Origin of the sequence: Fictibacillus enclensis, assembly GCF_030123385.1 — a bacterium.
GTDB lineage: Bacteria > Bacillota > Bacilli > Bacillales > Fictibacillaceae > Fictibacillus_C > Fictibacillus_C enclensis.
In genome coordinates this window covers 2,872,538-2,928,335 of sequence record NZ_CP126109.1, presented here as the reverse complement: position 1 = coordinate 2,928,335, position 55,798 = coordinate 2,872,538, and the positions used below count along the sequence as shown (strand labels likewise).

Sequence of the window (55,798 nt, the reverse complement as noted above, 5' to 3'; positions counted from 1 at the left end):
ACAGGAATTGCTGAAAATGGCAGCCTATTCCCGGGAGGGCCTTAATCAGGCGTTGCTTTTCTTTCAAACACGAAAAAACCGGTATGCGGACACCGCCATGCAGTATGAAGAGGAAATTAACAGATTTGACCGCCAGCTTACAAAGTTTCTCGTGAAATTATCGATTCATTCTCTTTCCAAAAACGAATCTACTGAGCATACGATGCTGCTAAACCTCTGTAAGGATATCGAGCGGGTAGGGGACCATATGAAAAATATGATTGATCTGGTCTGTTTTATGGCTAGAAATAATATTAAGCTTTCAGAGGTCACTTCCAGGGATTTTGAGAATATGATGATTCTTACTCAATCCTGTCTGGAAAAGGCCATTATGGCGCTCGAGACCAATAACAAGTCCATGGCAGAAGAAGTACTGTCCATTGAGGATGGTATTGATGAGATGGAAAAAACATTAAGAAAGAAGCATATTCAGGATATCAACAATAATTTGAGCAGCGGTCAGGAAAGTGTTGTCTATGTCGACTTCATCAGTAATTTGGAACGGATCGGTGATCATTCCGTCAATATTGCTGAAGCTGTTCTTGAAAGATAAAAATGCAAGATAGTAGGAGGTAAAACGTTGGATTATCTATATTGGACGCTGATCATCTTGTCATTTCTGCTAGCCTTTGCCGGCTTAATCTTTCCGATTTTGCCAGGCGCGCTGTTTCTTATACTGGGATTTTTATTGTATGGCTTATTTTATTCCTTTCAGTCATTCACTATCTTCTTTATCGTCGTGCAGGCCATTCTGCTGGCTAGTTTGTTTGTGGTGGATTATATCAGCAATTTATATGGAGTCAAAAGGCGGGGAGGATCGAAGGCGGCCATATGGGGAAGTACCATCGGCCTGCTTGTCGGACCATTTGTAATTCCGGTGGCCGGTATTATTGCCGGTCCATTTATCGGGGCGTTTCTGGCTGAACTCGTTATTGGACGCAAATCTCCCATGGATGCCTTCCGAGTCGGTGTAGGCTCGGTCCTTGGCTTTTTGGGAGGGACGCTAGTCAAGATTGTCATTCAATTGATTATGATTGGATACTTTTTGTATGTGGTTTTATAAAAAAGTGCTTGCTAAGCGGATGGGAACATGCTATATTTATATCTGTCTTCTCGACAACGGCCAACCAAGGCTGTTGAAAAAAAGAGTTGACTTACATAACGGAAAAATGATATAGTAATTCTTGTCCCTTAGAGGACAACATAATTGTTCCACAGTAGCTCAGTGGTAGAGCTATCGGCTGTTAACCGATCGGTCGTAGGTTCGAGTCCTACCTGTGGAGCCAACTATGGCGGTGTAGCTCAGCTGGCTAGAGCGTACGGTTCATACCCGTGAGGTCGGGGGTTCGATCCCCTCCGCCGCTACCATATTTTTTAGGCGATGGCGATCGTGGCGAAGTGGTTAACGCACCGGATTGTGGTTCCGGCATTCGTGGGTTCGATTCCCATCGGTCGCCCCATTATACTTACATATATGATATACTTAATAAAACCACATGGACCCTTAGCTCAGTTGGTCAGAGCGGTCGGCTCATAACCGATTGGTCGTAGGTTCGAGTCCTACAGGGTCCACCACATACAATCATACGGAGGTATACCCAAGTCTGGCTGAAGGGATCGGTCTTGAAAACCGACAGGGGCTTAGCGGCTCGCGGGGGTTCGAATCCCTCTACCTCCTCCATTTACTTTGTAAAGAGTAATAACATCCGTAAGCATTCATATCATCGCGGGGTGGAGCAACGAGCGCTACAGCACGAGTAGGCTACGAGTAACCTCGACGGATACACTTCAAGAAATAGCTTGTAGAGGAAGAGGTCAAGCTACGGAGGAATAACATCATCCGTAAGCATTCATATCATCGCGGGGTGGAGCAGTCTGGTAGCTCGTTGGGCTCATAACCCAAAGGTCGCAGGTTCAAATCCTGTCCCCGCAACCAAAGTGGCTCGATAGCTCAGTCGGTAGAGCAGAGGACTGAAAATCCTCGTGTCGGCGGTTCGATTCCGTCTCGAGCCACCATTTCTATACATACGTAACCTTTGCCTTTTTGGCAAAGGTTTTTTGTTTACAACATTTCAAAATAAATGCGTCGAATATGCTCGATTAGTGTCGACATATACGGTTTGAGAGTAAAAGGGGCTTTTTTGAGAATAAATCGGTTCATTTTGAGAATAAACACAGGAGTTTTGAGAGTAATTAAATATCTTCCGCTAATGTGAGGACATTTAAGACAAAATTTCATTCCAAAAGGGAGAGGTCTGTTACTCTCCAGTCGAAGATTAACAAAAAAATTGCAAAACTGTGCATTTTGCAGGGAATTTACCGCTTTTTAATCCATTTCAATGAAAACAAGTCATAGCGCTCTATTCCGTCGTAAAAAATAAGCTTCTTCCAATAAGGGTTTATCGTTGAAAGATAAGGGTAAATCTGATAATGTATGTGTTGTGCTACTTATTAAACATTCTTGTTGACTAAGTTTTCAATTTGGGGTTTCCCAAAATGAAATAAAAAATGAACTACATATCAAGGAGGAGATGTATCATGGCAAAGTTTGAACTGCCTGCTTTACCTTACGCCGCAAACGCACTTGAACCACACATTGATGAGGATACGATGAATATCCACCATGACCGTCATCATAAGACATATGTTGACAACTTGAACGCAGCTCTTGAAGGCCAATCCGAGTTTGAAAGCAAAAACTTGGTTGACATTCTGACTAACCTTGATTCTCTGCCAGAAAACATTCGCACGGCTGTACGCAATAACGGCGGCGGGCATGCGAACCACAGTTTGTTCTGGGAAATCCTTAAACCAGGCGGATCCAATGAGCCAACTGGTGAAGTGGCTGATGCCATCAACAACAAATTTGGAAGCCTTGATGCTTTCAAAGAGCAGTTCGCGAACGCTGCAAAAGGCCGTTTCGGATCTGGCTGGGCATGGCTTGTTGTAAATAACGGTGAGTTGGAAGTAACAAGCACTCCCAACCAGGACAACCCTGTAATGGAAGGCAAAACACCAATTCTTGGACTTGATGTTTGGGAGCACGCTTATTACCTTAAGTATCAAAACAAGCGTCCTGACTATATCAACGCATTCTGGAATGTTGTAAACTGGGATGAAGTTGAAAAACGCTACAACGAAGCAAAATAAGCAAGTATTTCAGGTGAAAGCCGGTTTCCTCAGGGGAGCCGGCTTTTGTTTTTATTGGAATTACAATAAAAACCAATTTTCCGATTGGCGAATAGCCCCTTACAAGTGGTGAAAACTACATGTGAATTGCAAAGGGGCGAGATCATGAAATTTAAATTGTTCGGAGATACAGACAGAACGAAGGAATTGCTTTTATTGCTTGTGATTGGCGGACTGTTCGCGCTGAGCACCGCTTTGTCCAATACATTCGTTAACATTTATTTGTGGAAACAGTCGGGAGAATTGAGAGACATTGCTCTATATAATTTATCCATTGTGTGCATTCAGCCTGTTGCTTTTTTTATTGCGGGGAGATTAACCAAAAAAATTGACAGGGTTATTGTACTTCGAATTGGTGTTACCATCCTGTCGCTGTTTTATTTGTTTGTGCTTTTTCTGGGAGAACAGGCAAGCGAGCGTCTTCTCTTGCTGGGAGGTCTTCTTGGTGCGGGCTCAGGGTTCTACTGGCTGGCTTTTAACGTGTTGACGTTTGAAGTGACTGAGCCGGACACGCGTGATTCCTTTAACGGTTATCTTGGTGTATTCACTTCGTTATCAGGTATGGTTGGACCTATAACCTCGGGATTCTTAATTTCCCAGCTGGATAAGTTTACTGGCTATCGCATTATTTTTACCGTCTCGTTGTTTTTGTTTTTTACAGCTGTAGTCATCAGCTTTTTCTTGAAGCGGCAAAAAGCGGAAGGGAAGTTTCATATATGGCAAATCCTTAAATCCCGGACATACAATCGAAACTGGGCGCGAATCTTGTATGCCCATTTTTTTCAAGGGATTCGAGAAGGCACATTTATCTTTTTGATCGTCATCTGGGTTTATATTATTTCAGACAGTGAATTTGCGCTTGGCACGTTCGGTCTTGTTCAATCGGCAGTATCCTTTATCGGCTATTTTGTTGTATCCCGGTACATGAACAAGGAACGAAGGAAAAAATCCATCTTTGTTGGAGGGTTGATCCTGTTTCTTTCGCCGTTCTTGTTTTTAATGAATGTCACCTTTCCTCTTTTAATGCTTTATGGTGTTGTGATCTCGATCGCCTATCCTCTTCTTCTCGTGCCATATGTTTCTCTGACTTATGATGTGATCGGGAGATGTGATAATGCGGGGCCGATGAGAGTGGAGTATATTGTTGTGAGAGAACTTTTTTTAAATGCGGGACGAATCCTTTCGATTGTTATTCTGCTGATCACGATTCAGTTCTTTAATGGGGACTACAGCATTCCTCTATTGCTTCCAATCCTGGGAGCCGGGCATTTTGTCATTTACTTTTGTGTTCGGTCCATTCGATTTTCGACCCTTCAAAAATCAGACATTGTATCCAACTACTCACAGAACAATACAGATCGAGAAGACGGCAGCAGAGTGTGACATTTTTCTTTCCGAAACAGTGATTTACTGTTACTATTATTGTAGTAAATCAATTTGTGGAAAATGGAAATGAGCAGAAACTCTTTCCATATATAGGTAAGGGTGGAATGAATGACGAAAGAAAAGAAGAAAAAGAATCATGTCCCTATACGTCTGAACGCCTTGTTTCTTGCGGTGTTCTTTCTTTTCTCAATTTTAATTTTCCGTCTGGGGTATGTACAGATTGTCCAGGGGGAAGAGTATCAGCGCTCCGCGGATAAAAAGGAAAATGTAACCGCACGGCTTGATGCGCCGAGAGGGAAGATGATGGATACTGAAAACCGTGTAGCGGTGGATAATAAACCGGTATATTCCATTACGTATACACGTACACAGAAAACAAGTGCGGAAGACCGTGAAGCCATTGCTGAAAAGTTGGCTGGCTATATCAAAAAGGACACAAAAAATGTAACAGAGCGGGATAAAAAGGATTATTTTATCTTTCTGCATCAAAAGGAAGTAGAAAGCCGCATTTCGCCCGCTGAAAAGAAGCAATTGAATGATGATCAGTATTACAAGCTTATGCTTGACCGGATCACTAAAAAGGATCTTGATTCCTTTACTCCTCATCAAATTGAGGTACTGGCGATCAAGAGGGAAATGGACAGCGGATATGCCCTGACACCACAGCGTATTAAAATCGGTGCATCACAAAAGGAGATCGCCACAATCAGTGAGCATCTTTCCGATCTGCCCGGCATTGATATTAAGCCCGATGCCAAACGGGATTATCCATATGGCGATACGTTTAAAGCTTTATTTGGACAGGTCAAACAAATCCCTTCCAGTAAAATGGATTTTTATTTATCACGAGGAAATGAACGAAATGATTTAGTCGGAACCAGTTTTCTTGAAGAGCAATACGAATCGTTGCTCAGAGGAAAAAAATCAAGTGTTAGATATGTAACCGATAAAGCAGGGAACCCGGTTGGCGAACCGGTAGAAGTAGAAGGTTCAAGGGGCAAGGACCTTACGCTTACCGTTAATATGGAGCTTCAGCAAAAAGTGGAAGACGTGATTGAAAAGGCCATGAAAAAAGCAAAATCCGGCGGATCTGCCTATGCCAACCGGGATCTTACGGAAGCTTATGTCGTTATGATGAATCCCGAAAATGGAGAGATTCTTTCCATGGCGGGAAAAAAATACGATACAAAAACCGGCCAATATAAAAACGCGCCATTTGGTACGGTGTATAACTCGTTTGCCATGGGTTCTGCCGTAAAAGGTGCGACGGTGCTCACTGGATTGCAGCAGGGAGCGATTACACCAGCCACGCATTTCTACGATGCTCCGCTCGTATTCGGTGACGGAAGGAAAATGAAATCGGCTCACTCCGGTCTTGGCAGCATCGGACCTGTGGAAGCACTCGAGGCTTCTTCCAACGTTTATATGTGGCATGTGGCAATGAAGCTTGCCGGCTATGATTATGCGCATAAACGTTTTATAGACCATCACGTGGACCAGGCATTCAGAGTATTGCGTGACTCTTATAGCCAATTTGGACTCGGGGTACCAACAGGAATCGATTTGCCTTCTGAAGCGACAGGCTACAATACAGGCATGAGCAACCAACTGGCCCAAGCGATGTTCTTCGCCATCGGACAGTTTGATACGTACACACCGCTGCAAATGGCTCAGTATGTATCGACCATTGCCAACAATGGCTACCGAATGCAGCCGCATCTTTTAAAAGAAGTACGGGAACCTTCCACTCAGCCAGGAAAGCTTGGCAAATTGGATTACAAATTTGAACCCCATGTTATGAACAAAATTGAAATGAAACAGGAATACCTCGATGTGGTCCATCAGGGCTTCCGCCAGGTTATGGTGGGAAGCCATGGTACGGCGGCTGCGTTTTTTAAAAACAAGAGTTATCAGCCGGCAGGAAAGACAGGTACCGCTCAGGTTGATGTTAAGTCGGGATTAAACAATAAAACCCTTGTTGGTTATGCACCGTATGACAAACCGGAAGTTTCTTTTGCGGTTGTAGTTCCAAAAGTCCGTGAAGGTTCAATCAACCTTGAGATCGGTTCAGGGGCGCTTGATGCCTACTTTAAATTGAAAAAAGACGGAAATAAGACGAAATAACTAGCTGTTTGTAAAGAAAACGCGTCCTTTGGGCGCGTTTTTTTTTGTGCATAAATAGTTTTTGGACTGAAACACTAGTACAGATGTCGTGGTTTCTTTACAATCTCTTAACATTAGGTTCAAACAGCGTTAATAATGGTCGCTTATTGTAGTAGATGTAAAGTGATTAACCGATTGTTGGGGGTGGGCGATAGAGACAACGACAGTATAGAAATAGCAAGATCTCTATCAATAAAAAAATCTTTTAAAACATTCTGGAGGGACCTAAGACAATGAAGAAAATGAAATCCGTTTATCTTTTGGCAGTAATGGCTTTAATCCTGGTTGTTGCCACAGCTTGTGGAAACAATAGTAAAGACAGCAGTGCGAATGGCAACGAAGGGAAAAAAGCTTCCGGCTCGATCGTTGTTTCCGGTTCAAGTGCAATGCAGCCGCTTGTAGCAGCAGCCGCTGAACAGTTCAAAGAAGATAATCCAGATGCTGATATTCAAGTACAAGCCGGAGGAAGTGGGACAGGCTTAAGCCAAGTGTCAGAAGGCGCGGTTAAGATCGGAAACTCGGATGTTTTTGCTGAAGAAAAAGAAGGCATTCCAGCGGACAAGCTTAAAGATCACCAAATTGCGGTAGTCGGAATGTCTGCAGCTGTTAATCCTGAAGTGGGTATTAAAGATATTTCCAAGGAAGATCTTATCAAAGTCTTCACTGGTGAAATCAAAAACTGGAAAGAGCTTGGCGGAAAAGATCAAAAGATTGCATTGATTAACCGTCCGGATTCTTCTGGAACACGAGCTACTTTCGTTAAATATGCTCTTGATGGAAAAGAACCTGTTGAAGGTGCCGCAACAGAAGATTCTTCAAACACTGTACAAAAATTGATCAAAGAAACACCTGGAGCCATCGGGTACCTTGCATTCTCTTACTTCACAGACAACAGCGGTGTTACGCCACTTAGTATTGATGGTGTAAAACCTACAGACGAAAATGTTCAAAAAGGTAAATTCCCAATCTGGGCTTATGAGCATTCTTATACAAAAGGTGAGCCTAAAGGATTGGAAAAAGAGTTCCTTGATTATATGATGAGCGACGAAATCCAAAACAATCTTGTACCTGAGCAAGGATACATCCCTGCAAGCAAAATGGAAGTAAAACGTGATGCTGAAGGGAAAGTTACAAAAAAGTAACGGGATAGACCGTTAAGAAGCCTGGAATCAGGGTAAGTGTCCGAATGATAATGGATATTTACCCTGTTAGGGCGTTTTGGGGAGGTACGAAAATGGATAACAAGACAATGACCATGGCAGCCAGCCAAAGGCTGTTAAAGAAATCAAACAAATCCGCACTACAAAAAGAGAAGCGGGGAAAATACCTGGTGTTGGCCAGTGCTCTATTGATTATTTCGGCGACCATTGCGATTACCATTTTTCTTGGGTCCAAAGGGTTGCAGGCATTTATCAGCAACGGCGTAAGTATATATGAATTTTTAACCAGCACGAAGTGGAATCCTACAGCAGAGAATCCATTGTATGGTGCAGTTCCGTTCATACTGGGATCTTTTGCAGTGACTTTTCTTTCCGCTTTAATAGCGGCTCCGCTCGGTATTGGCGGTGCCATCTTCATGACCGAGATTGCTCCTTCATGGGGAAAAAAGATTCTTCAGCCGGTTATCGAGCTGCTTGTTGGTATTCCATCTGTTGTTTATGGATTCATCGGCCTTTCTGTTCTTGTTCCGTTCCTTCGGGATACTGTTGGCGGACAAGGATTCAGCTTGCTCGCTGGGATGATCGTTCTCTCCATTATGATCTTGCCTACTGTAACGAGTATTGCAACAGACGCAATGAGCTCCCTTCCGAAAGGATTACGAGAATCCTCATATGCGATTGGGGCAACCCGTTGGCAAACGATCTGGAGAGTACTTATTCCGGCAGCTATGCCTACGCTTTTAACAGCCATCGTACTTGGAATGGCCAGAGCTTTCGGTGAAGCTCTGGCGGTTCAGATGGTTATCGGTAACGTTCGTTCATTGCCTTCTGCCATCACTGATCCTTCGGCTACACTGACGACCATCATCACGTTGAATATGGGACATACGACCTTTGGAAGTGTTGAAAACAATGTTCTTTGGTCTCTCGCCCTTATTCTCTTGGTCATGTCCTTTATCTTTATACTGTTGATCCGTTATCTTTCTTCAAGGAGGCAGTTCTAATGAACAGTAAAGTTGCAGACCGTATCGCAACCACGATTTTTTACTTGATTGCAGCGACCATCGTAACCGTTCTGGTGGGACTGCTTGGCTATATCATTTTTCATGGGTTTTCCAAACTTAATTTGGACTTTCTAACGTCACCGTCCAGCTCGTTCAGAGCAGGAGGGGGCATTGGCAACCAATTATTTAACTCTTTCTATATCCTCTTTTTAACCATGGTATTCACTGTTCCACTAGGTCTTGGGGGCGGAATTTACATGGCCGAATACGCGCGTCCCGGGAGGCTGACAAATGCCATCAGAACGTGTATTGAAGTGCTGGCTTCACTTCCTTCCATTGTAATCGGCATGTTCGGTTTGCTGATGTTCGTTAATTTGACGGGTTGGGGCTATTCTATCCTTGGTGGGGCGCTTGCACTTACCGTGTTTAACCTTCCTGTTATGGTTCGTGTGTGCGAAGACGCATTGCGTACAGTGGCAAGGGATCAAAAAGAAGCGAGTCTTGCCCTGGGAATCACTCACTGGCACACGATTAAAACGGTTCTTTTACCGGCCGCATTTCCAAGCATCCTGACGGGAGCGATTCTTGCTTCCGGACGTGTATTCGGGGAAGCAGCTGCATTGCTGTTTACTGCAGGCTTAACAACACCAACACTGGATTTCTCCAACTGGAATCCGTTTGACGCGACATCGCCATTGAATATTTTCAGACCGGCTGAAACCCTTGCTGTCCATATTTGGGCTGTCAACACACAAGGGCTCATCCCGGATGTTCGAGAAGTGGCGGATGGTTCTTCTGCTGTGCTGATTATTTCTGTGTTGCTTTTCAACCTGCTTGCCCGTTGGATTGGCAGTATCGTACACAAAAAGATAACAGCTTCTAAATAAATTTTTAGAAATTAGGTGGGGTAACATGAAAACTGTGATGGAACCAAAACGAACGAATACAACGTTTGCCGAGAAGCCGCTGACAGAAAAAACAGAGAAAAAGCCGGTTGCTTTGGATGTTAAACATTTAAATATTTATTACGGTGAAAACCATGCGGTAAAAGACGTTAATTTTTCGATTGAACAAAATGCGGTTACAGCATTGATCGGACCTTCAGGGTGCGGAAAATCCACATTTCTGCGCTCAATCAATCGGATGAATGATCTTATTCCGGGTGCTCGGAGCACAGGAGAGATCCAGTATGATGATGTTAACCTGATTGGTGATGACATCAACGTTGTGGCATTGCGAAAAGAAATCGGGATGGTGTTCCAAAAGCCAAATCCGTTTCCCAAGTCCATTTATAACAATATCGTTCATGCGCTAAAGTTTAACGGAATCCGTTCCAAGAAAAAGCTGGATGGAATTGTTGAAGAAAGTTTACGCAAAGCTGCATTGTGGGATGAGGTAAAAGACAGGCTGCATGAATCAGCGCTTTCCTTGTCGGGAGGACAGCAGCAGCGTTTGTGCATAGCGAGGACACTGGCCATGAAACCGAATATTCTGTTGCTCGATGAGCCTGCTTCTGCACTCGATCCGATTTCCAATGCCAAAATTGAAGACTTGATCATGGAACTGAAAAAAGAGTATACGATTGTCATCGTGACGCATAACATGCACCAGGCTTCACGTATATCGGATAAGACTGCGTTTTTCTTAAATGGTGTACTAGTGGAATTTGACAAGACCGATAAAATTTTCACCAATCCATCTAAAAAAGATACGGAAGATTACATTACCGGACGGTTCGGATAAGGGGGATGAAAATGGGACAAGCAACAGCAACACCACCAGTAACAGAAAAAGCGGTTTTTGATATCAAAAATTTGAATTTATGGTATGGCAAGAACCTTGCACTAAAAGATATTGACTTTACGATTTACAATAACGAAATTACAGCCATCATCGGACCGTCGGGATGCGGGAAATCTACGTTTATTAAAACGTTGAATTTGATGATTGAAAATATCCCCGGTGTAAGAATGTCCGGTGAAATTAACTATGAACAAACGAATCTGCTGAATGACAGGGTGGATCTGGTGGATTTGCGGAAAAAGGTGGGGATGGTTTTTCAAAAAGCCAACCCGTTTCCGAAATCCATTTACGAAAATGTGGCATACGGGCCAAAAATCCATGGGATTAAGAAAAAAGGAAAATTGGACGAAATCGTAGAACGTTCATTAAGAGATGTATTCTTATGGGATGAAGTGAAGGATCGCCTGAATACATCTGCTTTGGGTCTGTCAGGGGGACAGCAGCAGCGTCTATGTATTGCGAGAGCCATCGCTACAAAGCCGGATGTCATTTTGATGGATGAGCCGACTTCGGCACTCGATCCCATTTCCACCATTAAAATAGAGGAACTGGCACTTGAACTGAAAAAAAATTATTCGATTGTCATGGTTACGCACAACATGCAGCAGGCAGCGCGTGTTTCCGACCGAACGGCCTTCTTCCTGATGGGTGAGCTGATCGAATATGATCAGACAGACAAGATCTTTTCGGCTCCTTCTGACAAGCGGACTGAAGATTATGTTACAGGGCGATTTGGATAAAAACTAGAGGAGTGACAAGCAGATGGTTGTACGGGAAAATTTTCAGCTTCAGTTGAACGAATTAAAGGCGATGCTTGTGGAAATCGGAGAACTCACTGAGCACGCATTAAAAGAATCAATTGAAGCTCTTAAAGAACAGGATGTAGACAAAGCACTTGAAGTGATTGAGAATGACCAGCGAATCAATCAGCTGGAGGATGAAATTAATGACGCAGCAATTCTGCTGATCGCCAAGCAGGCACCGGTAGCCTCCGATCTGCGGAGAATTATTGCCGCCATCAAAATTTCTTCCGATGTGGAAAGGATGGCTGACTTTGCTGTAAATATCGCTAAATCCACCATACGCATAGGGGAAAAGCCGCTGATAAAACCTTTGGTTGATCTGCCTCGAATGGCGGAGATTGCTATTGGCATGCTCTCCGATTCCATTAAAGCGTATGTGGACGAAGATGTGGTATTGGCGAAGAATCTTGCTGATACAGATGATTCCGTGGATGAGCTCTACGGAAAAATCATCAGGGAGCTTTTGGAATTGATGACCAAGCATCCGGATTCTCTTGCCCAGATTACGCAGCTGTCGTTTGTGTGCCGTTATATCGAACGTACAGCGGACCATGCCACCAATATTGCCGAAAGCATTATTTTCCTTGTGAAAGGCAAGCGCTACGGTTTAAACGAATAGATGCAAAGAAGGGAGCCTGCACGCTGCAGGCTCCCTTTTTAAATGTTTTATAAATGTTATGTGATGGCATCGGCCAGTTTTTTAAAGTCCATGCTGCTGTTGACTTTAAATGTACCAAACCGGACTTGGCCTTCAAGGTTGTTTTTGCGCAAGTATTTCAGGAAAGACTTGCTGTCTTTAATGATATTTTCTTTTTCGAGAAAATCACAAACCTCTCCAGTGCTCATACCTCTTGTAACATGAAGAGTCGCTTTAAAAACCTTTGGCTTCTCTTTCTCTTGTTTTGCTTCTTCAGAGTTGTCCTGCTCTTGCGGAGCGGGAGCCGCAGCCACCCTGTTTTCCTTCAGATGCTGCAGTTCTTCGGTCGTGATAGCTGTCATACTTTTTGAATGTAAATATGTATTGACCGTGCTGTCGTTTAACTCGGCTTTTACTTCCTTTTCGGGTGGCGTTTGTGAATAGTATACGCCTGCGATTAATCCGGAAGATACAATCATTCCGGCAGCGAAACCTCGTAGTGTTGTATTTGTCATTCTCAAATCCCCAGTATTTTAGTATTTAGATTTATCTTGCGTTGGCATTGCGTCTTCAATGACCTTTAGCTTCTTTTTTAGCTGGTACATTTCTTTTAAAATCTGTATTGAAAAGTTCTCCAGCTGGACCTCCAGATTGTTTCCTTTATCTTTGCGATAAGAGATGGCAAGAAGAATCAGTCCTAAAGCCAACAAGGAAAAAATAATGATATTCATATAAAACCTCCTCAAGTTTAACCTGCCCCCTATTTTTTATACCATAGTATTCCGCTGAAATGTAGATATTTCGCCAAATCGTTAAACTTTTTGCGGTATTTCGACGAGAATTTCGGCGGTATCTCCAGCATGCAGAGGAAAGTGGCACGTTTCTTGTAGAATTTTGTCAATATAACCCTTGATTTGGTCGAATAAGGTGATTTTAAGCGGTTACAAAAAATTTACAATATTGATTTTCACAGACAGGACAAGCAACCAACAAAATTCTACAAATTCTGTATATTGTGAAAGTAAATGCATAATGATACGATATTTTCAAATAAATCGGTAGGCTTTTAAAAGTATTTTAGTAGCAGTGGTAAGCCATTGGAGACAAAAAACCGGGGTGAAGAAAATGATTAATGAAATTGTCAAAATGAAGGAAAAAGGGCTGACCCTTCAGCAGATTGCCGACAGGATGAATCTCTCGATCGGCAAAGTCCAATATCGGTGGAACAAATACCGCCAGGAGGCCGGAAAAGCAATGGAGCCAAACAGTAAAAAGGGAAGCGCCGTTCAGGAAAAGCCAGATGAACCGCTGGAACATATTGTAGAACCGCCAAAGATTCATTGGATAATGCCGTATGAATTTGACGAAGATACTCTATTTGCAATGGTGCAGTCCCCCACGAGTATTTTTGTGTACTGGAGCATTTCAGCCATGAAGCGACAAATGGTAGAGCATCATTTCCGAACCAGCTGGAGCCGTCTTCCCAAAAAGATGAAAATCTACGATGTTACAGATATCATCTTCCAAGGACATAACTCTCATCGCAGCTTTGAAATTGACCTTCCGGAAATGACGAACAATTGGTTTTTGCAGCATTTGGAACCAGACCGTACGTATGTGGTTGATATTGGCACCCAAACATTCGATGGAAGCTTCTTTACCGTATTGAGATCAAATCCTGTTGAAACCCCGAGAGACGCTGCGAACGATCACCGTATGCAAAACGTGGTGAATTGGAAAAACGGCAATGCACATGAGCCGGAGTGGATGGAGAATTTCAGCAGCTATTCATACTATCAAAAAATCAGATAGGAGCTTTTAACCGATGAAAAGTGGATATTTCACATTTATACTGCATGCCCATCTTCCATACGTTAAGCATAAGGAAGCCAACCGCCTGGAAGAGCGATGGGTATTTGAAGCAATGACAGAAACCTACATCCCGTTGCTTTGGGCGCTGGACCGCCAGCCTGAAGGTTTTACGTGGAGTATTTCCTTTTCTCCCCCAGTAATGGAGATGCTGTCAGATCCTGTGCTTCAACGAAGATATCTGGAGTATTTGGACAGCACCGATCATTTAATCAAAAAAGAAAAGCTTCGATCCCTGGATCAAGAAGAAACTGAAGTGATTCGGTTTTACAGCGACCGCTATGAGAAAATCCGAGAGACGTTCTTCAAATGGAATCAGAATCTGCTCGATGGATTTAAGTATCATTACCAGCGTGGAGCGGTTGAATGCTTTACCACTGCAGCAACTCATGCCTTTTTGCCTTATATTCAGACGCATGAAGCACTGGAAGCACAGGTGGATATGGGAATTAAAACCTTTAAGAAATACTTCGGTGAATTGCCAAAAGGCTTTTGGCTGCCTGAATGTGCATATACTCCTGGCATTGATAAACTGCTCCATCAAAAAGGCATAAGATATACGTTTGTAGATGAACAAACTCTCCTGAACAGCAGTCCAAAAGCGACAAGAGGTATTGGTTCCCCCGTATTCTCACCGCACGGCATCGCGCTCTTTCCAAGAAACCGCGAAATATCAGGAAAAGTATGGAGTTCAGTTGACGGATACCCTGGAGACCCCGACTATCGGGAGTTTTACCGCGATATTGCTTATAACAGGGATCTTGATTACATCCTTCCTCACATTCACCCCGAGGGAATCAGGATTGACACTGGCTTGAAATATCACAGGATCACCGGGTCTGTTGAACAAAAGCAAATTTATGTTCGCGAATGGGCGGAAGGAAAAGTGCAGCAGCATGCGGAGCATTTTGTTCAAACACTGGAACATACGCTCAGCGAAAAAGAAGAAGAATGTTATCCTCCGCATCTCATTACTGCTCCTTTTGACGCAGAGTTATTCGGCCACTGGTGGTATGAGGGAACAGACTGGATATCCGCTGTCCAGGAAGCCTGCAAGGGTAGGGTGGAATGGATTACCCCGGCTTCGTTCATCAACCGTCATTATCAGGACTTGCAAACGGTGCATGCCTCGTTTTCGACATGGGGCAGGAATGAGTACGGAGAAGTCTGGCTGAACGAAAAAAATGCCTGGATGTACCGCCACTTGCATAAATGTGAAAGAGAAATCATTACAGCAGCTGCTAAACATTCGCCGCTGACACCGGTAACCAAACGCTTCCTCAAGCAGATGATCCGGGAATGGATGCTTGCTGCAAGTTCAGACTGGGCATTTATAGTCGACAATGAGACGGCAGCACAATATGCGAATGAGCGTTTCAACACTCATATTGAACGCTTCCATATCATTAGAGAAATGTTAAACCAATCACGTAAAGACACCGCATCAATAGAAGCTTATGAACAGGACTTTCCATTTTTAAACGATATTGATACCAGCTATTTTGAAACTCCTCATGACCAATATATCCAACAACATCACAGCACCGTTTCTGAAACAAACAAATTAAAAATCTTAATGCTTTCTTGGGAGTTCCCGCCAATGGTTGTCGGCGGACTGGCCCGGCACGTATTCGATCTCGCCAAAACGCTTGTAAAACAGGGTCAGGAGGTACACGTTGTCACCTGTCATGTGGATGGATACCCGTCCTACGAAGTGAATCAGGGAATTCATGTGTACCGTGTACAATCCAATCAGCCACAAACTGATCAATTTTTCCATTGGACAGGCAGTTTGAATCTTGCCATCGCGGATCAGGGAAGGGAATTGGCAAAGAAAATTAACTTTGACTGCATCCATGCGCACGACTGGCTCGTTTGTGTAGCGGCCAAGGGTCTGAAGCATGAACTGAACATTCCGTTGATTGCCACCATCCATGCCACGGAACATGGGCGCAACAACGGCATTCATAATTCGCTTCAGTACGAGATCAATCAGAAGGAATGGGAGCTCTGTTATGAAGCGAGCGAAGTCATTGTCTGCAGCCCATACATGAAAGATGAAGTGGCGACCGTCTTCAGCGTTCCGGAGGATAAGATAACGATTCTTCCAAACGGGGTCGATCCTGAATTAATACAAACGGAAGAAGTGACCGACGGCTACCGGTTTAAGGAACCGCATGAAGTGCTTGTCTTTTCCGTCGGCCGTGTCGTAAAAGAAAAAGGGTTTCAGACCATAATTGATGCGGCTCATCTGATCAGGCAGCAAAATCAAAATATCAAATTTATCATTGCCGGCAAAGGGCCGATGCTTGATGAATACCGCAGTCGGGTTCATCAGGAAGGACTGGAAGGCACTGTCACCTTCAGCGGTTTTGTGTCGGATGAAGACCGCAATCGGCTGCTGTCTGAATGTGATATCGCGTTGTTCCCAAGTTTGTATGAACCTTTTGGCATTGTGGCACTGGAGGGAATGGCTGCGGGAAAAGCAACCGTTGTTTCAGACACAGGCGGCTTGAAAGACATTGTCCGGCATGAAGAAACCGGATTGAAAATCTATCCGGGTAATGCAGAAAGCCTAGCATGGGCAGTCCTCTCGCTTGCTCGAAATGAACATCTGAGGCTCACTCTCGCCAGCAACGGCAAAAGAGAAGCGGAAACTGTTTTTAACTGGAATAAAATTGCTCAACAAACTAGCGCATTGTATCAACAATGTTTACAAAAAAATCCGGTATAAGGGGCTGTGTCTAAATGAAAGGTGTAATAATGGCTGGGGGAAAGGGAACCCGTCTTCGTCCGTTAACTTGTAACTTACCAAAACCGATGGTGCCGCTGCTTCATAAGCCTGTTATGGAGTACAGTATTGAACTGCTCAAAAAATACGGCATCACCGATATTGCTGTTACGCTTCACTATATGCCAGAAGCGATCAAAAATTATTTTGGTGACGGCAGTGATTTTGGAGTTAATCTTCATTATTTTGAGGAAACCACTCCTCTCGGAACAGCAGGAAGCATCAAAAATGCCGAGGAGTTTTTGGACGAGCGCTTTATTGTTATCAGCGGTGACGCATTAACTGACTTTGATCTGTCCAAAGGCATTAATTATCATGTTGAAAAGGATTCGCTTGTAACCATATTTATGAAACAAGTAGAATCTCCGTTGGAATACGGCGTTATTATGACCAATCAGGACGGAGAAATCATCCGTTTCCTTGAAAAACCAAGCTGGAGCGAAGTCTTCAGTGATACAGTCAACACCGGAATTTATGTTCTCGAACCGGAGATCTTCAACTATATGGAGAAGGATGTACAAACGGATTTCAGTAAGGACCTTTTCCCTCTTCTCATGAAAGAAGGGCGTCCTCTGTACGGTTTCCCTGCAGACGGATATTGGTCCGATATCGGAAGCTTGCAGCAATACCGCCAGTCTCACCGTGACATGCTCGACGGAGAGGTGAACCTGCCTTTCTCGGGCCAAGAAATCGATAAAGGGATCTGGGTTGGTAACAATGTGGTCATTGAGGACGGGGTGAAGCTGGAAAGCCCGGTTCATATCGCAGACGGAGCGGTTATCCGTTCTGGTGCAGATGTGAAAAGCTACTCCGTTATTGGCAGAAACAACGTGATATCCTCCCAGGCATCCTTGAAAAAGAGCATCCTCTGGCATGATGTGTATGTGGGTTCCGATTGTGAGCTCAGAGGTGCAACACTGGCCAATGGCATTATGGTTGAACAGGGAGCTACCATTTATGAACATGCAGTTGTGGGTAACCACTGCAAAATCGGAAAGCGCTCTACATTAAAACCTGAAGTGAAAATTTGGCCGGAAAAAGAAATTTATGATGAGGCACTCGTTCATACTTCATTGATCTGGGGACGCAAAGCCACCAAATCGCTGTTCGGAGGACGTGGAGTTTCCGGAATTGCCAACGTGGAAATTACACCGGATTATATTGCAAGACTTGCATCAGCTTATGGCGCAGTCCTTCCTCATGGATGTCATATCGCCATCGCAAGCGATTCCCATTCGTTTTCCGAACTGATCAAAGGGGCATTCATTCAGGGGCTTTTGTCTTCAGGAATTAACACATGCGACACCAGCCCGACCGTAGCTCCTGTTGTGCGATTTGCGATTGAAGAAGACAACCTTCAGGGCGGCGTATACATCCGGTTCTCTAACAGAGGCGGAGAGAAGCAAGTGTTCATTGAATTTTATGATCATAAAGGCCTTCCCATCCACCCTGATCTCGAGAGAAAGATTGAAAACGCTTATTGGCAGGAAGATTACCGCCGTGCAGCCTTTGATATGATCGGAAAGGGGACACACAACAATTTCAAAAATGAAGAATATATCGAAGCGCTCCTTCACACGGTGAACACGAAGCGCATCAAAAATTCCAAGTTTCGAATTGTCGTAAACTACAACCACCAGCCATATTTAAGTTTTATTCCGATTCTTTTCAACAAGCTGGACTGCGAATTTTTAACCGTACCATCCCAGACAGGAGCAGAGGAAATGGCATCATTCGTACGAGTGACCAATGCCAATCTCGGTATTCTGGTTGGTGAAGCCGGAGAAACACTCAGCTTGATCACGGAATCCGGAAAGCTGCTTGATGAAGAAACAATGCTGTCTCTGTATGTTCTGGTTACCTTCTATGAAGGAAAACAAAATGAAATGGCGATTCCCATTTATGGCTCATCTGACCTTGACAGTCTGGCCGGTCGTCTGAATGGAAGGCTCATCCGTACAAAAGCGAATCCACGGTCGATTATGGAAGTGGGCAGCGGAGTGATGAACTTCCAATACGATGCACAATATGCGCTTATTCACATTTTGGAGATGATGGCGACCCAGCAAATTTCGTTGTCCGAACTGGTCGATTTGCTGCCTAATGTGAATATGCTAAGAGAATACGTACCTTGTCCATGGGATAAAAAAGGAAAAGTCATGAGACGGTTAATGGAAGATATCCGGGATAACAATGTAGAACTGGTCGACGGGATTAAAGTCTTTCATCCTGAGGGCGGTTGGACGCTGATCCTTCCGGATGTAGAGCAGCCGATCTTTACCGTCTATTCCCAAGGATCAGATATGGATCAAGCGAAGGAAGCTGCAGCGGAATTTATTAATAAAATCCGGCAGTACCAGCAGGTCTGATCCCATATGCCAAGGGAGCTTGTGGCCGGAAACGGCAAGATTCTCGTTAACATCGATCGGCACCTTCAGATCAGAGATATCTATTACCCATATGTCGGACAACAAAATCACGTACAAGGACATGCCAACAGAGTGGGGATTTGGTCAGAAGGCCAATTCTCCTGGCTTTCCTCTGGATCATGGTCGATTCACAATGATTATCATAAAGATTCTCTTGTGACCTGCTGTACAGCAGAAAACAAGCAGATGGGCCTCCGTCTTGTTTTTGAGGACGGAGTTCATCAGCGTGAAAACATTTTTATTCGAAGAATTAAAGTGACGAATACCACACCTCACGAAAAAAAGATCAGGCTGTTTTTTCACCAGGATCTTAATATTTATGAAACAGAGGTCGGCGACACGGCCTATTTTGCCCCAGATTCAAAATCCATTGTTCATTATAAAAAGAACCGCTACTTTTTGTTTAACGCCCTTTTTGGCAACAACGGCATCTCGCAGTATACGACTGGGATTAAACGGTTTCAAAGTGCAGAAGGAACATGGAAGGATGCGGAGGACGGCTCTCTTCATATCAATCCTATTGCACAGGGGTCTGTCGACAGCACCTTTGCCGTGGAGCATACGGTAGGCGGCGAGCAGACGGTTGAAGCCTTTTATTGGATGACGATCGGCCGCAACCGCGAAGAAGTGGTTGCCCTGAATGACTATGTCCAGGAAATCGGTCCTTCTTTAACGATAGATAAAATTTTAATCTACTGGCGAAGGTGGGCAAACAAGTCTCACTTTCCTGAAACCGACCTGAGCGATGAGATTCTCTCCCTCTATAAACGAAGCCTTCTTGTGGTGCGGACACAAACCAATGAGAATGGCTATATCATGGCTGCAAATGATTCTGATATCCAGCAATATAACCGGGACCATTACAGCTATATGTGGCCGAGGGACGGGGCGCTTGTTGCGGCGGCGATCGCCAAGTCCGGTTACCAGGGAATGGTGAAAAACTTCTACCGAAGGTGTTCCGATGTCCTGACAAAGGAAGGCTATTTGCATCATAAATACAATCCGGACGGTTCCATTGGTTCCAGCTGGCATCCTACCATCGCAAAGAATGGCAAAGAGCAGCTGCCCATCCAGGAGGATGAAACAGCTCTCGTATTATGGGCGTTCTGGGAGCATTACAAAGAGACGGGGGACATCGAGTTTGCACAATCTCTTTACCGGTCGCTGGTCAGACCAGGAGCCCGCTTTTTGCTGGGATTCATGGATGCAGCGCTGGACTTGCCAAACCCTTCGTACGATCTTTGGGAAGAAAGACGAGGCATTTTTTCTTTTACATGTGCGGGTGTTTACGGCGGTTTGATGGCTGCCCATAATTTTGCTCTTTTATTTGGGGAGGATGACCGGGCAGCTCGTTATAAAACGGGTGCCGAGCGCGTGAAAAAAGGGATAGAGGCGCATCTGTATGATGAAGAGGCGGGCCGGTTCCTGCGCGGCATCTACCTTGATGAAGAAACGCGCGAAATCAAAAAAGATTATACGATTGAAAGCAGCATTTACGGCTTGTTTGCCTTTGGGGTGTTTTCTCCGGATGATCCGCGCATCCGTTCGACCATGGAAGCGATTGAGCGTGAGCTCTATATCAAAACGGATGTCGGCGGTGTTGCCCGTTATTTTAACGATTATTATTTCCAGCAAACCCATGAGGTGGATAAAGTTCCCGGTAATCCATGGATCATCTGCACTCTTTGGCTGGCAAAGTGGAAGATCTATACGGCACAGAGTTTATCGGAATTGCAGGAATGCCGGCACTATCTTGATTGGGTCGCTGACCATGCGTTTACGAGTGGAGTTCTTCCCGAACAACTGCATCCTTTTACCGGTGATCCGCTCTCAGTGGCACCGCTGACCTGGTCTCACGCCACGTTTGCTGATGTGGTCGTGGATTACATGAAAGCTTATGAACGTCTTCAATAAATACCACTTGCTGAAAATGAATGTGTCTGCTATTATATTAAAGTATGAATTAATTTGGAAACAAATCAATCAAAGCAGTACACCATTTTTGTAATGGTTAAGGTTTGGAGGGAAAATACATGCGTGTAAACATCACTCTTGCTTGCACTGAGACTGGTGATCGCAATTACATCACTAAGAAAAACAAGCGTAATAACCCAGAGCGTCTGGAGCTTAAAAAATACAGCCCACGACTAAAAAGATACACATTGCACCGTGAAACGAAGTAATGTACGAAAGGCCGCCACATTCCTTATGGAAGACTGGCGGCTTTTTTCATGGCGCGGACCCTGGTAAAATAAGAATATTAATCACACATAAGAGGAGCTGCAGCATGGAGACAAAAAAGGAATTGCGCAAAATGATGAAGGATCAACTCCTTTCATTCGATCCGGCCATACATAAAAGAAAAAGCGGAGACATCGCTCAGCATTTGTTCAGCCTGCCGGTATGGAAAAACGCAAAGCATATTGGAATTACGGTTTCCAGAGGGTTTGAAGTGGATACGAAACAGATCATACAAAAAGCATGGGATGATGAAAAAAAGGTGAGTGTGCCAAAGTGCAGTACGGTCGGTGAACGGCTGATGGATTTTCATCGGATTACATCGTTCCAGGAACTTGAAAATGTCTATATGGATCTTTACGAACCAATCATGGGCATGACTGAACTTACACCGCCGGAGGATATGGATCTTATGGTTGTTCCTGGATTGATTTTTAATCCCGAAGGCTACCGCATTGGATTTGGGGGCGGTTTTTATGACCGGTATCTCTCCGGTTACCATGGCACAACCGTTTCACTTGCCTTTGATATTCAGTATATGAACAGTATTCCGGTTGAACCGTTTGATATACCTGTGGAGTACATTATTACGGATAAAGGCGTCAAGAAGGACGGAAGGTGATGGCTTTTGCCCTTTTTATGGTGGTTCTCGCCTTGTTTGTCGCGATTGCTTATAAGATTCGGATGCTGACACTGGGTGGTGCATTTTCGAGCTGGGGGATTGGCGTAGTGGTTTGCGCGGCTTTTGGATATCGGGGCTTGGGTTTATTGCTGTTGTTCTTTATCAGCTCATCATTATTGAGCAAATGGGGAAAAGAGAAAAAGAAGAAGCTGCGCACTTTGTCGGTTGAATCAAAGGGAAGAAATGCAGGACAGGTCTTTGCCAACGGAGGGGCTGCGTTTCTGGCGGGTGCAGGTTTTCTGTTTTTTTCACATCCTTTCTGGCTTGCCCTGTTTATTGCCAGTCTGGCAGAAGCGGCTGCTGATACGTGGGCTTCAGAAGTTGGTGTTCTTTCAAAAGGTGAGCCGTATCATATCTTGCGCAGAACCCGAGTGGAACGGGGAATATCAGGAGCCGTTTCTCCACTCGGACTGACAGCGGCTGCGTTGGGCTCGCTCTTAATCAGTGTTACAGGTGCTTTGTTGTTTTTTGAAGGCAAATGGGCTTTTTATGTTTTCCTTATAACTTTTTTAGCAGGATTCCTCGGTAATATACTCGATACTATTATTGGAGGCACGGTGCAGCTTGGCTTTCGCTGTCCAGTATGCGGAGCGGAAGTTGAAGTGCACACCCATTGCGGGGTACCAACTGAACAAATCAAGGGCTGGTCTTCGGTCAACAATAACACGGTCAATTTTATTTCGAGCACGCTGGCAGGTGTCACGGCAGGGGTGATGATGTTTTGGGTTCTTTAAGGAAGATACACAGGACAGGCATTGTGCTGGCAGGGGGCGGATCGACGCGTTTTCCGTTTCATAAAGCGTTCGCAAAGTATAAAGATAGGTATTTTTATGAACTTGCGGTTGGTTGTTTGAAACAATTAACGGATGATGTTGTCCTCGTATCACGGAGTGACATATCGGACCGAATGAAGCATGCAGATGCAAAATTAATATTCGACTTTCCCCAGTATCAGGGTCAAGGGCCACTTGCTGGAATTCTTTCGGGGATGGAAAGCGGAGAGGAGTCGGATTGGTATGCGGTCGCGACCTGTGATATGCCGTTTGTTATGCCCCTCCTGTTTGAGAAGCTGTTCTCCATAGCAGATCAGAAACCGGGAACCCAGGCTGTTGTTCCTGTGGCCGCAGGCAGAAATCAACCGCTCGCCGCCATCTATCATAAAAGCTGCAAGGGTCACATTGTGCGGCTGCTTTTGGAGGAAAGGCGAAGCATGTACGGCTTGCTGCAGTCGGTGAATACCATTTTTGTTGAGGCAGAGGATTATGATCTTCCTCAGGAGATGTTTATCAACATCAACACGGCTGATGAGTACAAGCAATATATCGAAAACGGGCGATTCGAATAATTTCAGGTATCTATGCAAAAAGTAAGGACAAGGAGGAATGTTCTGTGACCAGATTTTTCATCAAGCTTGTCCTTTTTGTTGCTTTGGTTCTGATTGGTTATCAATATCGATACCGGCTGCTGAACGTCATACTTGGAGTGCCACTGATCCGGCGTGTGGCGGTTGGCAAAATGATGTCTTTTCCAGGTGTCCGTGATAAATTTATGAAGGAAATGTTTTGAGGCGCTTTTTTGCGCCTCTTCTTTTATCCTCATGAAAGTGGATGCTGTCTTTTTTGATTTGGATAATACGCTATATGATTATGAACGGGCATTCCGGCTAGCTGCTCTTCAAAGCTTTACAGAACTCTGGAAAGAAGGGAACATTACTGGAGGGGCAGCAAGCGCCGAACAATGGTTCCGGCGCTTTAAATCTTGCTGTGACCGGTTCTGGGGAGAGTATGAAAACGGTCAACTTTCACGGTCTGCTTATCAGAAAAAGAGATTTTTACACTCTTTAAAGGAGTGCGGGCTGTTATCAGTTTCCAGAGATGCCCTCTCGTTTGAACAACTTCTTCGCCATTATATTTCTTCCTATTGTGTGCTTTTCGCCGGTATGGATGGGCTGCTTCAAGCATTAAAGGACCACCAGATCCTTACAGGGATCATTACCAACGGGGAAGAGGTGCTACAGAAGAAAAAAATAAAGGCTTTATCACTTGATGACTGGATATCTTCCGAAACGGTTTTTATTTCGGATACGATGCCATTAAAAAAACCAGATCCCAAGATTTTCTCCCTTGTTCAAAAGCAATCCGGCTGCAAACATCCCTTGTACGTGGGCGACACGTGGGAGCTTGATATACTGCCCGCCCAAAAAGCGGGATGGGAGGCCATCTGGATGACAACCCAGAATGAAAAAACAGAGAATGCCCTACATGCAGCCTTCTCCATTTGTCAGCTGCACAAACTTCTTATCTCGTATATTGAATAAGCTGGATGAATTCCCCATCCTTCAGTTTAAACAACACCATCAGATGGGTTTTGTCTTTACTGAACATAATCATCGGCATACTGCTGCCGATCGGGCTGACCTTTTGGCCGTTGCTTTTCTTCACCCCGAGAAAATAATTTTTGTAGAGCCCTTCCCACAAGTTTCCGATAATCTTATTGGTTTGGTCCTGTGTAAAGCCGGGGAGAGGCTTCTTTTGGTATTGAGGCAGGTCTGCGAGAGCAACCGAGTAGTAATTTGCACCGGTTACATTGTAAAATTGTTTTGCGCCGGTCCATGTTTTTTGCAGATAAGAGTAGGTTTTAACATCCAGCTTAGTTTTCGCAGTCCGTTCTGCCTGTGTTTGTGGCTTTTGGAACGACGCGAAGGAAGCTCCCTTTTGATAGATGTACATACTTTGTCCGCTCATGTCCTGGGCACTTCGATACGTGTTTTCATTTTTGTGGATTTCGGCATAATGAAAGCTGACGCTCTGGGACAGCCGTTCATTTCGTCCGGACACCTTTTTGGATTCTTCGATGATTTTGGTATCCTGTTTCCATTTATTCATGGTGCTGGCCAGGACGCCGTTGCCATACAACAGGGAGATATCCTGGCGAAGATAGACCGGCTGATTGGTTTCGGAAGCCACGTTCCACTGAAGAGTATAGTTTTCAGGGGTGGAACCGCTCAAACGGACGCTTGTATTCGCTTTTGTAAAATAGACCTGATTATCAATCGGAAAGAAAATGATGCTTTCTTTTACAGGTTCTTTGCCAAAAAGATACATAAAAAAGAGGATTGCGAAAAATGCAGGAAGAACAATGCCGAGCCAATTTCTCATTTTCATCTTATAACCACCCCGTTGGACAGACTGTTGTTCCATGTGTATGCAGCAAACGTTAAAGAAAGAAGAAGGAAATGAGCGGAACGAAAAGAAATCGTTAAAAGAAGAATTAGATAGGAGAGAGGCATTTAATGATTAATGAACAAGAAATTGTACAGAACATTAAGGATCTGGTCAGCATTCCAAGCCCTTCAGGCTTTACAGGGGATGCCATTTCCTATGTCAGTGATTTTCTCAAGAAAGAAAATGTGCCGTTTTACCTGAACCATAAAGGGGGATTGATTGCCACCCTGAAAGGAAAAGACGACAGCAAGCATCGTCTGCTGACGGCTCATGTGGATACGCTTGGAGCGATGGTGAAGGAAATCAAAAGCAGCGGGCGACTGAAGCTCACGATGATCGGCGGTTACCGTTGGAATGCTGTGGAAGGTGAGTATTGCAAGATTCATACAGCAGACGGAAAAACGTATACAGGTACCATCCTCATGCATCAGACCTCGGTTCATGTGTATAAAGATGCCGGCGATGCGAAGCGCGATGAGCAAAATATCGAAGTGCGGATCGATGAAGTAGTAAAAACAAAAGAAGAAACAGAAAAGCTTGGCATATCTGTAGGAGATTTTGTTTCTTTCGAACCGCGTGTGGAAATCACGGAAAGCGGGTTTATTAAATCCAGGCATCTGGATGACAAAGCCAGTGTCGGCATCCTCATGCACCTCATCAAGCTGATCAAAGACAACAACATCGAACTTCCTTATACTGTTAATTTTCTGATCTCCAACAATGAAGAGATCGGTTATGGAGGCAATTCCAATATCACAGAAGAGACAGTAGAATACATCGCGGTTGACATGGGCGCCATTGGAGACGGACAATCCACCGACGAGTACAGTGTTTCCATTTGTGCGAAAGATTCAAGCGGCCCTTACCACTACGAACTGCGCAAACATTTGGTGAAGCTTGCTCAGGAACACAGTGTCGATTACCGCGTGGACATCTATCCTTATTATGGTTCCGATGCTTCGGCGGCAATCAAGGCAGGCTTTGATATCAAGCATGGACTTGTCGGGGCAGGAATTGCTGACTCCCATGCCTATGAGCGCACCCATGTGAGCTCGCTTCGCCATACGGCAAATTTGCTTCTTCATTACGTACAATCGGAACTTGCATAAAAAGCGAAAGAAACCGCTGTCTTTTCAGCGGTTTTTTTCGTCAGTCTCTGCTATAATAAGCAGGGTGATAAAATGAAAACGCTATATGACGTACAGCAGCTATTAAAAAGGTTTGGCATCTTCATTTATACAGGCCATCGCCTCGCAGACCTGGAACTGATGGAGGAAGAAGTGCGATCTCTGTATGAGTCAGGGATGATGGATCCGCAGGACTATAAGATGGCGCTTCTTGTGATCAAGTCAAACATGCAAAAATACAGCTAATTAAAATTCATATAAGGGGTGACAGCAATGGATGAGAAATGGTATGTAGGCGTAGATTTGGGCGGAACAACAATCAAGATGGCATTCATCAGCGATTATGGCGACCTGATTAAAAAATGGGAAATTCCTACGGATATTTCGGAAAAAGGAAAGAACATCACAAAGGACATCGCCAAGAGCATTGATTCTGTGCTGGACGAGCTTGGAGCCAGCAAGTCGAGACTCCATGGCATTGGAATGGGTGCCCCTGGATTTATTGACTTGTCGAGAGGATTCATTTACCACGCGGTCAATATCGGCTGGGTTAACTTTCCGTTAAAAGAACGCTTGGAAATGGAAACCGGTCTTCCGGTAGTCGTGGACAATGACGCTAACCTGGCTGCTGTAGGCGAGATGTGGAGAGGCGCCGGAGATGGTGCGAAAGATCTTCTCTGTGTCACGCTCGGAACGGGAGTCGGCGGCGGAATCGTTTCCAACGGAAAAATTGTTCACGGCAAAAACGGCATGGGCGGGGAAATCGGCCACATCACAGCGATTCCTGAAGGTGGTGCTCCATGCAATTGCGGAAAGACAGGATGTATCGAAACAGTTGCCTCGGCAACAGGCATCTGCCGTTTGGCCAGAGAAGGACTGCAGAATTATCCTGACTCGCTCTTGCACAAGGAAGAGGAAAAGGAAGGCGGTATCACGGCCAAAGATGTTTTTGATGCGGCTGACCAAAAAGATGAGCTGGCTCTTTATGTGCTTGAGCTTGTCGGTTATCACCTCGGCTTTATGCTTGCCAACCTGGGATGTACCATCAACCCTGGGAAAATTGTTCTTGGCGGCGGTGTGTCAAAAGCAGGGGATAAAATCCTTGACCCGGTTAAACGAAACTTTGAAAAGTTCGCCCTTCCCCTTGTGAAAGAAGGAGCAGAGTTTGCGATCGCTTCCTTAGGAAACGATGCCGGTGTCTACGGTGGAGCTTATATGGCCAAAACCCTTCATGAAGAAACGGTAATGTAATCAAATAACGTTAAGAAGAAACCATGCTTATGACTCAAGCATGGTTTTCTTTATTTTCATATCCTCTGTGTGAGACGAATAATATGAAAGGTAGAAGCGAAATACAGGAGGAGGAGCTTATGAAGATAACGGTAAGAAAAGGAGATACGTTCTCCTACTACAGCCAATTATTCGATCTCCCCTTGCAGCTGCTGCTTGATTCCAACCCTAACCTGAATCCGGACGCGTTGCAGCCGGGATCTTTCGTACGGCTGCCTGGATATTTTGCAGAGGGTATACCGATCAATCATGGAGATACGGTGCATTCCATCTCTCAAACCTGCCGTGTTCACCCAGATGCCATATGTTTGTTGAATCCGCTCGTTAATACCCAGTCGATTCAGATTGGTGAAAGGTTGTTCGTGCCAAAGCGTGCATCAGGAAGAGTGGTCTCCTCAGGCGTACCTTATGACTATCCTACGCTTCAAAAGGACCTTCGGAAGGTATGTGAACTGTATCCCTTTATACAGAGTGATATCATTGGGCACTCGGTTTTAAAAAAAGAACTAGTTCAGCTGAAATGGGGAAGAGGAACAAAAAAAGTGCATGTTAATGCTTCTTTTCATGCGAATGAATGGATTACTACGGGGATATTAATGACCTTTTTGAATGATTACCTGCTCGCCCTTACCAACAACATCCCGATCCGCGGAATGAATATGCTTACTCTCTATGAACAAACAACACTGTCTGCGGTACCAATGGTGGATCCGGACGGTGTGGATCTTGTGCTGCATGGACCGCCTGTGCAGGAGCCTTTTCATAGTCTTGTTAAGTCCCTAAATAAGGAGTCAATTGACTTTAAAGACTGGAAAGCCAATATCCGGGGAGTAGACCTGAATAATCAGCTTCCAGCCCGTTGGGAAAAAGAAAAAGTTCGGAAGCCACAGGAAGCGGCCCCAAGGGATTATCCCGGGGACTATCCGCTTTCCGAGCCGGAAGCCCGGGCAATGGCAGATCTCGCCTTCGAGGAGGATTTTGACCGGGTCATTGCTCTCCATACACAGGGGAAGGAGTTTTACTGGGGGTTTGAAAAGGAAGAACCGCCTGAAGCGGAAGACATTGCCCGGGAGTTTGAGAGAGTCAGCGGCTACAAAGCCGTACAGTATGTTGACAGTTATGCCGGCTATAAAGACTGGTTCATCCAGGAATTTCGCCGTCCGGGCTTTACAATTGAACTCGGCTACGGAGTCAATCCTCTGCCGCTCTCACAGTTTGATGAAATCTACGAAGATACACTCGGGATTTTTCTTGCGGGTCTTTATATGTAAAAATGAAGATTTTTCCGCAAGGCACCAGGAGCTTCCCGGGTGTCTTTTTTTCTGCTGATTTTCTTAACCTCTCACTTTACGTTCGTTTTTTCGAATTGTTAGGAAACATGATAAACTGATAAGGAATTCATATTTATGGAGGTAAGAAAAATGGCCATTATTGATATTACAGTGATTCCGATTGGGACAGAGACTCCCAGTGTCAGCAAGTATGTGGCCGGAATTCAGCGTGTACTGGAAAGCTATGGAGAGCAGATCAACTATGAACTGACACCCATGAATACGATTGTTGAAGGGGAGCTGGAGGTGCTGCTGCAAGTGATCAAAGATATGCATGAGGCTCCTTTTGCTCAGGGGATCCAGCGCGTGGCCACCAATATCCGCATTGATGACCGCAGAGACAAGCCATCCACGATGAAATCGAAGCTTGAGAGTGTCAGAGCCCAAATGAAATAAAAAAACAAAAACCCATCGGCACAGGAAGTGCGCGATGGGTTTTTGTTAGTTGGTTTAGTGACCTGAAGAGCCTCCGCCTGTGAACACATCAATAAAGGTCATAACAGTAAACCAGCCGAATACGGCCAATGTAAGGAATGCAAAACCGGAACCTAACATATTTTTAATTTTTAAAGAACGCAGTAAACCTAGAGCAGCTAAAATCGTTACAATAGCAAAAATGATGGCTAATCCCATATCCTATGCCCCCTTACTCTGTAGTAATCTAAGTTCTTCCTAAATTTCCTATGTATAGCAAATCAGACGGATACTACCTTGTACTATTTTACTTGTTTTGTAACCGTTTGTACAGTGTCCTTTTTTCACAAATCTACCGTAATGGAGACATTGTAAGCACTTGCATATTTTTCAATGAGTTCCCGCTCAGTCCGGTCGGCATAATAGATTTCCTTTTGTTTTTTTGTTTCGGTTCCAAGCAGATGCTCCTCCAATTGAAACAAAAACTGGTCCGTCTCTCCGGACTGCGGGTTTGTAAGGTGAAAACCGAACGTGAGATCCCCATATAGGTAATAGTGATGTGCAGCGGAAAGAAGCCCGTAATCGTGAAAGCGCTCGGTCGGCTGGAACGTTTCCATGCGGAGTAGTGGATGGATATCTTCAAACATGCCTTGTGATTCATAATACTCCTTTAACCGCAACGCTTCTTCCTTAGTTTCAACAATGGCAATCTCACCGTCCCTGTCTGAAACCGAAACGAGGCTTGCCGTCTTTCTGACCACCTGGGCAAGAGCACCCGGCTTTTTGGTGATGTCCGGTTTCATTTCAATCCCATAGCAAAGCGTCACATGTCTTTCCTCCACATCGTTTTTGTTTTTAGTGTAAAATAGGGAGAAACAGATTGCAATGGAGGGATAGCTATGAGTTGGGAACGATTGACGGTCGGCCCTGTTCAGGAAAATACATATGTATTGTGGAATAAAAAAAAGGAAGGAATCATTTTTGATCCGGGAAGTGAAGGCAAGAAAATCATTTCCTTGATTGAAAAAAGGGGAGTTAAGCCGCTTGCCATCCTTCTGACGCATGCGCATTTTGACCATATTGGTGCAGTGGATGAAGTCCGTGAAAAATGGGGCATTCCGGTTTACATACATAAGAAGGAAGAGGACTGGCTCGGAGACACGAGCAAAAACGGTTCGGCTCATTTTATGCAGCGAGTTGTCGCCAAGGATGCTGACCATCTGATTACAGAAGAGGGTGAGTTAAAAATCGGCAGCTTTACCTTTAAAGTATTTGAAACACCGGGGCATTCCCCGGGAAGTGTTTCGTATTATGCAGAAGAAGAGGAGGTTGTTTTCTCGGGAGACGCGCTCTTTTCCGGCAGCATTGGAAGGACCGACCTGTATGGCGGCAACCACGAGCTTTTACTAAAAAGTATTCACGACAAGCTCTTACATCTTCCTGAAGAAACGCTCGTTCTTTCCGGCCATGGCCCGGAAACGTCCATTGGTGCCGAAATGGACTCCAATCCTTTCTTAAGCGGTTTTTGATATGCTCTCCGTCATCCGGGAACGCATAAAAAATGCCCCAGGCGGCTCCATCACTTATGCGGAATTCATGGAAATGGCTCTGTATCATCCGGAACATGGTTACTATCAAAAGAATAAAACAAAAATTGGCCGGAACGGGGATTTTTATACGAGCAGCTCAGCTTCCGCGGTGTATGGCGCCGTTTGGGCCGATGTTTTTTATTTCAGGTTCAGGGAGCTCGGATTATCTTCATATGTCCTATGCGAAATCGGGGCAGGAGACGGTTCCTTTGCCAGAAGCGTTCTTGACGAATGGCAGGCGAAAGGATACCCGGCACTGGAGTATGTGGTGATCGAATCGAGCCCGTATCATGCGGAACAAATCGGCAGGAAGCTCGAAAATCATTCTTGGTCGCACTATTCAACTCTTGAGGAATTTCAGTCCTTGTGTCCCTTTTTTCATGGCATTGTTTTTGGAAATGAGCTGCTCGATGCCATGCCGGTTCATGTGGTCAGGCAAACATCAAGCGGTTTGAAAGAAATTCAGGTATCTCTGAACGAAACTGGGGACCTTATCGATGTTGCTGTCCGTGCGGATGATCAACTTAGGAAGTGGATCGAGGAATACCATGGAGAACTGGAACCCGGTCAAACGATGGAAATTCCGCTTGCTATAACCAGCTGGCTCGGTAAGCTGTATGAATGGATAGGGCGCGGATATGTGGTTTTTGTTGATTATGGTTATTCAGAAGAGGAATGGAGGCAGCCGGAGATTATTGAAGGAAGCTTGCGGGGCTATTACCGCCACCAGCTCATTCCAAATCCGCTGTCTTATCCGGGAGAGATGGATCTGACCTCCCATGTTCACTGGGACTGCATCAGAAAAGTGGGGGAAGATTATGGATGTTCATCATCCGGCTTCCAATCGCAGCAGGAATTTTTGCTGGAAAACGGGATACTGGATCACCTGGCTGAAAACGTAAGCAGGGATCCTTTTTCTTCTGAACATAAAAAAAACCGTGCGATCCGCTCGTTGATCATGGACCACAGCATCAGCCGGTATTTTCAAATATTGATCCAAAAAAAAGACGGCTGCTTTTAAGCAACCGTTTTCTTTTTTTCGTAGAAGTAATGTCCAGCTTCAGCGTCCAGGGCTGAAAACTCGTTTTCAGCATAAGTCCTCGAAAGACGAAATTGAATTCCATTTCGTCATCGGTCGCTTCACTCTTACTCCACAACACAAAAAGCGTGTTGTTGTGTAAGACCTCCAGCGCTTGTCGGACTTTAACAGGCCGCTTACGCTTTTCTTTAGTGACCGCCACCGGGAGTCATCATGAATGTTGTCCAGTATGTAAAGCCGACAAAAAAGACTGTTAAATAAGCGCCAAAAATATAAATATACATACGCTCAGATAAATTCAGGTAACTTAATGAAACAAATAAAATGGTTTGGCCCAAAAATAATAGAGACATGTCAGTCAGATCTCCAAGATAGGCCATTACTGCAATAATTCCAGTCCAAAAGCCCAAAACCTTGTACATTCTTGCCATATGTATCCCTCCCTTTTCACCGAAGAACTCACCTGTATTATATATGAATTTTTACACAATTGTAAATGCCAATCTATCTGGATTTGGAAAAACAAAAAAGAACACAAAGTAGGTGTTCTTTCACAAAAGATGGCTGGGCTAGCTGGATTCGAACCAACGAGTGACGGAGTCAAAGTCCGTTGCCTTACCACTTGGCTATAGCCCATCGGCACTACTTCTAGTATGGCTCGTGTCGAACGAAATATACAAAAAAGATGATTTTTTAAAAGGGAATGCTCGTATACTGTCGAATTGAATCAGAAACCACAGAAAGAAGGTGATAGTTCATTGCCAATTGAATCAAAAAGCAAAGAATTGCTTCAGCTAGCCTCCAGAACCAATGCCTCCGATATCCATTTTGTACCCCTGCGCAATCAAGGGATGATCCAGCTTCGGGTGGACGGTCAGCTGCACCCGATTGAAAAAGTCCCATACGTGTTTTTCGAGCGGCTCGTTTCCCATTTTAAATTTAAGGCCGGAATGGACATTGGAGAAAAGCGCAGGCCCCAGGACGGCTCGGTGGACCTTGATCTGAACGGAACATTGCTTCATCTCCGGCTCTCCACGCTGCCAACGGCTTTCCATGAAAGTCTAGTGATCCGGTTGCTCCCCCAAAGTGGACCAGCCCATTTCGAATCGCTTGCTCTTTTTCCTCACTCCCTGAAAGGCCTTCACTCATTACTCAACCGCTCAAGCGGACTTATCCTCTTTTCTGGGCCGACCGGCTCGGGCAAAACTACAATTATGTATTCTCTTCTTCAATACCTTCAAACCAAGGACACCATAAATATTTTGACGCTTGAAGATCCGGTAGAAAAGAAAATGGATCTGTTTTTGCAGATGGAAGTCAATGAAAAAGCAGGGATCACTTACGGCGAAGGATTTAAATCACTGCTTCGTCATGATCCGGATGTGATCATGATCGGAGAAATCCGGGACGAAGCAACAGCGAAGCTGGTCATCCGGGCGGGAATGACCGGGCATCTGGTCTTGTCTACCGTGCATGCGGAAGATGCACTCGGCTGCCTGTACCGGTTGGTCGAATTTGGGCTTTCGGTTCAGGAAATTGAGCAAACATTGCTTGGCATTGTTTCCCAGCGGCTGCTTTCGCTAACCTGTCCGTATTGCGGAACCCGCTGTGAACCATATTGCTTTATGCGAAGACATGACAAACGAATGGGGTTATATGAATTATTGTCAGAATCCGGGCTGGAAAAAGGGATGGAATGGATCCGGGGCAACTCGGATCGGCCGGATGGTTTACGAACACTGAATTATTTTATGAAACAGGGAATGGCGCTTGGATTTCTGCCGATGAACACTCTTCACAGGTGGGGAGTGGACCGATGAGAAAAAGGGAAAGAAGTTGGACCAAAAAGCAGCAGGGAGATTTCTTGCTCCGTCTGGGCCGGCTGCTCGAACAGGGCTACACACTTCCCAAGGCGATCCGCATTCTCAAACTTCATCAACATCAGTGGATGAAAAAGGGATTGTACCGGGTGTATGATTCTCTTGTTAAAGGATATTCTCTTCATGAAGCACTGGCTTCAGAAAAGTTTTCAAGTGAAGTTTTAGGGTTTTTGGAGTTATCCGAAAAGCATGGTGATTTGTGTTTTAGTGTAATGGAAGGCGGCAAGATGCTCAGAAGAAAAGAAGAGATGAAAGAACGGTTTTTAAAGGCTGTGCGCTATCCTGTATTTCTGTTTTTTATTGTTCTATCCGTTTGTTTCATTATGTTCCGCCTGCTTATTCCTCATTTTCTCTCTCTGTATTCCTCATTGAACATTGATTTCCCCTGGTTTACAACCTTCATGATCAATTTATTAAAAAAGCTTCCGTTCTTTCTGGGATGGATGTTAGCAGGAGCTGCAGCAACTGGTACGGTTTATTTTTTTATATCAAAAAATATGCACCCATCGAGACAAATCCGCTTTCTTCTCCGTATTCCGCTGTTTAATAAACTTCTTGCTGTATGGATCACCCATCAGTTTTCCATACAGATTGGAAGTCTTTTGAAAGGCGGGCTGGCGATCAATGATGCGCTCGTCATCCTTGAAGATAATCAATACATGCGTTTTTTTCGGTATGAGGCCGCTAAGATGAAGCAGGATCTGCTGAACGGTTTAAAGTTTGAGGACATTATTGCACAGCGACGTTATTTTGTTCCGGAACTCTCTGTCATTATTGCACATGGTCACACGTCGGGGCTGCTCGGCAAAGAGTTGATAGACTATAGTGAAATGCTGATGAGTTATGCAGAAGAAAAATTGTCCAGGTACATTGTCATCGTGCAGCCGGTATTGTTCCTTTTTATCGGCAGCACCATTCTGGTTATGTTTGTGTCGATGCTGCTCCCGATGTTTAACATGATGGATTCCATTCAATAAAAGAGGTGGGTTAATGAAAGAATTAAGCGAAGATGGCTTCACCCTGATCGAAATGATGATTGTGCTCCTCATTATTTCTGTACTCCTTTTGATCGCCTTACCGAGCATGGCAAAGAATCTGGGTGTTGCAAAGGATATTGGCTGCAAGGCGACGATTGATCTTGTTCAGGGGCAGGTTGGCGCATATGAAGCGGAAAAAGGGACGAAACTGACTGACCTTAGCACACTGGTAACAGAAGATTATGTAGATACAGTAAAGTGTCCAAGCGGCAAAGCATTGGAACTTCAAAACGGAGTAGTGGTTGAAGCGGGGAACTGAAGTAAACGGATATTCCTTGGTTGAACTGTTGATCGTATTATCGATCGGTGGCATTTTGCTTGGAGTAACCGCGGTTTCATTGCAAAGCTACTACAAAAGCAGGGAGGTGCACTTTTTCCTGGAACAGTTGAAAAGAGATCTGTACTTTACACAGCGCCAAGCTGTGGTGCAGCAAAAGGTTGTTTTCTTGCATATTTACCCTGATCAGCATCGTTATGTGGTTGGCAGCGGGACGAGCAGTGTATTCAAAGAGATCATATATGCGGATCAGGTTGATGTGGAATCTTCCACCATGACGATGAAAATTACGTACACGAAAAACGGAAACATCAGTTCATCGGGCACATTGCTGATTAAAACGGATGCCGGGAAATACCGACTAGTGTTTTTGCTGGGAAAGGGGCGGTTTTATGTGGAGAGATTGTAATGGCTTTTATCTCTTGGAAACACTGCTTGCCTTGAGTGTGCTTTCGATCGTGATCGGTGCCGCCGCTCCCGTGCTTTACCGGATTTATCATGAACGCTTCACCCTTCAGCAGCAAAGGGAAGCGTTAGAGCTTCTGGCCAATAAGCTCAGTGATGGAAGTGAGGTGGAAGAAGGGGCAGTGGCAGGAGAAACAGGGGAATTCAAATGGGATTTCCGGGAAGGAGCGCCTTGTATTGCATTTACCGGTAAAAATAAAAGGATGTACAGTGAATGTGGTGTAATCAAAAGAGTCAACCAAATGGCTTTACCATGATCGAAACGGCAATTGCTCTTGCTATTTTTCTGATGCTTGCCTTGCTTTCTCCCCTTTTAATAAAGGTTCTTTCCCCTCCAATGGAGAACAGGGTTCCTGCAGAAGAGCTGGAATCTTTCTATATGTCCATTGGCCAGTTGATCCGGGAAGCCAATCAAGTTACAGCGAATGCTGACCGGTTGCTTCTTTCGTCAGAATCCGGCCAGCAGATTAGCTTTTCTTATTATCAAAACAGAATTCGCAAACAAATCAATGGACAAGGATATGAGACGTGGCTGTTTTCCGTCAAGCAATTCCGGCCTTCCATAAAAGATTCGGCTGTTACATTGGTGATTATCGATACGGCTTCCCATGTGTATAAGCGGGTTTTTGTCCGAAAGACGGGGCTGTCTCCATGAATGAAAAAGGATATATTTTTCCGGTGGTGCTGGTGTTCTGTCTGATCATTTCCATGCTGACTGCTCATCAGCTCTTTATGTATTTGGGAGAAAAGCAATTTTTAGCGGACCAGAAACACCGCTTTCAGCTCGATCAGATGATTGAGAAAACAAGCAGTGAACTCCTCCTGACTTTGAAGCAGGACAATGTACCGGCAAGCCGGTTTGAGTTCCGTGAAGGAGTAGTGGACTGTCAGATGAACAAGACAGGCCTTCCTGTGATTGAGCTAAAATTATCGGCCATTTTGAAAAACCTTCAGACAAAAAGCGTGATTATATATTATAATAGCGAGACAAAAACGATTACCAAGTGGGTGGAGGGTACAAGTTGAAGCCGATATTTTTAACAGGATTCATGGGGTCCGGCAAGACGACAGTGGGCTCCCTGCTCGGTGAAGAGCTGGACTTGCCGGTCATTGATACGGACCGTTTGATTGAAGAAACATACGGTAAGACGGTTGCCGAAATCTTCGCCGAAGATGGTGAAGCGGTTTTCCGAAGCTATGAAGCTGCCATTCTTGCTGAACTACCAAAGGAAGATGCCGTCATTACGACAGGCGGAGGTCTTGCGGTTTCCGCGGAAAACCGGAAATTTATGATGGAGAACGGATTTGTCATTTTTTTGAGCTGTTCCCTGGAAACTATTTTTGAACGGCTGAAAGAAGACACAAGCCGTCCACTGTTTAACCAGGAAAAAAAGAAGGAAATGCAAAAGCTATATGAATCGCGGCTTCCGATTTACCGGGATTGCCACTGGGCGCTCGAGACCGGAGGATGCCACCCAGAGGAAGCGGCCGAACGCATTGCAGCAAGGTTAAAGCGCTCTGAAATGGGATACACTGGGGACAAACGATAAAAAAGGTGTGGTTTCCCGTGAACGCGTATTTTAAATTTTTGATCGAGTCTCTTGTTAAACGGCTGAGCCGGACACAAGAGGAAAAACTGTATTTGAAAGAGCAAAAAGCGGAGCGAAAACAGCCAGTTCTCGTTTCGCTTTTTGGCATGCTTCCGTTCTCGCTTGGAATGGTATTTAAAAAGAACAAAAAGTAGTCTTGCCTGCACAATCCTAACATTGTTCATTTTTAAAATTATATGATAGGGTTGAATTAACCTAAAAATGAAGAAGTGTGGTAATGATGGGAAATGAAAAAGCATTGCTGGACCGGCTGAAACGGCCTCTGAAAGATTTGCGGATTTCAGTAACAGACCAATGCAATTTTCGGTGTACGTACTGTATGCCGAAAGAAATTTTTGACAAGGATTATCCTTTTTTGGAAAAGACAGAGCTCTTAAGCTTTGATGAAATTATAAAGGTTGCTGAGCGTTTTGTTGCTTCTGGTGTGACCAAGCTGAGAATCACGGGCGGTGAACCGCTGATGAGAAAGAACCTTCCGGAGCTCATTGGGGAACTGAACCAGCTCAAGGGGCTCGAAGATCTTGCTCTTACAACAAATGGTGTACTTTTGCCTCGTGTCGCCCATGACCTGAAGAAAGCCGGAATGGACCGCGTCACCGTCAGCCTTGATTCTCTTGATTCCGATCTTTTTGGCCGAATTAACGGCAGGGGAATCGGGGTGAAACCGGTGCTTGAAGGTATGAGTGCTGCTCATGAAGCGGGCCTGCAAGTGAAAGTCAATATGATGGTCCGAAAAGGAGTGAACGAACAGGAAATTCTCCCTATGGCCAAGTATTTTAAATCCACTCCTTATATTCTTCGGTTTATTGAATTTATGGATGTAGGGACAACGAACGGATGGAACATGAAAGAAGTCGTGACGAAGGAAGAAATTCTTAAGAACGTTCAAAGCGAACTGCCTCTTCAACCCGTGCCGGAAAACTATTACGGTGAGGTTGCTTCCCGCTATCAGTTTGCTGATGGAGAAAATGAGATTGGCATCATTTCATCGATCAGCGATTCCTTTTGTTCCTCCTGCACGAGAGCGAGGCTGTCTGCTGACGGCAAGGTGTACACCTGCCTATTTGCTTCTAACGGAACCGACATAAAAACACCCCTTCGAGAAGGGGCAACAGATCAAGAACTGGATGCACTTATTTCCCGAATTTGGAAAAACCGTACTGACCGTTACTCCGACGAACGCCGGGAGGGCGCCGCCACAAGAAAGAAAATTGAGATGTCTTACATTGGGGGCTGATTGCAGCCTCCTTTTTGGTTTCCATGATTATGACAGGGCTGTCTCAGACAAATAAAACAATCCGCCGTTTATGATATCCACGCTGATTATTGGCTCATACTGGGTACGGAGTGCTTCTTTTTCCACGTGGTAGTACTCCGGCTTTTCCTCTTCATCTTCATAAAAGCGGTCCAAAAGCTCTTCGTCTTCACGCCATCTTGCCTTGGCATCTTCCGCCCAGCTGTGGTCATCCTGCTTGATTTCCTGTTCCACAAGAGATTCGATCCGTTTTAACCCGCTAATGGGCCTGATGAAGGGGGAAAGGGTGTAACAGAAGTCAGGAATCTTGCGGGTCAGCGGAAGCTTTGAGAGCTTCTCATGAAAAGACTCTACCATGCGTCCCGTAATGAGATGGATGCCATAGGAGGAAATACGGTCTTTTTTGCGGTCGCACTGATAAGAGGTTTTCATATTCACACACAGCCACGGATGAAGAGCAATGTTTTGCCCGGAATGCTGGGAGATGGATTCATACATCCGAATGAAAGACCCCAGTTTCTTGGTGGAAGCAAAAATTTGATGAAGCCGGGGGGAACCAAAATGGATAAACTCTCCGCCGCCGTCGGGAGGCGTTTGCTGCCCCGTTACAAGTGTGAGGGTCAGGGGATTGGGAACGCCCCCGGTTTTCTCCAGGTAATGCCAGTAAAACGGTCGGTTCATCAATAGCTTATCGAGTTCCACGGTCAGCCGAATCTTCATATAACTGGGATGCCTTGCTTCCACCGTGCATTCATTGGCTTCAAAATACCGTTCAAGAAAATGATGAATCTCGTGCTGCTGCATGTTCTTCCCAGCCTTTCTTTTTTATGCCTCCGCCGAGATTGATCAGCGAGGCAAGATTGTCCATTTTCACTTTCATCTCCCCTTCACTTTCCGAGTTCAGCATAATATCAGAAATGTAAGTTTCAATGTTTTTTAGTTCAAATTTAGCCAGTATTTCATCGAGCTCACCAATTACGCTTTCAAACAGATTGATCTTGTTGTAGAGAAGGTTCAATATCCGTTCTTCAATGGTATTTTCTGTTGCGAAATTATAAATATGAACGTCGCCTTTTTGTCCGATCCGGTGAATCCGGCCGATCCGCTGTTCAATCCGCATCGGATTCCACGGCAGGTCGTAGTTAATGATATGCTGGCAAAATTGGAGGTTAATTCCTTCTCCGCCGGCTTCTGTGGCGATAAGCACCTGTGCATGGTTTTTAAAAAGATGGGTCATGTACTCTTTTTTGCTCCGTTTAAATCCGCCGCGAAACGGAACTGAAGAGATGCCATGCTGCTGCAGATACCATTGCAGATAGAGCTGGGTGGCCCGATATTCGGTAAAGATAATCACTTTGTCATTGATCGATTGTACGAGCTCGAGCGTTTTCATCGCCTTGGAATTTTGGGTGACCTCTTCTATTTTTTTCATGACAGGAACAATGGTATGTTCGGAATAAGGGTCTTTTTGAAGCATGTTCTTCAGTGTCATGAAGCAGGCTTCTCTAGAGCTGCAGACTTCGCGCTGCAGGGTAAGCACAGAAAATTTGCTTCGGCTGAACTGAGGCAATTCCTTAAGATCCGAAATGCTGCTGTACAAATTCCGCTCAGTTTCTGAAAGGGTGATCGGAATGGTTTTAACAAACCGTTTGGGCCATTTTAGCCCTGTTTCTTCTCTTCGGTTCCGGACCATCACTTTATTTACGAGCTGCTTCAGCTTTTCCTCGTTCTTCAAGGAATGCTTGTCGTTCCTGAAGTCTTTATCAAAGTTTTCCTGATTGCCAAGATGCCCTGGTTTTAACAAGGAAACCAGATTAAAGATTTCTTCCACCCGGTTCTGAACCGGAGTAGCGGTGAGAAGAAGGCAGAATTTCTTTTTTAAATGCTGAACAAATTCATAGTTTTTCGTGTTTTTGTTTTTAAGCTTGTGAGCTTCATCGATCACGATGATGTCATAATCCTGGTTCAGGACAATGTCACGGTGAGGCTGGCGTTTTGCGGTATCGATGGAGGATACGACCACCTCGCACTGCTCCCAAACGTATGATTTTTTTTGCGCCACCGCAGGAATGAAAAACTTGGAGTTTAATTCTCCTGTCCATTGCAGAACAAGGGAAGCGGGTACGAGGATAAGGACCTTTTTGGCAAGCCCTCTGATCATGTATTCCTTCAGGATCAGCCCGGCTTCAATCGTTTTTCCAAGCCCGACCTCATCGGCGAGAATGGCTTTGCCGTTCATTTTTTCGATGACGGTTTTTGCAACCTCAAGCTGATGGGGAAGGAAGGTAAGCTGCGGAAGATGTCCCGGAGCCTGAAGACCGAGAAAATCAGGGATGGATAAATTCTTTTCCGCTTCAAGCGCAAGGTTATATAACTCCCATTTTGTCCAGGGGCCATCATCATCCATCCGTTTAATAAATTCGTCATGCCATTCCCGGTTAAAGTTGATATTAAGATTCATGGCCGCTTTCCTTTCTATGTATCATAATCCGCTTGCACACTGCGGTTTTCAATTCTCAAAATTGCGTTGCTTTTTAAACTAAAATAATGATAGGATAATAATGTGTTTCCAAGGCAAAACCTATTTACTAGTATGGACGACGGACGAAAATAACATACTTGCGAATGAAAGCAAGAGGAGAGACTATTTCGGTAGCGCCGAAGGAGCAAGCAGGAGCGAAACTCTCAGGCAAAAAGACTCTTGTTTGACGCGTCTCTGGAGAGCGTCCACTATGGACCACCAACGAAGAAACGAAGGGGCATGCCCCTTTCCAAACTTACTGGTTGAAGGACAGAGGGATACCTGATTAATGGTATTTCTCTGTCCTTTTTTGTGTTTTCCATATTCTGCAGGCGATGGTTTATTTACTTGGAATTGTTTGAATATTACCACTGATGGATGAAAGGGAGGAAACGTAATGAGGGACTTAAAGCGCACACCACTTTTTGACATTTACAAAGGGCATGGCGGGAAAGTCATTGACTTTGGAGGCTGGGAGCTTCCTGTCCAGTTTTCCCGTATTGGTGAGGAACACGAAGCGGTTCGTACGAAAGCGGGGCTGTTTGACGTTTCGCACATGGGAGAATTTGAAGTAAAAGGAGAACGGGCAAGCGCCTTTTTGCAGCGCATGCTTACTAATGACCTTTCCAAATTAAAGGAAGGCGGCGCTCAGTATACCGTGATGTGCTACGAAAACGGCGGCACCGTAGATGACCTGTTGGTGTATAAGTACAGCGACCAGCACTACTTGCTTGTTGTCAATGCCTCCAACATCGAAAAGGACTTTGACTGGCTACAGTCCCATCTTGGTCAAGGGGTCGAGCTTACCAATATTTCTGCAGAAACCGCCCAGCTTGCGTTGCAGGGACCACTCGCAGAACGTGTACTGCAAAAGCTGTCAGAGACCGATCTGTCCTCCATTGGCTTTTTTAAATTCAAACGTGATGTCAGCCTTCAGGGTATCCATGCGCTCGTATCGCGCACGGGCTATACAGGCGAAGACGGATTTGAAATTTATTGTTCTCCTGAAGCGGCGGTCAAGCTTTGGGATATGATTCTTGAAGCGGGCAAGGAAGAGGGTGTGGTTCCTTGCGGATTGGGTGCACGTGATACTCTCCGTTTTGAAGCAAAACTTGCGCTTTACGGACAGGAGCTCACAAAAGACATTACTCCGATCGAAGCAGGGATCGGTTTTGCGGTAAAAACGGATAAACAAGCTGACTTTATCGGCAAAGACGTGTTGAAGAAACAGAAGGAAGAAGGAGCACCAAGAAAACTGGTCGGGCTTGAGATGATTGATAAAGGGATTCCGCGTTCTCATTATGAAGTGTTCAAGGATGGCGAACAGATTGGTGAGGTTACAACCGGAACACAATCACCAACCTTGAAGAAGAATCTGGGCCTCGCGCTCATAAAAACGGAATTTGCCGAATTAGGAACCGAAGTCGACGTGCAAATCAGACAGAAACGCTTGAAGGCGGTTGTTGTAAAGTCGCCATTTTATAAACGCAGCTAATCAAAGCCCCAAAGGGAGGACACAGTTATGACATTTCGTTATTTGCCAATGACCGAGCAAGACAAAAAGGAAATGATGGAAGCGGCCGGCATTTCATCCACAGAAGAACTGTTTAAAGACATTCCGGAAAACGTTCGTTTTAAAGGCGATTTGCAGATCGAACCAGCACTGCCTGAGCCGGAGCTTGTAAAATATATGTCTATGCTGTCGCAGAAAAACATCAACACCAAGGAGTATGCAAGCTTTTTGGGAGCCGGGGTGTATGATCACTATACGCCTTCTATTGTAAACCATGTGACATTGCGTTCTGAATTTTATACCGCTTATACTCCTTACCAGCCGGAAATCTCGCAAGGGGAGCTGCAGGCCATCTTTGAATTTCAAACAATGATCTGTGAGCTGACAGGCATGGATGTGGCGAATTCCTCGATGTATGATGGCGGAACCGCTTTTGCAGAAGCTGCTCTTCTTTCTGCAGGACAAACAAAACGCAAAAAAATCATCGTATCCAAAAGTGTCCATCCCGAATCACTTGCAGTGCTTCAAACGTATGCCAACGGACAGCGACTTGAAGTGGTGGAAGTGGGCACTAAGGATGGATTGACGGATCTGGAAGAATTGAAAAACACGGTGGACGATGAAACAGCCTGTGTTCTCGTTCAATATCCGAACTTCTTTGGCCAGGTGGAACCGCTAAAGGACATCGAAGAAATCGTTCACAGCCAAAAAGCGATGTTTGTCGTTTCAAGCAATCCGCTTTCTCTCGGTGTATTGACGCCTCCTGGAAAATTCGGAGCGGACATTGTTGTAGGTGATGCACAAGTATTTGGAATTCCTCAGGGGTTCGGTGGCCCGCACTGCGGTTATTTTGCTGTAACCAAAAAGCTGATGAGAAAGGTGCCGGGACGGCTTGTCGGCCAAACGGTGGACGAAAACGGGAAACGCGGTTTTGTTTTAACCCTTCAGGCGCGTGAACAGCATATCCGCCGTGATAAGGCGACGTCCAACATTTGTTCCAACCAGGCGCTGAATGCGCTGGCTGCATCTGTTGCCATGACAGCCCTTGGCAAGCAGGGAATAAAAGAGGTTGCTGTTCAAAACATCCAAAAAGCACACTATGCCAAAAACATTCTCTCGGAAAAAGGATTCAACATTCCATATGAAGCGCCATTTTTCAATGAATTTGTCGTGAAGCTTAATGGTCCGGTCAAAGAAATCAATAAAAAGCTGCTTGAACACGGAATGATCGGCGGCTATGACCTTGGAAGGGACTTTCCTGAACTCGAAAATCATATGCTGATTGCCGTAACCGAACTGCGCACAAAAAGCGAGATTGATAAACTGGCAACCGTATTGGAGGGGCTATAATGAACACTCAAGATCAGTCACTTATTTTTGAACTATCGAAAGAAGGCAGAGTGGGTTACAGTCTCCCGGCTCTCGATGTTCCGGAAGCAGACCTCAGTTCGCTGCTGCCGGATGATTACGTCCGCACCGAACATGCCGAGCTGCCGCAAGTTTCCGAGCTGCAAATCATGCGTCACTATACCGCGCTTTCCAAACGTAATCATGGCGTTGACTCAGGATTTTATCCGCTCGGCTCGTGCACGATGAAATACAATCCGAAAATCAATGAAGATGTGGCCCGTTATGCCGGTTTTGCACAAATTCATCCGCTTCAGGAAGAAGAAACGGTTCAAGGTGCCATGGAGATGATGTATAACCTGCAAACGTCACTGGCCGAAATTACAGGAATGGATGAAGTGACGCTTCAGCCTGCTGCCGGTGCCCATGGGGAGTGGACCGGGCTGATGATGATCCGTGCCTACCATGAAGCCAATGGAGATCAAAAGCGCACGAAGGTCATCGTACCCGATTCCGCACACGGAACTAATCCTGCATCAGCAACAGTCGCCGGTTTTGACTCGATCACTGTAAAATCAGATGACCGCGGATTGGTGGATCTTGATGATCTGAGACGTGTGGTCGGGGAAGATACAGCTGCACTCATGCTGACGAACCCGAATACGCTCGGCTTGTTTGAAGAGCACATCCTTGAGATGGCGGCAATCGTTCATGAAGCAGGCGGAAAGCTGTATTATGACGGTGCGAATATGAACGCAATTATGGGTTATACCCGCCCGGGGGATATGGGCTTTGATGTTGTCCATCTTAACCTGCATAAAACCTTTACAGGACCGCACGGCGGGGGCGGACCGGGATCCGGACCTGTTGGGGTGAAAAAGGATCTGATTCCATTCCTTCCGAAGCCGGTATTGATGAAAAAAGGGGAAGGTTTTACGTTTGAATACGACCGTCCACAGTCCATTGGCCGGGTAAAACCGTATTATGGAAACTTTGGCATCAATGTTCGGGCGTATACGTATATTCGCACAATGGGGCCGATTGGACTGAAACAGGTGTCCGAGTATGCGGTGCTGAATGCCAACTATTTGATGAGAAGGCTTGAGCCGCATTTTGATCTGCCGTTCACCCAGCATTGTAAGCATGAGTTTGTTTTGTCCGGAAAAAGGCAGAAGAAGCTTGGTGTTCGAACCTTGGATATGGCGAAACGCCTGCTTGATTTCGGATATCACCCGCCTACGATCTATTTCCCGCTGTCTGTCGAAGAAGCGATCATGATTGAGCCGACGGAAACCGAATCCAAGGAAACGCTCGATGAATTCATCGATGCTATGATCCAAATCGCAAAAGAAGCAGAAGAGTCACCGGAGGTTGTACAGGAAGCGCCTCACTCCACTGTCGTTAAGCGGCTGGATGAAGCAATGGCTGCCCGTAAACCGGTATTACGTCATGTTAAGTAGAGAGTAATAGAAAAAGGTTCGGGGAAATGATCCCGAACCTTTTATTTACGTTTATGAAGATTTTACCTTGCCTGTCCATTTTTTAAATCCGCCTCGTAATTGAGAAAGATCTGTATATTTGTTTTTTCGCAAGAATTGGGCCGCTCTGGCGCTGCGCATGCCGCTTTCGCAATATAGATAAACCGGCTTGTCCGGGCGAATTTCCATTTTTCGCTGCTTCATCTGAGTAAGGGGAATGTTTCTAGCGCCAAGGATATGCCCTTTTTTGAACTCATCCGGTTCACGCACATCAATCAGCTGGGCTTTTCGGTAGCCAGCTCTAAATTCCTCTTCACTCAACGTCTTCAAGAATCTTTTTTGGTTCAGGGCAGTTACTACGAGATAAACAAGTATGGCTGCCAAAATAACAAGAACGATAATCCATTCCATATGCTTGCACTCCTTTTTTATATCTCCTTTAATTATATCTTCACCGACCGCCAGAATCAAAAGAATAATATTAAAAATTGGCAGTACTTTGTGTTTTGACAGAAGGTATAGTTTTGATAAACTAGTAAGGTATCAAAAAGGAGATAGTTATATGGAAAGAGAAAAGTGGTTATTCATTGATTCAGGAAATTGCGATCCTGCCTACAATATGGCGTTGGATGAAGCGTTGCTGACATGGCACAGCGAAGGAAAGATTCCCCCTGTTATCCGGTTTTACGGATGGAATCCCGCGACCTTGTCCATTGGTTATTTTCAAAAAGCTGAGAAGGAAATCAACCTTGAGGCGGTAAAACAATACGGACTTGGTTTTGTGCGCAGGCCAACCGGCGGACGCGGCGTTCTCCATGACAAGGAGCTTACATACAGTGTGATCGTGAGTGAAGAGCATCCTAACATGCCAAAAACGGTAACTGAAGCGTACCGTGTCATTTCTGAAGGTATTCTGCAGGGATTCCGTAATCTTGGCCTCGAAGCCTATTTTGCCATTCCCCGTACTGAAGAAGAAAAAGCGGGCTTGAAAAATCCCCGCTCTGCCGTCTGTTTTGACGCTCCTTCCTGGTATGAGCTCGTGGTGGAAGGACGAAAAGTCGCCGGCAGTGCCCAAACCCGACAAAAAGGTGTGATCCTCCAGCACGGTTCCATCTTGCTGGATCTTGACGAAGACAAGTTGTTTGACCTGTTTGTCTATCCAAGCGACCGGGTGAGGGAGAGAATGCAAAGAGCATTTAAAAGCAAAGCGGTGGCGATGAATGAGCTCCGTGAAAAACCGGTTACGCCGGAAGAGGCTAAACAAGCTTTTCATGCCGGCTTTGAATCCGGTTTGAATCTTGATTTGCAGCCGTATCAGTTAAGCGACGAGCAAAAACGAGAAGTTGAACAGATTGCAGAAACTAGATATAGAAGCAAAGAGTGGACGTTCAGAAGATAAGGCGAAAATCGGGACAAGATTTTGTTGTCTCGGTTTTTATTTTTGGATGTCAAGACGGAAAAAATTTTCAGGGCTTTTTTTGACCCAACTTCAAAAAGCCTGTGGTTTCAACGTTCTTCCAAAACGGACATTTTTCAATCTTTAAATCTATGGGATTTAAGGTGGTTTGAGACAAGAAAAACAATTCATTCACTGTTTTTCTTACGAAAGCGTGGTTTTCCAAGTTTGACAACATAAATATTTTGACAACAGGTTTACCTATATATAGTATAGTGGTAACTTAACTACATACAACATATAGATAGAATCTTCTATTTTATTTACGAGGAGGAGAATGATGGGAGTAGCAGTACATGACCCTTCAGGAATCAACATTGAAATGCTGAATAAGGATATTGAGCAATTTCCTCAAGTACATCCGGTAACCAGCGACATGAAAACAGCACATAAGGGTGTATCCCGGCTCGTCATGCTGGACAGATACAGCTTTAAAGATACCGAAAGAAAAACGTTAAAGGAAGGAGACTTTGTCGTTCTGACGGTAAAAGAAGATCCGAAATTCCCGGCAAGAGGGCTTGGATACATCGTTAGCATCGATTGGGAAGCGAAAACAGCTCGTGTGCGTGTGGAAGATGAATTTAAAGCGGTGCTCGACAAGCTGGAAGAAGCGGAATCAGGCATCATTAACCGTTCGCTTGATGTGATGGACAAGCCGCTTGAGGTTTTTTATGAGCAGATTGCCAAGCGGAATGCAACAGGGCTCGCAAGCGTCGAAACGACCGAGGAAAAGCGCCTGGAATCCTTTGAGAAGTTCTATAAGGAACTTTCCGAGATGAACTTCATTCCTGCCGGCCGTGTTCTGTACGGTGCCGGGGCGGAAACGGACGTTACGTACTTCAACTGCTACGTGATGCCATATGTGAGAGACTCCCGTGAAGGAATCTCAGATCACCGCAAGCAGGTGATGGAGATTATGAGCCGCGGAGGCGGTGTTGGAACGAACGGTTCCACCCTCCGTCCGAAAAACGCGCTTGCCCGCGGAGTTAACGGAAAATCGTCCGGTTCGGTTTCATGGCTGGATGATATTGCGAAGCTAACGCATTTGGTAGAGCAGGGCGGGTCTCGCAGAGGTGCACAGATGATCATGCTCGCGGACTGGCACCCTGATATTATTGATTTCATCATTTCAAAAATGCAAAACCCAAGAATTCTTCGCTACCTTATTGAAAACACCGAGGATGAAAAGATTAAGCAGGTCGCTCAGGACAAGCTGAAATTTACGCCGCTTACTCCAACGGAAAAAGCAATGTACGAGGGAATTCTCCGTTACAAGGAAATCCCGGGGACAGGCGGATTTGATGCGGATGTTCATCGCGAAGCGGAGCGTATGCTTCGTGACGGCGGAACATACAGCGTCCATAATCCGGATTTCCTTACTGGGGCAAACATCTCTGTAACCATTACTAAAGATTTTATGGAAGCCGTAGAAAAGGATGCGGAATATGCTTTACGCTTCCCAAATGTTGAAAATTACACACCGGAAGAAATGAGAGCCTACAACGAAGAATGGCATGAAACAGGAGATGTTCGTGTCTGGGAAGAAAAAGGCTACAGCATCCGTGTTTACAAGCGCATTAAGGCAAGAGAGCTTTGGAACCTGATTAACATTTGTGCTACTTATTCTGCTGAGCCTGGTATCTTCTTTATCGATAATGCCAACGACAAGACCAATGCCGTTGCTTACGGCCAGAAGGTAGTCGCAACAAACCCATGTGGCGAGCAGCCTCTCGCACCATACTCTGTCTGCAATCTTGCTGCAGTTAACCTTGGCAACATGGCGGACAAAGTGAATAAAACGATTGACTTTGAGAAGCTGGAGCGCACCGTTGAAGTTGGCGTACGCATGCAGGATAACGTAATCGATGCAACTCCATACTTCCTTGAGCCAAACCGTACTCAAGCTCTTGGTGAGCGCCGTGTCGGCCTTGGAGTCATGGGTCTTCACGATCTTCTCATCTATTGTGAAACGATGTACGGGTCTGAAGAAGGAAATGCCATGGTTGATAAGATATTTGAAACTATTGCAACGACCGCTTACCGCACATCGATTGAGCTGGCCAAAGAAAAAGGCAGCTTCCCGTTTTTGGTGGGCAAGACAGAAGCAGAAACAAAACAGCTTCGTGAGAACTTTATCAAAACTGGCTATATGAAAAAACTGCCGGAAGATATCCACCAAGGAATCTTGAAAAACGGCATCAGGAATTCCCATTTGCTTACTGTGGCGCCAACTGGAAGCACCGGGACCATGGTTGGAGTCTCAACAGGATTAGAACCTTACTTCTCCTTCTCTTATTTCAGAAGCGGACGTTTGGGCAAATTTATTGAAGTGAAGGCTGACATTGTAAAAGAATACCTGGCCAACAATCCGGAGGCGGATGAAAACAACCTGCCTGAATTCTTTGTATCAGCCATGGAACTTTCACCGGAAGCACACGCTGATACTCAATGTGTCATCCAAAACTGGGTGGACAGCTCCATCAGTAAAACGGTGAACGCGCCAAAAGGCTACTCTGTGGACCAGGTGAAAAAAGTGTATGAGCGCCTTTACAAGGGCGGAGCAAAAGGCGGAACGGTGTATGTAGACGGAAGCCGTGATGCACAGGTGCTTACCCTAAAAGCGGAAGAATCCTTTGAGCAAACCGAGATGAATCTCGGCGAAGAGGAAAAGAGCAAGGTCGTTCTGGTGGACACCATTACGGATCTTCGCTCCACCGATGTTACGGTCGGAAACGAAGTGGGCAATACATGCCCTGTATGCCGAAAAGGAAAAGTTAAAGAAATCGGCGGCTGCAATACCTGCACAAACTGCAACACGCAGCTGAAATGCGGACTGTAAACGGTACGTTTATTGAAGAGGCAAGACCCACGGGTCTGCCTCTTTTTTTATGCAGGGGACTCATAAAATCCAAACTCCCTTGTCACACTATCTTTTGTATAGTAAAATTTTAGACAGAACAGTGAAAGAATGAATCGGAGGGAACAGCATGCCCCCAACACCGAGCATGGAAGATTATATCGAACGAATATACGCGTTAATTGAAGAAAAGGGATACGCAAGGGTTTCAGATCTTGCAGAAAGCCTGGAAGTCCACCCCTCCTCCGTTACGAAAATGATCCAAAAGCTGGATAAAGGAAAATACCTCGTTTATGAGAAGTATCGCGGTTTTGTATTAACTCCAAATGGAAAAAAACTAGGAAAACGCCTCGTTTATCGGCACGATCTGCTGGAAGGGCTTCTCAAGGTCATCGGCGTCGATGAAGAGAATATTTTTGAAGATGTGGAAGGTATCGAGCATCATTTGAGCTGGAATGCCATTGACAGGATCGGAGACCTTTTGCAGTATTTTGAAGAAGATCCGAAACGCATTGAAGCACTAAAAGAAGTGCAGCAAAGAAATCAGGAACAATCATAACTCTGTTGTGGTTGTTTTTATTTCGCCGTTTATCGAATATTGTACTTCCCCTCATGATTAGGATAATGATGGGGGGAGTGCATGATGAAGGTTGACGGCGTATTTTCGGGCGGTGGAATTAAAGGTATCGCATTGATCGGAGCCATTCAGGCAGCAGAAGAACGGGGAATCTCGTTCCATCGGATTGCCGGAACAAGTGCAGGGGCGCTGGTTGCTTGTCTGTTGAACGCAGGGTACAGTTCAAGTGAAATGAAAACATTGATTCATACGGCCGACCTCAAGCAATTTATGGACGAAAAAAAATCGCTGGTGCCGGTGCCATTCATGAACTGGCTGAAGGTATACTGGAAGTTGGGGTTGTACAAAGGGGATGCACTTGAAAAGTGGGTAAAAGAGTTGTTAAAGGCAAAGGGCATTGAGACCTTTGCTGATATTCCCGAAGGTTCACTGAAAATAGTAGCGTCAGATATCACTCGTGGCCGGCTGGTGGTGCTGCCAGATGATCTCCAGGAATACGGCCTGCTAAAAGAAAAGTTTCCAATTGCCCGTGCGGTCCGGATGAGCTGCAGCATCCCATACTTTTTTTACCCAATCAAGCTATACAACCGGATTGGTCAAAAAAGCTATATTGTCGATGGGGGTGTGTTGAGCAATTTCCCGATGTGGCTGTTTCAGCGCAAAGACCGGACATCAGAGCGGCCTGTCCTCGGGTTTCAGCTTAGCAGCTCCTATGGAAAGGTCCAGGCCCATCAGGTAAACAACGCGTTTAACCTGTTTAAGGCCTTGTTTCAGACAATGATGGAGGCGCACGATAACCGGCATATTTCCAACTACGATGCCAGGGATATTATTTTCATACCGGTAAAAGAGATTTCCGTGGTTGACTTTGATCTGACGGAAGAAACCAAAAATGCGCTCATGGATTTTGGTTATTTGCAGGGAGCAGCATTTTTGAACCGTTGGATTGCAGGCAAAAAAATATGGACGCCACAAAAAAATCGAGCTTAGAACGAAGCTCGATTTTTTTTCTTATTTTTCTTTCCTTCGATAACGGTAAGGTTATGCTCTCTTCTCCGCTTTTTAAACGCGGCCGGTTTATTGGGCGAAGTATTTTTTTTGACCGGAGCAACACTTTGGCTGTATTTCCGTTTGGACTGCTTGACGGCCTTTTTATATTTTCCATTTTCCCCCGGGCGGAACCGCTGGAAAATGAAATAGATGACAGCTATGACCAAACCGGCCATTAGCAGCTGCGTAAATAAATTTCGAGGTGAAGTAAACAATTGTGAAACAAGTCCAACTACTGCCAACACGATAATAACCCAAATCACTGGATGAAATGATCTTCGGTGCAACAGGTTCACCTCCTTGGAAAATTAAACGATTTTAGTAGTGTTTTCAATTTTTCTTTTTTCATGCTCCTCATCCCGCTTCAGCATTTCGGTAAAAGAAAGAATCGCTACTTCCGTCTGCTTTCGGTCAGGTTCCTTTGTTGTGAGAAGCTGAAGCCACAATCCCGGATATCCGAGATAACGCAACACAGGAATGTTTCTTAGTTTGTTTGTGATCTGCAGGACTTCAAAGGAGATGCCAAGGACCACAGGGATCAAGACGACCCGGTATATCACACGCTGCCACAAAGGGTCAGACGGTACAAACAGATAGACAAACACTCCAACGACTACCGTAAACAGTATAAAGCTGCTGCCGCACCGGTAATGCAGACGAGACTGCTTCTTGACATTGTCCACGGTAAGTTCATAGCCGTTTTCATAGGCATTAATGACTTTGTGTTCGGCCCCATGGTACTGGAATACCCGTTTTACAGTAGGAGTCATCGACACAAAGTAAATATAAGAGAGAAGAAAAAGAAATTTGAATAATCCTTCCAGCAGGTTTTGGCCAACATGGCTTTGAACCCAAGGCCGGAAAGCTTCTGCCAGGAATACGGGTACAAGAGTGAAAACAAATTTTCCAAAGAGGAAAGTCAGTACCCCGACAACCGCGAGGCTAAAAATGAACATGGCCTTGGATGAAGCTGGTTCTTCCTTTTTTAGTTCCTCTCCCGGTGTTACATTGTAGCGCTCGGTGGAAAAGTTCAGATGCTTGGTGCCGTTGGAGCTGGCTTCCAGAATCGCTGCGATTCCGCGGAGGAAAGGAATCTTTTTTATTTTGTTCATCCACGGGTTGTATGGCTTGAGCACTTCGTAATAATCAATGCTGTCATCATTTCTGCGGATGGCGGTGACGTATGTGTGCTTGCCGGCAAACATAACCCCTTCGACGACCGCCTGGCCGCCGTATGCCGGTTTCTTCTGATCTGTCATTTCTACACCTCTACCTTATTGTTTATAACTTTAATTCTACAGGAAAACGCTATAAACCTCTAGGCAATCGTGCTTTAACTTTATTTTTCCCATTTTATACAGTTTTAACACGGAATATTAATAGATCCTATGGTGATAAGAGATGAAGAAAAAGGGACATACTAAAAAATGGAGGTGTACTTTATATAATGTATGAGATGAACAGAGATAAAAACAAGCGGGATGAACCAAGTTCTTTCATGGGCAGGGTGGTCAGTGTGGGCTTTTTTGGCGGCCTGTTCTGGGGGATCATCGGCTTTTTTGCATACTACTTAAACTTGTCCAAAATTGGACCGGCATTGATCCTCGCTCCCTGGGCATTGGGAAAATGGAAAAGCCAGTGGTTAGGGCAATTGATCGGTGTAGTGGTCATTGCGCTGCTTTCCATTTTGGTCGCTATTGTTTACCGGTTTCTTTTTTCTCGGATAAAAAGTAAGTTTGCCGGTATTTTCTTCGGAGTTCTTCTTTGGGTACTCGTTTTCTATTTGCTGCATCCCATTTTCCCTGACCTTGAGCCAATGAATAAAATAGGCAGGAATACGATATCCACCACGTTGTGCCTGTACATTTTGTATGGAGTATTTGTAGGCTATTCCATTTCCTTTGAATATCAGGAACGACAAGAGGCCAAAAACGGACAAAGTACCTAACTATTCAAAAAAATAGGGGTGTGATAGAATGTTCATGGAACATTCTATTTTTTTGAGGGGACAATCGATGAAACGGATACTAGTTATAAATGGCCCAAATTTAAACAGGCTTGGCAAAAGAGAGCCCGGCATCTATGGCAAGAATGACCTGGCCTCCATTGAAGAGCGTCTGATCACGTTTGCGGAAGAAAACGGAGCTTCCGCAGTTTGCCGGCAAAGCAATCATGAAGGCGATATTCTGGATTGGATTCACGCTGCAGAGGACGAGTTTGAAGGCATTGTGCTGAATGCAGGCGCGTTTACTCATTATAGTTATGCAATACGTGACGCTATTGCCAGTGTGAATATCCCGGTTATTGAGGTACATATTTCAAATATTCATGCAAGAGAAGAGTTCCGCCACCATTCCGTCATCGCACCTGTCGCAGCGGGCCAGATCGCAGGACTGGGTGTAAAGGGCTACGAACTTGCTGTATTGGCGCTTCTTGGCGTGTGATTAAATAGAGGCAGGGAGGAAAAGGTATGTCAAAACTGGAGAAACTCAGAAATGGTTTTGAAAACCATAAGATCGATGGATTGATTGTCACATCCGCGATTAACAGAAGGTATCTCAGCGGGTTCACTGGAAGTTCAGGTGTTCTTGTGATCTCCGAAAAAGTAGCAAGGCTGATCACTGACTTCAGATATGTCGATCAGGCGGCAGAGCAAGCCAAAGATTTTGAAGTCATCAGACACAGCACGTCCATTCAGGAAACAGTGGCTGCTACGCTGAAGGAAATGGGCATCCAGAAAGCAGGGTTTGAACAGGATCACCTTACCTTTGCAGGATTTAAAACGTACGAAAAGTATGCAGGCGGTGTTGGGACAGAGCTTGTAGCGGTTTCCGGTCTCATTGAAAAATTACGCTTGATTAAGGATAATTCAGAGATTAAGATATTAAAGGAAGCTGCGCAAATTGCGGATGTGGCATTCTCGCATATCACGTCATACATAAGACCCGGAGTCACTGAGCTGGACGTTTCAAATGAACTTGAATTCTTTATGAGGAAAAATGGCGCTGATTCTTCTTCTTTCGATATTATCGTTGCTTCAGGCTTCCGGTCTGCGCTTCCCCATGGCAGGGCATCGGAGAAGATAATCAGCGAAGGGGAATTGGTCACCCTAGACTTTGGTGCATACTATAAAGGCTATTGCTCAGATATTACCCGGACGGTTGCTGTTGGTGAGATCACCAAGGAGCTTAAAACCATTTATGAAACGGTTTATGAAGCACAGGCAAGGGGTATGCAGGGAATTAGACCGGGAATGACAGGCAGACAGGCAGACGCCTTAACAAGGGATTATATCACGGAAAAAGGCTACGGCGAGCATTTCGGTCATTCCACCGGACACGGGATTGGCCTTGAGGTCCATGAAGGACCAAGTCTGGCAATCCATTCGGAAGTGGTATTGGAGCCGGGAATGATTGTAACTGTAGAACCAGGCATATATATTTCTGGTCTTGGCGGTGTAAGAATTGAGGATGATGCGGTGATTACGAAAGAAGGCAACGAATCACTGACACATTCTCCAAAAGAGCTTCTTATTTTAGGATAGATAATCAGGAGGAAAAACGATGATTTCAGTAAACGATTTTAGAACAGGTTTGACCATTGAAGTAGACGGCGGAATCTGGCAGGTAATGGAGTTCCAGCACGTGAAGCCAGGAAAAGGAGCAGCGTTTGTACGTTCCAAGCTTCGTAACCTTCGTACAGGATCCATTCAGGAAAAAACATTCCGCGGCGGTGAAAAAGTAGCCAAAGCCCACATTGAAAACAGAAAGATGCAATATTTGTATGCTTCCGGTGACACACATACGTTTATGGATAACGAATCATATGAGCAAACCGAGCTTTCCTCTGCACAGCTTGAGCACGAATTGAAGTTTCTGCTTGAAAACATGGTGGTCCAAATCATGCAATATCAAGGAGAAACCATTGGTGTTGAGCTGCCAAACACGGTTGAATTGGAAGTGACGGAAACCGAGCCTGGCATCAAAGGAGACACAGCTTCCGGCGGTTCAAAACCGGCTACGCTAGAAACAGGTTTAATTGTTCAGGTGCCTTTCTTCATCAATCAGGGAGACCGGTTAATCATTGATACACGTTCTGGAGATTACGTTTCAAGAGCATAGAAAAAGAAAAATCTAAAGCTTCATTCCCTAAAGGGAGTGAAGCTTTTTTGTTTGAGGCTGGGTGTCATATTGGGGGATGACAAGCCATAAGGTATAATAGCAATTTCTTTTTGGGGTGGTGCACTTGGAACAGGTATTAGCCGTATT

The 55,798-nt window shown here is 45.0% G+C and carries 61 protein-coding genes, 8 tRNA genes and 1 riboswitch (2 of these 70 cut by a window edge); of the genes, 57 read left to right on the top strand and 12 right to left on the bottom strand.

The features are described from left to right. The 18 genes from QNH15_RS15425 to phoU all read left to right on the top strand — a co-directional run. Window positions 1-592, top strand: the 3' portion of a protein-coding gene (locus QNH15_RS15425) for a Na/Pi cotransporter family protein (RefSeq protein ID WP_283895594.1). Its footprint begins 1,013 nt before the window's first position; 592 of the gene's 1,605 nt are visible here — the last part of the coding sequence; its start codon lies beyond the left edge, outside the window; its stop codon occupies window positions 590-592. A gap of 27 nt (window positions 593-619) precedes the next feature. Further along, window positions 620-1,102, top strand: coding sequence for a DUF456 domain-containing protein (locus QNH15_RS15420; RefSeq protein WP_283889213.1), 483 nt, complete (start codon window positions 620-622; stop codon window positions 1,100-1,102). A 148-nt stretch (window positions 1,103-1,250) separates the two neighbouring features. Then, window positions 1,251-1,325: transfer RNA gene (locus QNH15_RS15415), tRNA-Asn, on the top strand. 5 nt (window positions 1,326-1,330) lie between these two features. Further along, window positions 1,331-1,407 (top strand) — tRNA-Met (locus QNH15_RS15410). A 16-nt stretch (window positions 1,408-1,423) separates the two neighbouring features. Continuing rightward, window positions 1,424-1,499, top strand: a tRNA-His gene (locus QNH15_RS15405). 38 nt (window positions 1,500-1,537) lie between these two features. Beyond that, window positions 1,538-1,614, top strand: a tRNA-Ile gene (locus QNH15_RS15400). Between the two features lie 13 nt (window positions 1,615-1,627). Next, a tRNA-Ser gene (locus QNH15_RS15395) sits at window positions 1,628-1,720 on the top strand. Between the two features lie 178 nt (window positions 1,721-1,898). Then, a tRNA-Met gene (locus QNH15_RS15390) sits at window positions 1,899-1,975 on the top strand. A gap of 4 nt (window positions 1,976-1,979) precedes the next feature. Then, window positions 1,980-2,055, top strand: a tRNA-Phe gene (locus tag QNH15_RS15385). A 522-nt stretch (window positions 2,056-2,577) separates the two neighbouring features. Next, window positions 2,578-3,189, top strand: coding sequence for a superoxide dismutase (locus QNH15_RS15380; RefSeq protein ID WP_061971094.1), 612 nt, complete (start codon window positions 2,578-2,580; stop codon window positions 3,187-3,189). Window positions 3,190-3,333: 144 nt separating this feature from the next. Continuing rightward, a complete protein-coding gene (locus QNH15_RS15375; RefSeq protein WP_283889212.1) occupies window positions 3,334-4,611 on the top strand; it encodes an MFS transporter in 1,278 nt (425 codons plus the stop codon). 111 nt (window positions 4,612-4,722) lie between these two features. Beyond that, entirely contained in the window at window positions 4,723-6,738 is a 2,016-nt protein-coding gene (locus QNH15_RS15370) for a peptidoglycan D,D-transpeptidase FtsI family protein (RefSeq protein WP_283889211.1), read from the top strand. 272 nt (window positions 6,739-7,010) lie between these two features. Continuing rightward, on the top strand, window positions 7,011-7,919 hold the full coding sequence (locus QNH15_RS15365) for a phosphate ABC transporter substrate-binding protein (protein WP_283889210.1): 909 nt from the start codon (window positions 7,011-7,013) through the stop codon (window positions 7,917-7,919). Window positions 7,920-8,026: 107 nt separating this feature from the next. Then, window positions 8,027-8,941: a phosphate ABC transporter permease subunit PstC gene (pstC, locus tag QNH15_RS15360; protein WP_283895592.1), complete on the top strand. Its 915-nt coding sequence runs from the start codon at window positions 8,027-8,029 to the stop codon at window positions 8,939-8,941. Next, window positions 8,941-9,828, top strand: coding sequence for a phosphate ABC transporter permease PstA (pstA, locus tag QNH15_RS15355; protein WP_283889209.1), 888 nt, complete (start codon window positions 8,941-8,943; stop codon window positions 9,826-9,828). The genes pstC and pstA overlap by 1 nt, the downstream gene beginning before the upstream one ends. 25 nt (window positions 9,829-9,853) lie before the next feature. Further along, window positions 9,854-10,684 carry a phosphate ABC transporter ATP-binding protein PstB gene (gene pstB / locus QNH15_RS15350; protein WP_283889208.1) on the top strand — a complete coding sequence of 277 codons (831 nt, stop codon included), beginning with the start codon at window positions 9,854-9,856 and terminating at the stop codon, window positions 10,682-10,684. An 11-nt stretch (window positions 10,685-10,695) separates the two neighbouring features. Beyond that, window positions 10,696-11,484, top strand: coding sequence for a phosphate ABC transporter ATP-binding protein PstB (gene pstB / locus QNH15_RS15345; protein ID WP_283889207.1), 789 nt, complete (start codon window positions 10,696-10,698; stop codon window positions 11,482-11,484). A gap of 22 nt (window positions 11,485-11,506) precedes the next feature. Beyond that, entirely contained in the window at window positions 11,507-12,166 is a 660-nt protein-coding gene (gene phoU, locus QNH15_RS15340; RefSeq protein ID WP_283889206.1) for a phosphate signaling complex protein PhoU, read from the top strand. Window positions 12,167-12,222: 56 nt separating this feature from the next. Here the strand turns inward: phoU and QNH15_RS15335 are convergent, their stop codons facing one another. Together QNH15_RS15335 and QNH15_RS15330 are read right to left on the bottom strand one after the other, a co-directional pair. Beyond that, the gene (locus tag QNH15_RS15335) at window positions 12,223-12,699 is read right to left on the bottom strand and encodes a hypothetical protein (RefSeq protein WP_283889205.1); all 477 of its coding nucleotides are present in this window, start codon (window positions 12,697-12,699) and stop codon (window positions 12,223-12,225) included. Between the two features lie 18 nt (window positions 12,700-12,717). Next, a complete protein-coding gene (locus tag QNH15_RS15330; protein ID WP_061971073.1) occupies window positions 12,718-12,915 on the bottom strand; it encodes a hypothetical protein in 198 nt (65 codons plus the stop codon). Between the two features lie 394 nt (window positions 12,916-13,309). On the opposite strand from QNH15_RS15330, the gene QNH15_RS15325 reads away from it, so the two are divergent. The 10 genes from QNH15_RS15325 to QNH15_RS15280 all read left to right on the top strand — a co-directional run bounded on the left by QNH15_RS15325 (window position 13,310) and on the right by QNH15_RS15280 (window position 24,510). Next, entirely contained in the window at window positions 13,310-13,996 is a 687-nt protein-coding gene (locus tag QNH15_RS15325) for a DUF4912 domain-containing protein (protein WP_283889204.1), read from the top strand. A gap of 13 nt (window positions 13,997-14,009) precedes the next feature. Then, on the top strand, window positions 14,010-16,787 hold the full coding sequence (locus tag QNH15_RS15320) for a 1,4-alpha-glucan branching protein domain-containing protein (protein ID WP_283889203.1): 2,778 nt from the start codon (window positions 14,010-14,012) through the stop codon (window positions 16,785-16,787). Window positions 16,788-16,801: 14 nt separating this feature from the next. Further along, window positions 16,802-19,213, top strand: a complete 2,412-nt coding sequence (locus tag QNH15_RS15315; protein WP_283889202.1) for a sugar phosphate nucleotidyltransferase — start codon at window positions 16,802-16,804, stop codon at window positions 19,211-19,213. Between the two features lie 6 nt (window positions 19,214-19,219). Further along, window positions 19,220-21,187 (top strand): glycoside hydrolase family 15 protein, encoded by a 1,968-nt coding sequence (locus QNH15_RS15310; RefSeq protein ID WP_283889201.1) that lies wholly within the window; start codon window positions 19,220-19,222, stop codon window positions 21,185-21,187. A 119-nt stretch (window positions 21,188-21,306) separates the two neighbouring features. Then, window positions 21,307-21,456 carry a 50S ribosomal protein L33 gene (gene rpmG / locus QNH15_RS15305; RefSeq protein ID WP_061971060.1) on the top strand — a complete coding sequence of 50 codons (150 nt, stop codon included), beginning with the start codon at window positions 21,307-21,309 and terminating at the stop codon, window positions 21,454-21,456. Window positions 21,457-21,560: 104 nt separating this feature from the next. Next, complete coding sequence (locus QNH15_RS15300; protein ID WP_283889200.1) at window positions 21,561-22,133, top strand: 5-formyltetrahydrofolate cyclo-ligase; 573 nt, start codon at window positions 21,561-21,563, stop codon at window positions 22,131-22,133. Further along, a complete protein-coding gene (locus QNH15_RS15295) occupies window positions 22,133-22,927 on the top strand; it encodes a DUF92 domain-containing protein (protein ID WP_283889199.1) in 795 nt (264 codons plus the stop codon). Before QNH15_RS15300 ends, QNH15_RS15295 begins: the two co-directional genes overlap by 1 nt. Continuing rightward, window positions 22,915-23,538 carry a molybdenum cofactor guanylyltransferase gene (locus QNH15_RS15290; RefSeq protein ID WP_283889198.1) on the top strand — a complete coding sequence of 208 codons (624 nt, stop codon included), beginning with the start codon at window positions 22,915-22,917 and terminating at the stop codon, window positions 23,536-23,538. The genes QNH15_RS15295 and QNH15_RS15290 overlap by 13 nt, the downstream gene beginning before the upstream one ends. A gap of 44 nt (window positions 23,539-23,582) precedes the next feature. After that, a complete protein-coding gene (locus tag QNH15_RS15285) occupies window positions 23,583-23,759 on the top strand; it encodes a hypothetical protein (protein WP_164988836.1) in 177 nt (58 codons plus the stop codon). 31 nt (window positions 23,760-23,790) lie between these two features. Further along, entirely contained in the window at window positions 23,791-24,510 is a 720-nt protein-coding gene (locus QNH15_RS15280) for an HAD family hydrolase (protein ID WP_283889197.1), read from the top strand. Here the strand turns inward: QNH15_RS15280 and QNH15_RS15275 are convergent. Continuing rightward, window positions 24,491-25,357: a hypothetical protein gene (locus tag QNH15_RS15275; RefSeq protein WP_283889196.1), complete on the bottom strand. Its 867-nt coding sequence runs from the start codon at window positions 25,355-25,357 to the stop codon at window positions 24,491-24,493. The two genes, QNH15_RS15280 and QNH15_RS15275, sit on opposite strands and share 20 nt — an antisense overlap. Before the next feature lie 128 nt (window positions 25,358-25,485). Here QNH15_RS15275 and QNH15_RS15270 point away from each other — a divergent pair, with 128 nt between their 5' ends. The 5 genes from QNH15_RS15270 to QNH15_RS15250 all read left to right on the top strand — a co-directional run bounded on the left by QNH15_RS15270 (window position 25,486) and on the right by QNH15_RS15250 (window position 29,561). Continuing rightward, window positions 25,486-26,526, top strand: a complete 1,041-nt coding sequence (locus QNH15_RS15270; protein WP_283889195.1) for a M42 family metallopeptidase — start codon at window positions 25,486-25,488, stop codon at window positions 26,524-26,526. A 72-nt stretch (window positions 26,527-26,598) separates the two neighbouring features. Next, the gene (locus QNH15_RS15265) at window positions 26,599-26,790 is read left to right on the top strand and encodes a YqgQ family protein (RefSeq protein ID WP_283889194.1); all 192 of its coding nucleotides are present in this window, start codon (window positions 26,599-26,601) and stop codon (window positions 26,788-26,790) included. A 27-nt stretch (window positions 26,791-26,817) separates the two neighbouring features. Beyond that, on the top strand, window positions 26,818-27,795 hold the full coding sequence (locus tag QNH15_RS15260; protein WP_283889193.1) for an ROK family glucokinase: 978 nt from the start codon (window positions 26,818-26,820) through the stop codon (window positions 27,793-27,795). Between the two features lie 119 nt (window positions 27,796-27,914). Beyond that, a complete protein-coding gene (locus tag QNH15_RS15255; RefSeq protein WP_283889192.1) occupies window positions 27,915-29,105 on the top strand; it encodes a M14 family metallopeptidase in 1,191 nt (396 codons plus the stop codon). A 150-nt stretch (window positions 29,106-29,255) separates the two neighbouring features. Beyond that, window positions 29,256-29,561 carry an MTH1187 family thiamine-binding protein gene (locus QNH15_RS15250; protein WP_283889191.1) on the top strand — a complete coding sequence of 102 codons (306 nt, stop codon included), beginning with the start codon at window positions 29,256-29,258 and terminating at the stop codon, window positions 29,559-29,561. Window positions 29,562-29,615: 54 nt separating this feature from the next. Here QNH15_RS15250 and QNH15_RS15245 read toward each other — a convergent pair whose 3' ends face one another. Then, window positions 29,616-29,798: a DUF2759 domain-containing protein gene (locus QNH15_RS15245; RefSeq protein WP_061971038.1), complete on the bottom strand. Its 183-nt coding sequence runs from the start codon at window positions 29,796-29,798 to the stop codon at window positions 29,616-29,618. Window positions 29,799-29,923: 125 nt separating this feature from the next. Beyond that, the gene (locus QNH15_RS15240; RefSeq protein ID WP_283889190.1) at window positions 29,924-30,406 is read right to left on the bottom strand and encodes a hypothetical protein; all 483 of its coding nucleotides are present in this window, start codon (window positions 30,404-30,406) and stop codon (window positions 29,924-29,926) included. A 72-nt stretch (window positions 30,407-30,478) separates the two neighbouring features. Here QNH15_RS15240 and QNH15_RS15235 point away from each other — a divergent pair, with 72 nt between their 5' ends. Together QNH15_RS15235 and QNH15_RS15230 are read left to right on the top strand one after the other, a co-directional pair. Beyond that, window positions 30,479-31,108, top strand: a complete 630-nt coding sequence (locus tag QNH15_RS15235) for an MBL fold metallo-hydrolase (protein WP_283889189.1) — start codon at window positions 30,479-30,481, stop codon at window positions 31,106-31,108. A 1-nt stretch (window position 31,109) separates the two neighbouring features. Then, window positions 31,110-32,189 (top strand): class I SAM-dependent methyltransferase, encoded by a 1,080-nt coding sequence (locus QNH15_RS15230; RefSeq protein WP_283889188.1) that lies wholly within the window; start codon window positions 31,110-31,112, stop codon window positions 32,187-32,189. Window positions 32,190-32,395: 206 nt separating this feature from the next. Here the strand turns inward: QNH15_RS15230 and QNH15_RS15225 are convergent, their stop codons facing one another. Together QNH15_RS15225 and QNH15_RS15220 are read right to left on the bottom strand one after the other, a co-directional pair. Continuing rightward, on the bottom strand, window positions 32,396-32,638 hold the full coding sequence (locus tag QNH15_RS15225; protein ID WP_061971029.1) for a DUF2626 domain-containing protein: 243 nt from the start codon (window positions 32,636-32,638) through the stop codon (window positions 32,396-32,398). A 130-nt stretch (window positions 32,639-32,768) separates the two neighbouring features. Continuing rightward, window positions 32,769-32,843: transfer RNA gene (locus QNH15_RS15220), tRNA-Gln, on the bottom strand. Window positions 32,844-32,965: 122 nt separating this feature from the next. Here QNH15_RS15220 and comGA point away from each other — a divergent pair. The 10 genes from comGA to moaA all read left to right on the top strand — a co-directional run bounded on the left by comGA (window position 32,966) and on the right by moaA (window position 38,713). Continuing rightward, on the top strand, window positions 32,966-34,027 hold the full coding sequence (gene comGA / locus QNH15_RS15215; RefSeq protein WP_283889187.1) for a competence type IV pilus ATPase ComGA: 1,062 nt from the start codon (window positions 32,966-32,968) through the stop codon (window positions 34,025-34,027). After that, window positions 34,024-35,064, top strand: coding sequence for a competence type IV pilus assembly protein ComGB (gene comGB / locus QNH15_RS15210; protein WP_283889186.1), 1,041 nt, complete (start codon window positions 34,024-34,026; stop codon window positions 35,062-35,064). Before comGA ends, comGB begins: the two co-directional genes overlap by 4 nt. 13 nt (window positions 35,065-35,077) lie before the next feature. Beyond that, window positions 35,078-35,383, top strand: coding sequence for a competence type IV pilus major pilin ComGC (comGC, locus tag QNH15_RS15205; protein WP_061971021.1), 306 nt, complete (start codon window positions 35,078-35,080; stop codon window positions 35,381-35,383). Further along, window positions 35,367-35,810, top strand: coding sequence for a competence type IV pilus minor pilin ComGD (gene comGD, locus QNH15_RS15200; protein ID WP_283889185.1), 444 nt, complete (start codon window positions 35,367-35,369; stop codon window positions 35,808-35,810). The genes comGC and comGD overlap by 17 nt, the downstream gene beginning before the upstream one ends. After that, entirely contained in the window at window positions 35,794-36,123 is a 330-nt protein-coding gene (locus QNH15_RS15195) for a type II secretion system protein (protein ID WP_129475101.1), read from the top strand. Before comGD ends, QNH15_RS15195 begins: the two co-directional genes overlap by 17 nt. Next, on the top strand, window positions 36,081-36,521 hold the full coding sequence (locus QNH15_RS15190) for a ComGF family competence protein (protein WP_283889184.1): 441 nt from the start codon (window positions 36,081-36,083) through the stop codon (window positions 36,519-36,521). The genes QNH15_RS15195 and QNH15_RS15190 overlap by 43 nt, the downstream gene beginning before the upstream one ends. After that, window positions 36,518-36,892, top strand: coding sequence for a competence type IV pilus minor pilin ComGG (gene comGG / locus QNH15_RS15185; RefSeq protein ID WP_129475103.1), 375 nt, complete (start codon window positions 36,518-36,520; stop codon window positions 36,890-36,892). Before QNH15_RS15190 ends, comGG begins: the two co-directional genes overlap by 4 nt. Next, window positions 36,889-37,416 (top strand): shikimate kinase, encoded by a 528-nt coding sequence (locus QNH15_RS15180; protein ID WP_061971010.1) that lies wholly within the window; start codon window positions 36,889-36,891, stop codon window positions 37,414-37,416. The genes comGG and QNH15_RS15180 overlap by 4 nt, the downstream gene beginning before the upstream one ends. Before the next feature lie 17 nt (window positions 37,417-37,433). Continuing rightward, window positions 37,434-37,610 carry a YqzE family protein gene (locus QNH15_RS15175; RefSeq protein WP_283889183.1) on the top strand — a complete coding sequence of 59 codons (177 nt, stop codon included), beginning with the start codon at window positions 37,434-37,436 and terminating at the stop codon, window positions 37,608-37,610. A gap of 83 nt (window positions 37,611-37,693) precedes the next feature. Then, window positions 37,694-38,713 carry a GTP 3',8-cyclase MoaA gene (gene moaA, locus QNH15_RS15170; protein ID WP_283889182.1) on the top strand — a complete coding sequence of 340 codons (1,020 nt, stop codon included), beginning with the start codon at window positions 37,694-37,696 and terminating at the stop codon, window positions 38,711-38,713. A 27-nt stretch (window positions 38,714-38,740) separates the two neighbouring features. On the opposite strand, the gene QNH15_RS15165 is transcribed toward moaA, so the two are convergent. Beyond that, complete coding sequence (locus tag QNH15_RS15165) at window positions 38,741-39,535, bottom strand: YqhG family protein (RefSeq protein ID WP_283889181.1); 795 nt, start codon at window positions 39,533-39,535, stop codon at window positions 38,741-38,743. Continuing rightward, window positions 39,504-41,192, bottom strand: a complete 1,689-nt coding sequence (locus QNH15_RS15160; protein WP_283889180.1) for a DEAD/DEAH box helicase — start codon at window positions 41,190-41,192, stop codon at window positions 39,504-39,506. Before QNH15_RS15160 ends, QNH15_RS15165 begins: the two co-directional genes overlap by 32 nt. A gap of 164 nt (window positions 41,193-41,356) precedes the next feature. Next, a riboswitch (glycine riboswitch) is annotated at window positions 41,357-41,442 on the top strand. Window positions 41,443-41,649: 207 nt separating this feature from the next. Between QNH15_RS15160 and gcvT the strand changes: the two genes are divergently transcribed. Genes gcvT through gcvPB form a run of 3 tightly spaced genes read left to right on the top strand, consistent with a single transcriptional unit; the run spans window position 41,650 to window position 45,572 of the window. After that, window positions 41,650-42,747 (top strand): glycine cleavage system aminomethyltransferase GcvT, encoded by a 1,098-nt coding sequence (gene gcvT / locus QNH15_RS15155; protein ID WP_283889179.1) that lies wholly within the window; start codon window positions 41,650-41,652, stop codon window positions 42,745-42,747. Between the two features lie 27 nt (window positions 42,748-42,774). Further along, complete coding sequence (gene gcvPA / locus QNH15_RS15150; protein ID WP_283889178.1) at window positions 42,775-44,115, top strand: aminomethyl-transferring glycine dehydrogenase subunit GcvPA; 1,341 nt, start codon at window positions 42,775-42,777, stop codon at window positions 44,113-44,115. Then, window positions 44,115-45,572 carry an aminomethyl-transferring glycine dehydrogenase subunit GcvPB gene (gene gcvPB / locus QNH15_RS15145; protein WP_283889177.1) on the top strand — a complete coding sequence of 486 codons (1,458 nt, stop codon included), beginning with the start codon at window positions 44,115-44,117 and terminating at the stop codon, window positions 45,570-45,572. The genes gcvPA and gcvPB overlap by 1 nt, the downstream gene beginning before the upstream one ends. 51 nt (window positions 45,573-45,623) lie before the next feature. Here the strand turns inward: gcvPB and QNH15_RS15140 are convergent, their stop codons facing one another. After that, on the bottom strand, window positions 45,624-46,001 hold the full coding sequence (locus QNH15_RS15140; RefSeq protein WP_283889176.1) for a rhodanese-like domain-containing protein: 378 nt from the start codon (window positions 45,999-46,001) through the stop codon (window positions 45,624-45,626). Window positions 46,002-46,152: 151 nt separating this feature from the next. Here QNH15_RS15140 and QNH15_RS15135 point away from each other — a divergent pair, with 151 nt between their 5' ends. The 4 genes from QNH15_RS15135 (at window position 46,153) to QNH15_RS15120 (ending at window position 51,470) form a co-directional block, all read left to right on the top strand. Next, window positions 46,153-46,989: a lipoate--protein ligase family protein gene (locus QNH15_RS15135; RefSeq protein WP_283889175.1), complete on the top strand. Its 837-nt coding sequence runs from the start codon at window positions 46,153-46,155 to the stop codon at window positions 46,987-46,989. 337 nt (window positions 46,990-47,326) lie between these two features. After that, complete coding sequence (locus QNH15_RS15130) at window positions 47,327-49,885, top strand: vitamin B12-dependent ribonucleotide reductase (protein WP_283895590.1); 2,559 nt, start codon at window positions 47,327-47,329, stop codon at window positions 49,883-49,885. 148 nt (window positions 49,886-50,033) lie between these two features. Then, the gene (mntR, locus tag QNH15_RS15125; protein WP_129475122.1) at window positions 50,034-50,462 is read left to right on the top strand and encodes a transcriptional regulator MntR; all 429 of its coding nucleotides are present in this window, start codon (window positions 50,034-50,036) and stop codon (window positions 50,460-50,462) included. Window positions 50,463-50,543: 81 nt separating this feature from the next. Continuing rightward, window positions 50,544-51,470: a patatin-like phospholipase family protein gene (locus QNH15_RS15120; protein WP_347343344.1), complete on the top strand. Its 927-nt coding sequence runs from the start codon at window positions 50,544-50,546 to the stop codon at window positions 51,468-51,470. On the opposite strand, the gene QNH15_RS15115 is transcribed toward QNH15_RS15120, so the two are convergent. Both QNH15_RS15115 and QNH15_RS15110 read right to left on the bottom strand, forming a co-directional pair. Next, window positions 51,467-51,826, bottom strand: a complete 360-nt coding sequence (locus QNH15_RS15115; RefSeq protein WP_283889174.1) for an SA1362 family protein — start codon at window positions 51,824-51,826, stop codon at window positions 51,467-51,469. The genes QNH15_RS15120 and QNH15_RS15115 overlap by 4 nt on opposite strands. A gap of 12 nt (window positions 51,827-51,838) precedes the next feature. After that, window positions 51,839-52,789, bottom strand: a complete 951-nt coding sequence (locus QNH15_RS15110) for a DUF1385 domain-containing protein (RefSeq protein WP_283889173.1) — start codon at window positions 52,787-52,789, stop codon at window positions 51,839-51,841. A gap of 188 nt (window positions 52,790-52,977) precedes the next feature. Here QNH15_RS15110 and QNH15_RS15105 point away from each other — a divergent pair, with 188 nt between their 5' ends. From QNH15_RS15105 to spoIIIAA, 5 genes are all read left to right on the top strand, one after another. After that, window positions 52,978-53,478 (top strand): YqhR family membrane protein, encoded by a 501-nt coding sequence (locus tag QNH15_RS15105; RefSeq protein ID WP_283889172.1) that lies wholly within the window; start codon window positions 52,978-52,980, stop codon window positions 53,476-53,478. Window positions 53,479-53,545: 67 nt separating this feature from the next. Next, window positions 53,546-53,974: a type II 3-dehydroquinate dehydratase gene (gene aroQ, locus QNH15_RS15100; RefSeq protein ID WP_129475128.1), complete on the top strand. Its 429-nt coding sequence runs from the start codon at window positions 53,546-53,548 to the stop codon at window positions 53,972-53,974. Between the two features lie 26 nt (window positions 53,975-54,000). After that, window positions 54,001-55,074, top strand: coding sequence for a M24 family metallopeptidase (locus QNH15_RS15095; protein ID WP_283889171.1), 1,074 nt, complete (start codon window positions 54,001-54,003; stop codon window positions 55,072-55,074). A gap of 19 nt (window positions 55,075-55,093) precedes the next feature. Beyond that, the gene (gene efp, locus QNH15_RS15090) at window positions 55,094-55,651 is read left to right on the top strand and encodes an elongation factor P (protein ID WP_061970972.1); all 558 of its coding nucleotides are present in this window, start codon (window positions 55,094-55,096) and stop codon (window positions 55,649-55,651) included. Between the two features lie 124 nt (window positions 55,652-55,775). Continuing rightward, a protein-coding gene (gene spoIIIAA, locus QNH15_RS15085; RefSeq protein WP_283889170.1) for a stage III sporulation protein AA crosses the window boundary here: on the top strand, window positions 55,776-55,798 show its start. 925 nt of this gene lie beyond the right edge of the window; the window shows 23 of its 948 coding nt (coding positions 1-23); the start codon lies at window positions 55,776-55,778; the stop codon falls past the right edge of the window.

What these genes read in the sequence shown, in the direction of transcription:
- QNH15_RS15380 (WP_061971094.1), top strand. Translation starts at nt 2,578, where the DNA reads ATGGCAAAGTTTGAACTGCCTGCTTTACCTTACGCCGCAAACGCACTT.
- QNH15_RS15375 (WP_283889212.1), top strand. Translation starts at nt 3,334, where the DNA reads ATGAAATTTAAATTGTTCGGAGATACAGACAGAACGAAGGAATTGCTT.
- QNH15_RS15370 (WP_283889211.1), top strand. Translation starts at nt 4,723, where the DNA reads ATGACGAAAGAAAAGAAGAAAAAGAATCATGTCCCTATACGTCTGAAC.
- QNH15_RS15365 (WP_283889210.1), top strand. Translation starts at nt 7,011, where the DNA reads ATGAAGAAAATGAAATCCGTTTATCTTTTGGCAGTAATGGCTTTAATC.
- pstC (WP_283895592.1), top strand. Translation starts at nt 8,027, where the DNA reads ATGACCATGGCAGCCAGCCAAAGGCTGTTAAAGAAATCAAACAAATCC.
- pstA (WP_283889209.1), top strand. Translation starts at nt 8,941, where the DNA reads ATGAACAGTAAAGTTGCAGACCGTATCGCAACCACGATTTTTTACTTG.
- pstB (WP_283889208.1), top strand. Translation starts at nt 9,854, where the DNA reads ATGAAAACTGTGATGGAACCAAAACGAACGAATACAACGTTTGCCGAG.
- pstB (WP_283889207.1), top strand. Translation starts at nt 10,696, where the DNA reads ATGGGACAAGCAACAGCAACACCACCAGTAACAGAAAAAGCGGTTTTT.
- phoU (WP_283889206.1), top strand. Translation starts at nt 11,507, where the DNA reads ATGGTTGTACGGGAAAATTTTCAGCTTCAGTTGAACGAATTAAAGGCG.
- QNH15_RS15335 (WP_283889205.1), bottom strand. Translation starts at nt 12,699, where the DNA reads ATGACAAATACAACACTACGAGGTTTCGCTGCCGGAATGATTGTATCT.
- QNH15_RS15330 (WP_061971073.1), bottom strand. Translation starts at nt 12,915, where the DNA reads ATGAATATCATTATTTTTTCCTTGTTGGCTTTAGGACTGATTCTTCTT.
- QNH15_RS15325 (WP_283889204.1), top strand. Translation starts at nt 13,310, where the DNA reads ATGATTAATGAAATTGTCAAAATGAAGGAAAAAGGGCTGACCCTTCAG.
- QNH15_RS15320 (WP_283889203.1), top strand. Translation starts at nt 14,010, where the DNA reads ATGAAAAGTGGATATTTCACATTTATACTGCATGCCCATCTTCCATAC.
- QNH15_RS15315 (WP_283889202.1), top strand. Translation starts at nt 16,802, where the DNA reads ATGAAAGGTGTAATAATGGCTGGGGGAAAGGGAACCCGTCTTCGTCCG.
- QNH15_RS15310 (WP_283889201.1), top strand. Translation starts at nt 19,220, where the DNA reads ATGCCAAGGGAGCTTGTGGCCGGAAACGGCAAGATTCTCGTTAACATC.
- rpmG (WP_061971060.1), top strand. Translation starts at nt 21,307, where the DNA reads ATGCGTGTAAACATCACTCTTGCTTGCACTGAGACTGGTGATCGCAAT.
- QNH15_RS15300 (WP_283889200.1), top strand. Translation starts at nt 21,561, where the DNA reads ATGGAGACAAAAAAGGAATTGCGCAAAATGATGAAGGATCAACTCCTT.
- QNH15_RS15295 (WP_283889199.1), top strand. Translation starts at nt 22,133, where the DNA reads ATGGCTTTTGCCCTTTTTATGGTGGTTCTCGCCTTGTTTGTCGCGATT.
- QNH15_RS15280 (WP_283889197.1), top strand. Translation starts at nt 23,791, where the DNA reads ATGAAAGTGGATGCTGTCTTTTTTGATTTGGATAATACGCTATATGAT.
- QNH15_RS15275 (WP_283889196.1), bottom strand. Translation starts at nt 25,357, where the DNA reads ATGAAAATGAGAAATTGGCTCGGCATTGTTCTTCCTGCATTTTTCGCA.
- QNH15_RS15270 (WP_283889195.1), top strand. Translation starts at nt 25,486, where the DNA reads ATGATTAATGAACAAGAAATTGTACAGAACATTAAGGATCTGGTCAGC.
- QNH15_RS15265 (WP_283889194.1), top strand. Translation starts at nt 26,599, where the DNA reads ATGAAAACGCTATATGACGTACAGCAGCTATTAAAAAGGTTTGGCATC.
- QNH15_RS15260 (WP_283889193.1), top strand. Translation starts at nt 26,818, where the DNA reads ATGGATGAGAAATGGTATGTAGGCGTAGATTTGGGCGGAACAACAATC.
- QNH15_RS15255 (WP_283889192.1), top strand. Translation starts at nt 27,915, where the DNA reads ATGAAGATAACGGTAAGAAAAGGAGATACGTTCTCCTACTACAGCCAA.
- QNH15_RS15250 (WP_283889191.1), top strand. Translation starts at nt 29,256, where the DNA reads ATGGCCATTATTGATATTACAGTGATTCCGATTGGGACAGAGACTCCC.
- QNH15_RS15245 (WP_061971038.1), bottom strand. Translation starts at nt 29,798, where the DNA reads ATGGGATTAGCCATCATTTTTGCTATTGTAACGATTTTAGCTGCTCTA.
- QNH15_RS15235 (WP_283889189.1), top strand. Translation starts at nt 30,479, where the DNA reads ATGAGTTGGGAACGATTGACGGTCGGCCCTGTTCAGGAAAATACATAT.
- QNH15_RS15230 (WP_283889188.1), top strand. Translation starts at nt 31,110, where the DNA reads ATGCTCTCCGTCATCCGGGAACGCATAAAAAATGCCCCAGGCGGCTCC.
- QNH15_RS15225 (WP_061971029.1), bottom strand. Translation starts at nt 32,638, where the DNA reads ATGGCAAGAATGTACAAGGTTTTGGGCTTTTGGACTGGAATTATTGCA.
- comGB (WP_283889186.1), top strand. Translation starts at nt 34,024, where the DNA reads ATGAGAAAAAGGGAAAGAAGTTGGACCAAAAAGCAGCAGGGAGATTTC.
- comGC (WP_061971021.1), top strand. Translation starts at nt 35,078, where the DNA reads ATGAAAGAATTAAGCGAAGATGGCTTCACCCTGATCGAAATGATGATT.
- QNH15_RS15195 (WP_129475101.1), top strand. Translation starts at nt 35,794, where the DNA reads ATGTGGAGAGATTGTAATGGCTTTTATCTCTTGGAAACACTGCTTGCC.
- QNH15_RS15190 (WP_283889184.1), top strand. Translation starts at nt 36,081, where the DNA reads ATGTGGTGTAATCAAAAGAGTCAACCAAATGGCTTTACCATGATCGAA.
- comGG (WP_129475103.1), top strand. Translation starts at nt 36,518, where the DNA reads ATGAATGAAAAAGGATATATTTTTCCGGTGGTGCTGGTGTTCTGTCTG.
- moaA (WP_283889182.1), top strand. Translation starts at nt 37,694, where the DNA reads ATGATGGGAAATGAAAAAGCATTGCTGGACCGGCTGAAACGGCCTCTG.
- QNH15_RS15165 (WP_283889181.1), bottom strand. Translation starts at nt 39,535, where the DNA reads ATGCAGCAGCACGAGATTCATCATTTTCTTGAACGGTATTTTGAAGCC.
- QNH15_RS15160 (WP_283889180.1), bottom strand. Translation starts at nt 41,192, where the DNA reads ATGAATCTTAATATCAACTTTAACCGGGAATGGCATGACGAATTTATT.
- gcvT (WP_283889179.1), top strand. Translation starts at nt 41,650, where the DNA reads ATGAGGGACTTAAAGCGCACACCACTTTTTGACATTTACAAAGGGCAT.
- gcvPA (WP_283889178.1), top strand. Translation starts at nt 42,775, where the DNA reads ATGACATTTCGTTATTTGCCAATGACCGAGCAAGACAAAAAGGAAATG.
- gcvPB (WP_283889177.1), top strand. Translation starts at nt 44,115, where the DNA reads ATGAACACTCAAGATCAGTCACTTATTTTTGAACTATCGAAAGAAGGC.
- QNH15_RS15140 (WP_283889176.1), bottom strand. Translation starts at nt 46,001, where the DNA reads ATGGAATGGATTATCGTTCTTGTTATTTTGGCAGCCATACTTGTTTAT.
- QNH15_RS15135 (WP_283889175.1), top strand. Translation starts at nt 46,153, where the DNA reads ATGGAAAGAGAAAAGTGGTTATTCATTGATTCAGGAAATTGCGATCCT.
- QNH15_RS15130 (WP_283895590.1), top strand. Translation starts at nt 47,327, where the DNA reads ATGGGAGTAGCAGTACATGACCCTTCAGGAATCAACATTGAAATGCTG.
- mntR (WP_129475122.1), top strand. Translation starts at nt 50,034, where the DNA reads ATGCCCCCAACACCGAGCATGGAAGATTATATCGAACGAATATACGCG.
- QNH15_RS15120 (WP_347343344.1), top strand. Translation starts at nt 50,544, where the DNA reads ATGATGAAGGTTGACGGCGTATTTTCGGGCGGTGGAATTAAAGGTATC.
- QNH15_RS15110 (WP_283889173.1), bottom strand. Translation starts at nt 52,789, where the DNA reads ATGACAGATCAGAAGAAACCGGCATACGGCGGCCAGGCGGTCGTCGAA.
- QNH15_RS15105 (WP_283889172.1), top strand. Translation starts at nt 52,978, where the DNA reads ATGTATGAGATGAACAGAGATAAAAACAAGCGGGATGAACCAAGTTCT.
- aroQ (WP_129475128.1), top strand. Translation starts at nt 53,546, where the DNA reads ATGAAACGGATACTAGTTATAAATGGCCCAAATTTAAACAGGCTTGGC.
- QNH15_RS15095 (WP_283889171.1), top strand. Translation starts at nt 54,001, where the DNA reads ATGTCAAAACTGGAGAAACTCAGAAATGGTTTTGAAAACCATAAGATC.
- efp (WP_061970972.1), top strand. Translation starts at nt 55,094, where the DNA reads ATGATTTCAGTAAACGATTTTAGAACAGGTTTGACCATTGAAGTAGAC.